Origin of the sequence: Arthrobacter sp. B10-11 (genome assembly GCF_033142195.1) — a bacterium.
Classification (GTDB): domain Bacteria; phylum Actinomycetota; class Actinomycetes; order Actinomycetales; family Micrococcaceae; genus Arthrobacter; species Arthrobacter oryzae_C.
Genome location: NZ_JAWMTH010000008.1, coordinates 1 through 56,026 on the forward strand (window position 1 = coordinate 1; position 56,026 = coordinate 56,026).

At 67.1% G+C, this 56,026-nt stretch carries 57 protein-coding genes (1 of these 57 cut by a window edge); 29 read left to right on the forward strand and 28 right to left on the reverse strand.

All coding sequences use genetic code 11. The features are described 5' to 3' along the window. Positions 1–34: 34 nt before the first annotated feature. From RW112_RS19770 to RW112_RS19795, 6 genes are all read right to left on the reverse strand, one after another. Positions 35–280 (reverse strand): hypothetical protein, encoded by a 246-nt coding sequence (locus RW112_RS19770; RefSeq protein WP_317783394.1) that lies wholly within the window; start codon positions 278–280, stop codon positions 35–37. A gap of 73 nt (positions 281–353) precedes the next feature. Then, complete coding sequence (locus tag RW112_RS19775) at positions 354–584, reverse strand: hypothetical protein (RefSeq protein ID WP_305942276.1); 231 nt, start codon at positions 582–584, stop codon at positions 354–356. A gap of 322 nt (positions 585–906) precedes the next feature. Next, positions 907–2,568, reverse strand: coding sequence for an FAD-dependent oxidoreductase (locus RW112_RS19780; RefSeq protein ID WP_317783395.1), 1,662 nt, complete (start codon positions 2,566–2,568; stop codon positions 907–909). After that, a complete protein-coding gene (locus RW112_RS19785; RefSeq protein WP_317783396.1) occupies positions 2,565–3,683 on the reverse strand; it encodes an alcohol dehydrogenase catalytic domain-containing protein in 1,119 nt (372 codons plus the stop codon). Before RW112_RS19785 ends, RW112_RS19780 begins: the two co-directional genes overlap by 4 nt. Next, entirely contained in the window at positions 3,677–3,979 is a 303-nt protein-coding gene (locus RW112_RS19790; protein WP_317783397.1) for a YciI family protein, read from the reverse strand. Before RW112_RS19790 ends, RW112_RS19785 begins: the two co-directional genes overlap by 7 nt. A 161-nt stretch (positions 3,980–4,140) precedes the next feature. Beyond that, positions 4,141–5,076 carry a LysR family transcriptional regulator gene (locus tag RW112_RS19795; protein ID WP_317783398.1) on the reverse strand — a complete coding sequence of 312 codons (936 nt, stop codon included), beginning with the start codon at positions 5,074–5,076 and terminating at the stop codon, positions 4,141–4,143. A gap of 50 nt (positions 5,077–5,126) precedes the next feature. On the opposite strand from RW112_RS19795, the gene RW112_RS19800 reads away from it, so the two are divergent. The 10 genes from RW112_RS19800 (at position 5,127) to RW112_RS19845 (ending at position 17,953) form a co-directional block, all read left to right on the forward strand. Continuing rightward, complete coding sequence (locus RW112_RS19800) at positions 5,127–5,957, forward strand: IclR family transcriptional regulator (RefSeq protein WP_317783399.1); 831 nt, start codon at positions 5,127–5,129, stop codon at positions 5,955–5,957. Between the two features lie 212 nt (positions 5,958–6,169). Next, the gene (locus RW112_RS19805) at positions 6,170–7,546 is read left to right on the forward strand and encodes an MFS transporter (RefSeq protein WP_317783400.1); all 1,377 of its coding nucleotides are present in this window, start codon (positions 6,170–6,172) and stop codon (positions 7,544–7,546) included. Positions 7,547–7,637: 91 nt separating this feature from the next. Further along, on the forward strand, positions 7,638–8,801 hold the full coding sequence (locus RW112_RS19810; protein ID WP_317783401.1) for a Gfo/Idh/MocA family oxidoreductase: 1,164 nt from the start codon (positions 7,638–7,640) through the stop codon (positions 8,799–8,801). A gap of 9 nt (positions 8,802–8,810) precedes the next feature. Then, a complete protein-coding gene (locus tag RW112_RS19815) occupies positions 8,811–10,844 on the forward strand; it encodes an FAD-dependent oxidoreductase (RefSeq protein ID WP_317783402.1) in 2,034 nt (677 codons plus the stop codon). After that, entirely contained in the window at positions 10,841–11,677 is an 837-nt protein-coding gene (locus tag RW112_RS19820; protein ID WP_317783403.1) for a sugar phosphate isomerase/epimerase family protein, read from the forward strand. Before RW112_RS19815 ends, RW112_RS19820 begins: the two co-directional genes overlap by 4 nt. Further along, positions 11,674–12,510, forward strand: coding sequence for an aldo/keto reductase (locus tag RW112_RS19825; protein ID WP_317783404.1), 837 nt, complete (start codon positions 11,674–11,676; stop codon positions 12,508–12,510). Before RW112_RS19820 ends, RW112_RS19825 begins: the two co-directional genes overlap by 4 nt. Before the next feature lie 48 nt (positions 12,511–12,558). Beyond that, entirely contained in the window at positions 12,559–14,445 is a 1,887-nt protein-coding gene (locus tag RW112_RS19830; protein ID WP_317783405.1) for an FAD-dependent oxidoreductase, read from the forward strand. Between the two features lie 130 nt (positions 14,446–14,575). After that, positions 14,576–16,669, forward strand: coding sequence for a S8 family serine peptidase (locus RW112_RS19835; protein ID WP_317783406.1), 2,094 nt, complete (start codon positions 14,576–14,578; stop codon positions 16,667–16,669). 31 nt (positions 16,670–16,700) lie between these two features. Further along, entirely contained in the window at positions 16,701–17,546 is an 846-nt protein-coding gene (locus RW112_RS19840; RefSeq protein ID WP_317783407.1) for a CPBP family intramembrane glutamic endopeptidase, read from the forward strand. Positions 17,547–17,746: 200 nt separating this feature from the next. Beyond that, entirely contained in the window at positions 17,747–17,953 is a 207-nt protein-coding gene (locus tag RW112_RS19845) for a hypothetical protein (protein WP_305942262.1), read from the forward strand. On the opposite strand, the gene RW112_RS19850 is transcribed toward RW112_RS19845, so the two are convergent. The 3 genes from RW112_RS19850 to RW112_RS19860 are packed head-to-tail and all read right to left on the reverse strand — an operon-like array spanning position 17,950 to position 21,141. Beyond that, a complete protein-coding gene (locus RW112_RS19850; RefSeq protein WP_317783408.1) occupies positions 17,950–18,933 on the reverse strand; it encodes a CapA family protein in 984 nt (327 codons plus the stop codon). The genes RW112_RS19845 and RW112_RS19850 overlap by 4 nt on opposite strands. Positions 18,934–18,937: 4 nt before the next feature. Next, entirely contained in the window at positions 18,938–20,188 is a 1,251-nt protein-coding gene (locus tag RW112_RS19855) for an ABC transporter permease (RefSeq protein WP_317783409.1), read from the reverse strand. A 2-nt stretch (positions 20,189–20,190) separates the two neighbouring features. Next, the gene (locus RW112_RS19860; protein ID WP_317783410.1) at positions 20,191–21,141 is read right to left on the reverse strand and encodes an ATP-binding cassette domain-containing protein; all 951 of its coding nucleotides are present in this window, start codon (positions 21,139–21,141) and stop codon (positions 20,191–20,193) included. 140 nt (positions 21,142–21,281) lie between these two features. On the opposite strand from RW112_RS19860, the gene RW112_RS19865 reads away from it, so the two are divergent. Further along, positions 21,282–21,686 carry a hypothetical protein gene (locus RW112_RS19865; protein WP_317783411.1) on the forward strand — a complete coding sequence of 135 codons (405 nt, stop codon included), beginning with the start codon at positions 21,282–21,284 and terminating at the stop codon, positions 21,684–21,686. A 4-nt stretch (positions 21,687–21,690) separates the two neighbouring features. On the opposite strand, the gene RW112_RS19870 is transcribed toward RW112_RS19865, so the two are convergent. Then, positions 21,691–22,434, reverse strand: coding sequence for a GAF and ANTAR domain-containing protein (locus tag RW112_RS19870; RefSeq protein ID WP_317783412.1), 744 nt, complete (start codon positions 22,432–22,434; stop codon positions 21,691–21,693). 385 nt (positions 22,435–22,819) lie between these two features. Between RW112_RS19870 and RW112_RS19875 the strand changes: the two genes are divergently transcribed. Beyond that, positions 22,820–24,157, forward strand: coding sequence for a phosphoribosyltransferase (locus tag RW112_RS19875; RefSeq protein ID WP_317783413.1), 1,338 nt, complete (start codon positions 22,820–22,822; stop codon positions 24,155–24,157). On the opposite strand, the gene RW112_RS19880 is transcribed toward RW112_RS19875, so the two are convergent. After that, positions 24,142–25,191, reverse strand: coding sequence for a glycosyltransferase family 4 protein (locus RW112_RS19880; protein WP_317783414.1), 1,050 nt, complete (start codon positions 25,189–25,191; stop codon positions 24,142–24,144). The two genes, RW112_RS19875 and RW112_RS19880, sit on opposite strands and share 16 nt — an antisense overlap. Before the next feature lie 286 nt (positions 25,192–25,477). Between RW112_RS19880 and RW112_RS19885 the strand changes: the two genes are divergently transcribed. Continuing rightward, positions 25,478–27,148, forward strand: a complete 1,671-nt coding sequence (locus RW112_RS19885) for a GAF domain-containing sensor histidine kinase (RefSeq protein WP_317783415.1) — start codon at positions 25,478–25,480, stop codon at positions 27,146–27,148. Between the two features lie 31 nt (positions 27,149–27,179). Here RW112_RS19885 and RW112_RS19890 read toward each other — a convergent pair whose 3' ends face one another. From RW112_RS19890 to RW112_RS19900, 3 genes are all read right to left on the reverse strand, one after another. After that, positions 27,180–27,809: a response regulator transcription factor gene (locus RW112_RS19890; protein ID WP_317783416.1), complete on the reverse strand. Its 630-nt coding sequence runs from the start codon at positions 27,807–27,809 to the stop codon at positions 27,180–27,182. Beyond that, a complete protein-coding gene (locus tag RW112_RS19895) occupies positions 27,799–28,512 on the reverse strand; it encodes a hypothetical protein (RefSeq protein ID WP_317783417.1) in 714 nt (237 codons plus the stop codon). Before RW112_RS19895 ends, RW112_RS19890 begins: the two co-directional genes overlap by 11 nt. 79 nt (positions 28,513–28,591) lie before the next feature. After that, positions 28,592–29,071, reverse strand: a complete 480-nt coding sequence (locus tag RW112_RS19900) for a universal stress protein (protein WP_317783418.1) — start codon at positions 29,069–29,071, stop codon at positions 28,592–28,594. A gap of 132 nt (positions 29,072–29,203) precedes the next feature. Here RW112_RS19900 and RW112_RS19905 point away from each other — a divergent pair, with 132 nt between their 5' ends. The 4 genes from RW112_RS19905 (at position 29,204) to RW112_RS19920 (ending at position 32,603) form a co-directional block, all read left to right on the forward strand. Further along, positions 29,204–29,524: a DUF3040 domain-containing protein gene (locus tag RW112_RS19905; protein WP_317783419.1), complete on the forward strand. Its 321-nt coding sequence runs from the start codon at positions 29,204–29,206 to the stop codon at positions 29,522–29,524. A gap of 207 nt (positions 29,525–29,731) precedes the next feature. Next, positions 29,732–30,604, forward strand: a complete 873-nt coding sequence (locus RW112_RS19910; protein ID WP_317783420.1) for an NAD(P)-dependent oxidoreductase — start codon at positions 29,732–29,734, stop codon at positions 30,602–30,604. A gap of 8 nt (positions 30,605–30,612) precedes the next feature. Continuing rightward, a complete protein-coding gene (locus RW112_RS19915) occupies positions 30,613–31,644 on the forward strand; it encodes an aldo/keto reductase (RefSeq protein ID WP_317783421.1) in 1,032 nt (343 codons plus the stop codon). A 182-nt stretch (positions 31,645–31,826) separates the two neighbouring features. Next, positions 31,827–32,603: an NYN domain-containing protein gene (locus RW112_RS19920; RefSeq protein WP_317783480.1), complete on the forward strand. Its 777-nt coding sequence runs from the start codon at positions 31,827–31,829 to the stop codon at positions 32,601–32,603. Between the two features lie 4 nt (positions 32,604–32,607). On the opposite strand, the gene RW112_RS19925 is transcribed toward RW112_RS19920, so the two are convergent. The 3 genes from RW112_RS19925 to RW112_RS19935 form a co-directional block, all read right to left on the reverse strand. Continuing rightward, a complete protein-coding gene (locus RW112_RS19925; RefSeq protein ID WP_317783422.1) occupies positions 32,608–32,823 on the reverse strand; it encodes a hypothetical protein in 216 nt (71 codons plus the stop codon). Positions 32,824–32,969: 146 nt separating this feature from the next. Then, a complete protein-coding gene (locus tag RW112_RS19930) occupies positions 32,970–34,562 on the reverse strand; it encodes an alkaline phosphatase D family protein (protein ID WP_317783423.1) in 1,593 nt (530 codons plus the stop codon). A gap of 77 nt (positions 34,563–34,639) precedes the next feature. After that, positions 34,640–35,749 (reverse strand): DNA alkylation repair protein, encoded by a 1,110-nt coding sequence (locus RW112_RS19935; RefSeq protein ID WP_317783424.1) that lies wholly within the window; start codon positions 35,747–35,749, stop codon positions 34,640–34,642. 148 nt (positions 35,750–35,897) lie between these two features. Between RW112_RS19935 and RW112_RS19940 the strand changes: the two genes are divergently transcribed. After that, entirely contained in the window at positions 35,898–36,680 is a 783-nt protein-coding gene (locus tag RW112_RS19940; protein WP_317783425.1) for a phosphatase PAP2 family protein, read from the forward strand. Between the two features lie 6 nt (positions 36,681–36,686). Then, a complete protein-coding gene (locus RW112_RS19945) occupies positions 36,687–36,992 on the forward strand; it encodes an MmcQ/YjbR family DNA-binding protein (protein ID WP_317783426.1) in 306 nt (101 codons plus the stop codon). A gap of 8 nt (positions 36,993–37,000) precedes the next feature. On the opposite strand, the gene RW112_RS19950 is transcribed toward RW112_RS19945, so the two are convergent. Then, positions 37,001–37,297 carry a MerR family transcriptional regulator gene (locus RW112_RS19950; protein ID WP_305942243.1) on the reverse strand — a complete coding sequence of 99 codons (297 nt, stop codon included), beginning with the start codon at positions 37,295–37,297 and terminating at the stop codon, positions 37,001–37,003. Between the two features lie 137 nt (positions 37,298–37,434). Here RW112_RS19950 and RW112_RS19955 point away from each other — a divergent pair, with 137 nt between their 5' ends. The 4 genes from RW112_RS19955 to RW112_RS19970 all read left to right on the forward strand — a co-directional run bounded on the left by RW112_RS19955 (position 37,435) and on the right by RW112_RS19970 (position 40,268). Beyond that, on the forward strand, positions 37,435–37,860 hold the full coding sequence (locus RW112_RS19955; RefSeq protein WP_317783481.1) for an Hsp20/alpha crystallin family protein: 426 nt from the start codon (positions 37,435–37,437) through the stop codon (positions 37,858–37,860). A 92-nt stretch (positions 37,861–37,952) separates the two neighbouring features. Next, positions 37,953–38,303, forward strand: coding sequence for a J domain-containing protein (locus tag RW112_RS19960; protein WP_317783427.1), 351 nt, complete (start codon positions 37,953–37,955; stop codon positions 38,301–38,303). A gap of 35 nt (positions 38,304–38,338) precedes the next feature. Continuing rightward, on the forward strand, positions 38,339–38,728 hold the full coding sequence (locus tag RW112_RS19965) for a hypothetical protein (protein ID WP_305942241.1): 390 nt from the start codon (positions 38,339–38,341) through the stop codon (positions 38,726–38,728). A gap of 40 nt (positions 38,729–38,768) precedes the next feature. Next, entirely contained in the window at positions 38,769–40,268 is a 1,500-nt protein-coding gene (locus RW112_RS19970; RefSeq protein WP_317783428.1) for a GH1 family beta-glucosidase, read from the forward strand. 66 nt (positions 40,269–40,334) lie between these two features. Here RW112_RS19970 and RW112_RS19975 read toward each other — a convergent pair whose 3' ends face one another. The 3 genes from RW112_RS19975 to RW112_RS19985 all read right to left on the reverse strand — a co-directional run bounded on the left by RW112_RS19975 (position 40,335) and on the right by RW112_RS19985 (position 43,120). Next, entirely contained in the window at positions 40,335–41,393 is a 1,059-nt protein-coding gene (locus tag RW112_RS19975; protein ID WP_317783429.1) for an App1 family protein, read from the reverse strand. 73 nt (positions 41,394–41,466) lie between these two features. Continuing rightward, the gene (locus RW112_RS19980) at positions 41,467–42,198 is read right to left on the reverse strand and encodes a DUF72 domain-containing protein (RefSeq protein ID WP_317783430.1); all 732 of its coding nucleotides are present in this window, start codon (positions 42,196–42,198) and stop codon (positions 41,467–41,469) included. 31 nt (positions 42,199–42,229) lie between these two features. Further along, entirely contained in the window at positions 42,230–43,120 is an 891-nt protein-coding gene (locus RW112_RS19985) for an aldo/keto reductase (RefSeq protein WP_317783431.1), read from the reverse strand. A gap of 47 nt (positions 43,121–43,167) precedes the next feature. Between RW112_RS19985 and RW112_RS19990 the strand changes: the two genes are divergently transcribed. Both RW112_RS19990 and RW112_RS19995 read left to right on the forward strand, forming a co-directional pair. Then, on the forward strand, positions 43,168–44,961 hold the full coding sequence (locus tag RW112_RS19990; protein WP_317783432.1) for a glycoside hydrolase family 15 protein: 1,794 nt from the start codon (positions 43,168–43,170) through the stop codon (positions 44,959–44,961). 105 nt (positions 44,962–45,066) lie between these two features. Beyond that, complete coding sequence (locus RW112_RS19995; protein ID WP_317783433.1) at positions 45,067–45,951, forward strand: fumarylacetoacetate hydrolase family protein; 885 nt, start codon at positions 45,067–45,069, stop codon at positions 45,949–45,951. A 25-nt stretch (positions 45,952–45,976) separates the two neighbouring features. Here the strand turns inward: RW112_RS19995 and RW112_RS20000 are convergent, their stop codons facing one another. Beyond that, entirely contained in the window at positions 45,977–46,279 is a 303-nt protein-coding gene (locus tag RW112_RS20000) for a helix-turn-helix transcriptional regulator (RefSeq protein WP_317783434.1), read from the reverse strand. A gap of 66 nt (positions 46,280–46,345) precedes the next feature. Here RW112_RS20000 and map point away from each other — a divergent pair, with 66 nt between their 5' ends. From map to RW112_RS20015, 3 genes are all read left to right on the forward strand, one after another. After that, positions 46,346–47,113 carry a type I methionyl aminopeptidase gene (gene map, locus RW112_RS20005; RefSeq protein WP_317783435.1) on the forward strand — a complete coding sequence of 256 codons (768 nt, stop codon included), beginning with the start codon at positions 46,346–46,348 and terminating at the stop codon, positions 47,111–47,113. A gap of 92 nt (positions 47,114–47,205) precedes the next feature. Then, the gene (locus RW112_RS20010) at positions 47,206–47,517 is read left to right on the forward strand and encodes a hypothetical protein (RefSeq protein WP_317783436.1); all 312 of its coding nucleotides are present in this window, start codon (positions 47,206–47,208) and stop codon (positions 47,515–47,517) included. A 14-nt stretch (positions 47,518–47,531) separates the two neighbouring features. Then, the gene (locus RW112_RS20015; protein WP_411709949.1) at positions 47,532–48,230 is read left to right on the forward strand and encodes an HAD family hydrolase; all 699 of its coding nucleotides are present in this window, start codon (positions 47,532–47,534) and stop codon (positions 48,228–48,230) included. Between the two features lie 14 nt (positions 48,231–48,244). Here the strand turns inward: RW112_RS20015 and RW112_RS20020 are convergent, their stop codons facing one another. After that, positions 48,245–48,463, reverse strand: a complete 219-nt coding sequence (locus RW112_RS20020; RefSeq protein WP_028271163.1) for a hypothetical protein — start codon at positions 48,461–48,463, stop codon at positions 48,245–48,247. Between the two features lie 149 nt (positions 48,464–48,612). On the opposite strand from RW112_RS20020, the gene RW112_RS20025 reads away from it, so the two are divergent. Next, complete coding sequence (locus RW112_RS20025; protein ID WP_317783438.1) at positions 48,613–49,788, forward strand: zinc-dependent alcohol dehydrogenase; 1,176 nt, start codon at positions 48,613–48,615, stop codon at positions 49,786–49,788. Between the two features lie 12 nt (positions 49,789–49,800). Here RW112_RS20025 and RW112_RS20030 read toward each other — a convergent pair whose 3' ends face one another. The 5 genes in view from RW112_RS20030 to RW112_RS20050 are tightly spaced (at most 42 nt apart) and all read right to left on the reverse strand, a layout consistent with a single transcriptional unit that may run on beyond the window. Then, complete coding sequence (locus RW112_RS20030; RefSeq protein WP_317783439.1) at positions 49,801–50,964, reverse strand: serine hydrolase domain-containing protein; 1,164 nt, start codon at positions 50,962–50,964, stop codon at positions 49,801–49,803. A gap of 42 nt (positions 50,965–51,006) precedes the next feature. After that, entirely contained in the window at positions 51,007–51,819 is an 813-nt protein-coding gene (locus RW112_RS20035) for a bifunctional allantoicase/(S)-ureidoglycine aminohydrolase (protein ID WP_305943477.1), read from the reverse strand. A 10-nt stretch (positions 51,820–51,829) separates the two neighbouring features. Continuing rightward, on the reverse strand, positions 51,830–53,104 hold the full coding sequence (locus RW112_RS20040; protein WP_317783440.1) for a DUF6986 family protein: 1,275 nt from the start codon (positions 53,102–53,104) through the stop codon (positions 51,830–51,832). Positions 53,105–53,107: 3 nt separating this feature from the next. Continuing rightward, complete coding sequence (gene aceB, locus RW112_RS20045; RefSeq protein WP_317783441.1) at positions 53,108–54,706, reverse strand: malate synthase A; 1,599 nt, start codon at positions 54,704–54,706, stop codon at positions 53,108–53,110. Positions 54,707–54,732: 26 nt separating this feature from the next. Then, positions 54,733–56,026, reverse strand: the 3' portion of a protein-coding gene (locus RW112_RS20050; RefSeq protein WP_317783442.1) for an NAD-dependent malic enzyme. The gene runs 149 nt beyond the window's last position; 1,294 of the gene's 1,443 nt are visible here — the last part of the coding sequence; the start codon falls outside the window, past its right edge; its stop codon occupies positions 54,733–54,735.

The following is a 56,026-nucleotide window of genomic DNA, read 5'->3' on the forward strand; positions in this document are numbered from 1 at the left end:
GGGCCGGCGTCGCGCCCCTCTGTTGCGTGTCTGTTCAGTCGCTCGAGCTGGGTTCGGTGGTGAGGCCGCGGTGGTCCGCGGTTTTGCGGTTCTGTTCTTCGGCGGGCCCCGGCGGCTGGGTGCCGCCTGCTGCGTCCGGACGGTCCGGCTTGCCATCAACAGGGCCGGGGCCGGCATGGCGGCCGGATGCCTGGGCTGCCGGCTTGTCCCGGGGCACCGGGCTTGACTGGTCCTCGACGCCGTCGCTCACAATGTCTTCGGGCTTGTGTTCGGTGCTCATGGACTGCTCCTGATCTCGCGGTGTGGTTTCACGCTACAGGCGGGGCGGGGGTCCGTACAGGTTCGGCGCGGTGCTACGCCGTGGAAGCCCACTGCCGCAGCTCCCGGGTTTCGCCGTAGGGCACCTCGCGGCTCACGGCCACGGTGTAGGTGGAGAATCCCGTTTGGGTGACCAGCACTCCGTGCCGCTGTTCCTGGATGGCGTGCCGGCGGGCGATGTCCACTGCACTGTTGAGGTCGTGTTCGATGGTGGCGGGATCGTGGGCAACGATTTCCAGCAGGATGTCTGAATGGTGCTTGATCATGGGGTGCTCTCTTTCGCGGTGGCGGGGCGGTGGAATCCGGGGAGGGCAAAAGGGGTGCCGGTAAGGGCTGAAAATGATTCGAGCTGAAGGTGATTCGAAAAGGCCCGGCATTCTGAGATGGGGCGGGGCCGGCTCCATGCGTCCGGCGGGAGGATCGGGAACGTCTTGCCGTTCCTGCGGATCCACCCTAAGTGTGGCGGACCGACCGGCCGCAAGGCAATCACTTCGGTGGAATTTCTTTTGTGTCCCGCATCACACGCAAAAGGCAAGGGGCCGACGGCGGAAGCTACCGCCGTCGGCCCCTTGCCGTTTGTGGTGGCCCTTAGTGCCGCGGGCTCGCCGCCAGGTGCTCGCCCACCGCGAAGGCCCGCGTGATGGCGGATCCCAGCGTGGCACCGCCGCCGGGGTAGTTGTTCCGGAACACGCTGGCAGCCACATTCCCCGCGGCGTACAGGCCGGGGATCGGCTGACGGCGGCGGTCCAGCACCCGGCCGTCGAAGTCGGTGTCCAGGCCGCCGGAGGTTCCCAGGACGCCCGCCGATACGGGCACCGCATGGAACGGGCCGGTGGCCAGCGGCGCAAGGCAAGGGTTGGGGGTGTTGCCGGCATCGCCCAGGAAACGGTCCTGGGGTGTGGCGCCGCGGTGGAACTCGGTATCGGCTCCGGCCGCAGCGTCGGCATTGAACCGGGCCACGGTTGCACTGAGCCCGGCGGGATCGATCCCCAGCTTTCCGGCCAGTTCCTCCACGGTCCCGGCGGACGTCATCCATTCGGCCGGCCGCCCGGGCGTTGAGCCGGCCACCGGGTACTTTGCCAGGTAGGCGGAGTCGAACACCAGCCACGCCGGATTGTTCTGCTGCCGCCCGGTGTGCGGGTCCACCGAGGCAAACACGCGGCAGGCGTCGTGGTAGTTCAGTGCTTCGTTGACAAAGCGCTTTCCTGCGGCGTTCACCGTGATGGAACCGGGCAGGGTCATCTCCACGTTACCCATCCGGCCGGACTGGCGGCCGTCGTACTGATGCGCCGGTGCGGAGATCACGGGAACGCCCCAGATGGCGGTCATGTCGGCCACGGCGGCCCCGGCTTTAAGGCCCAGTTCCAGCCCGTCACCCTCATTGGACGGCGCGCTGATGGGCGTCACCGGAAAGGGCAGGAACGCCTGGCGCAGCCGCGGATTCCATTCGAACCCGCCGGAGGCCAGCACGACGGCGGCAGCCGCCACGGTCCTGCCGCCGGTGCCGGTGCCGCTGCCGAGCGTGACACTCCAGCCGCCTTCCGAACGGACCAGGTCCTCCACGGGGGCTTCGGCGACTATCCGGACACCCCGGTCCAGGGCGCTCGCGAGCAGCCGGCCCACCAGGGCCCCGCCCATGGTGCGCACCCCGGTCGCCGCCCGCTTCGCGAGCAGTCCGGGATCCGCGGCGCGGCCGTTGAGCTCGTCCCGCTCGGTCATGGTCAGGAGCGGAAAATACGACGACGGCCGGATGGCCTCCGCCAGCCCCGGGTAGCCCGACGGATCGAAAGCGTTGTTGTCCAGGCCGCGCCCGCCGTCGGCCGCTCCGTTCCATTCCAGGTGGTAGTCGGGGCGGGCGATGGGGGTCATGGACACCCGGGTGTTCCTGGTCAGGTACTCGACGGCGCGGGGCGCGGTGAGGACGTACCAGTCGATTTCCTCCGCGGAGAGAACGTGCCCGGCTGCTTCCGTGAGGTAGGCGACGGCGCGGTCATGGCTGTCGCTGAAGCCGGCCCCGCCGGCAAGGTGGTTGTTCGGCGCCCACACCACCCCGCCGCCGGCGGCGGTGGTCCCGCCCAGCAGCGCCGCCTTCTCGGCCACCAGCACGCTCAGCCCGGCGTCCGCCGCCCGGACTGCGGCCACCAGGCCGGCCGCGCCGCTGCCGGCCACTACGACGTCGTACGCGGCAGCGAGCTCCCCGGCCGGCGTCAGCACGCTGCGGGTACCGCCGGTGCTTGGGCCCGTGCTCATGGCCGGCCTCCCGCCGGTGCGAGTGCCCCTGCGAATGCCTTGGCTGATCCGGCGGCTGATCCGGTGATTCCGGCCGCCGGCATGTCGATGACGATCTTTCCCACCTTCTCTGTGCGGTTGCGCATCAGCTCATAGGCCTGCTGCAGCTCCGCGAAGCCGAAGCGGTGCGTCATCAGGGCCCGGGCCTGGTCAGGATGGCGGGTCAGGAGGTCCAATCCGTCCGGGATCAGGTTGAGGCTGTTACGGCTGCCCAGCAGGTCCAATTCCTTGAAGGGGATGTCCTTCATGGAGACCGTGGCCGTGCGCGGTGAAATTCCCACCTGGACGATGCGGCCGGCGCTGGCCACAAGCCGGATGGCGATCTCCAGGGAAGAGGGTGCGCCGGTGGCCTCGAGCACCAGGCCGGGGCCGTAGCCGTCGGTCCGGCGGCCAAGCCGCGCGGACTGCTCATTGTCGGGGAAGCAGGCGGGGCCGACCAGCAGGGTGTCCACCGCGCCGAAGGCGCGTGCCAGCGACAGGCGGTCAGGCTCCGTGTCGGCGCAGACGACGTCAACCCCCAGATCAGTCAGGTAGAGGGTGGCAAGCAGCCCGATGGGGCCGCTGCCCAGGACCAGGGCGGTTTCCCCTGCTTCGGGACGGCCCCGGTTAACGGCCTGCATGGCGATGGATGCCGGTTCGGCCATGGCGGCGAGATCCAGCGCTAGGCCCTCAGGAACCGGGCACAGCTTTTCCACCGGGACACTGAGCACTTCCACCAGTGCGCCGTCGGAATAGCAGCCGATGCAACTGATATTCCGGCACACATTGAACCTGCCCTGAAGGCATGGCCGGCATGTTCCGCAGTAGGTCATGGGGCTGACGGCAACCCTGTCGCCCACCCGGATTCCGGCAGTGTTGCCGGAGTTGTAATTGCCAATTGCCTCGACGACGCCGGAGAACTCGTGGCCTTGGACGATTGGCAGTTCGGTGGGGTAATCGTCCTCCCAGATATGCAGGTCCGTGCCGCAGAGCGTCACGTGGTGGACGCGGACCAAAGCGTGGCCCGGCTCGAGGACGGGCTCGGCCACGTCCTCGTAGCTGATGGTCTCCCTGGCAACGGTGCGTGCGGTCAGCATGCCGCGTCCACGCGTTCGGCGCCGAAGAAGATGTTCCACTGGCGGATGGTCCGTTCCTCGATGAGGTTGTTGCTGAAAAACGGATCCTGGTCCATCAGTGCTTCGACATCTGACTTGGATTCACCCTTGAGGATCAGCAGCGCGCCGGGGGCCTCCTCGGAGCCGAAGGGCCCGCTGGTGATCAGCCTGCCGCCGTCGAACTGCGTTTTCAGGAATTCCACGTGGCGGGGGCGGTGCTCATCGCGGCGTCCGGCGGTGGCGTCGGTGTAGGCATAGGTGACGGCGAAAGTTGCCATGGGTGCGGTGTCCTCTTCATTGAGCGCTGGTGGGATGTCATTCAATAGTGGGTGCAGGATTGAGACGCGTCCAACACTTACTTGGTCTTTGACTATGTGCTGAAAACACATAGTCAACCCCACATGGCGGCTCTGGTTCGGAGGGGCAGCGGCTCGGAGGGTCAGCGCGGCGGCGTGGGCAGAACCGTATCGGCCAGCTCAAGGGCAAGCTTGAGGGCGGGTGACACGAGGGCCGGATTCCATGCGATTCCGGAGTCCAGCAGCGGGACTTCGCCGGAGAGCGGGATGAACACCGTTCCGCCCGGCATGATGCCGGCCATGGAGTCGGGCATCAGGCTGACGCCTACCCCGCCGGCCACCAGTGAAAGGGCCGTATAGGGATCGGATACCTCCTGCGCAATGCGCGGCCGGAAACCGGCGGCGGTACACGCCGAGAAAATGGCCTCCCGCAGCGTGGACCCCTGCGCAGCCGGCATGGTGACGAAGCCATCGGCCGCCAGGTCGGCCAAGGCGATCGAGGGCCTCCCGGCCAGGGGATGGTCCACCGGAACGGCAGCGCCCAGCGGCTCCACGGCGATGCGCCGCGTGGCCAGGGAAGGAGCATCCACCGGCAGCCCGACGAAGGACAGGTCCAGGGACCCGTTGCGCAGCTGGTCGAGGGCGTCCTGCGTCAGCAGCCCTCCGCTGAGGGTGAGTTCCAGGTGCGGGTAGTTGTTGCGCAGGGCCCGCGTGAGCGGCGGGAGCGTCCTGTGGTTGAGGGCTCCGGAAAATCCGATGCTGAGCCGACCGTAGACTTCGCCGCTGTCCGCGGTGGCGGCCCGGCGCGCCAGGTCCAGTTCCTCCACAATTTTCCGCGCGTGGGCAAGGAAGGCGAAGCCGGCCGTCGTCAGCGAGACCGCCCTGGTGTTCCTCTCAAAGAGGTCCGTCCCGAGGCTTTTTTCCAGCTTCTTGATAGTTTGACTCAGCGGGGACTGCGCCATGCGGAGCCGGTGGGCGGCGCGGCCAAAATGCAATTCCTCGGCCACGGCAAGGAAAGCCTCGATCTGCCGCAGCTCCACGTGGTTCCTCCCGCTGGTTCCTTGCTCAGGTGTCCTCACGCCAAGGCTATATTGGCAGGAAAGACACAGGCGACAACCCGGGAGGAACCATGGCGAACTCCGCATCGGGGGAGTCCGTCATCCAGCGCGTGGTGAAGATCCTGGATGCCTTCTCCAAGGGGCACCCCCGGCTGACCCTTGCCGACCTGGTCCGCATCACCGGCATGTCCAGCAGCACTGCCCACCGCCTGGCCAACGACCTCGTGGACAGCGGGCTGCTCAACCGCGGCGACGCGGGGGACTATGGCGTGGGCGTCAAAATGTGGGAACTTGCCTCGCGCAGCAACCCCCTCGAAGAGTTCCGGCGCCGCGGGCTTCCCTTCCTGGAAGGCGTCCACGCGGCCGTCCGCGAGAACGTCTCCTTGTCCGTCCCCGACGTCGAATCCGGCAGCGTCCTCTACCTTGAACGCCTGGACCGGCACGGCACGGTGTTGAACCTTGCCGACGTCGCCGGCCGGCTGGACATCCACAACACGTCCTCGGGCCTCGCCATGATGGCCCACATGCCGCGCCACGTCCAGGAGCGTTTCCTGGCGGGCCCGCTGGAGAAGACCACGCCCAACACGGAGACGGACCCCGTGAAGATCCGGGCGCACCTGGCGTTGATCCGGGAGCGGGGCTATGTCCGGCTGGCCGGCGTCCTGGTCCCGGAAAACACCGCCTACTCCGTGCCCGTGTTCGGCGAGGGCAACAGCGTCATCGGTGCGATCGCCGTCGTCGTTCCCACCGCGGAGGAGAAGCCACAACTGATCCTGCCGGTGCTGGTGGCTGCCGGCCGCGGCCTCTCCCGGACCATGGGCGCGGAGCGCCGGCCGTACGGCACCCGGCCTTGGCTGGAGCCGGGCCGCCAGGCTGCCGGCGGCCGGGACGCGAAGATCTAGGCTGCGCCCGCCCTATCGATGCCGTCCCGTTGAATGGGATCTGCCGCTGAGTTCTGTGATGCCGCTCATACAGTTTTTCTTCAGGGAACCACGCCACCGCCCGCCATCCGGCGGACGGTCCTGGCCCCCAAAAACGCTTACGGAACGTGCCACCGCAACGTGGCGGCGGCCCCCACCACCCCCTAACCCGTGACACTCGATGAGGAGACACTATGGGACCTGTTCAGCAATCCCCGGCAGCAGATGCCCTGGCAACTGACGCCTTGGCGCCCGCGGAAACCCGCCCGGCCAAGATGCCCAAGAAGGCTGCGCTCGCATCCTTCCTGGGATCCACCCTGGAGTACTACGACTTCTTCATTTACGGCACCGCCGCGGCGCTGGTCTTCCCCAAGATCTTCTTCCCCGGCGGCGACCCCGTTGTGGCGCTGCTCGGAGCGATGGCCACCTTCGGCGTCGGGTACCTGGCCCGGCCGCTGGGCGGCATCGTGATGAGCCACTTCGGTGACAAGGTGGGCCGCAAGCAGGCCCTCATGATCACGCTGGTCATTATGGGCGTCGCCTCCATCGGCATCGGCTTCCTGCCCACGTACGGCCAGATCGGCTACTGGGCCACCGCACTGCTGCTGGTCGGCCGCCTGGCGCAGGGCTTCTCCGCCGGCGCCGAAGCCGCCGGAGCATCAACGCTCACCATGGAGCACTCCCCGGAAGGTCGCCGCGGCTTCTTCACCAGCTTCGTGATGACCGGCTACGCCTCCGGCATGGTGCTCTCCACCGTGGTCTTCATTCCGCTGGCCGCCCTTCCCGAAGACCAGCTGCTCAGCTGGGGCTGGCGGGTACCGTTCTGGATGTCCGTGGTGGTCCTGGGCGTCGCCTACTGGATCCGCACGCGCCTGGAGGAACCGCCGGTCTTTGAAGAGGCCGTGGACCCGACGAAGCCCAAGGGAATCCCGGCGGCCGAGGTACTGAAGACCCAGTGGCGCGACGTCCTGCGCATCGCCCTGGTCATGCTGTTCTCCGTCATGCAGACCACGTTCACGGTTTACGCCCTGGCCTACGCCACCGGACCCTCCATCGGCCTGGACCGGACGCTGATGCTCAGCGTCAACGCCATCACCATCGGCCTGTCCATGTTCACCATCCCGCTGGCCGGCATCATCTCCGACAAGTTCGGCCGCAAGAAGGTGCTTTTGGTGGGCGCGCTCGGTTGCGCCATCACCTCATTCGGCTACTTCTGGGCCATCAGCGAGCACAACATCCCGCTGATCTTCGTCTTCGGGTTCCTGAACATGAGCGTGTTCTACTCCTGCTGGAACGGCGTCTGGACGGTCTTCTTCCCCGAGATGTTCCCCGCCCCGGTACGCTACTCGGGAATGGCCATCGGCAGCCAGGTGGGGCTGATCCTTACCGGGTTCGCCCCCGTCATCGCCACCATGCTCGCCCAGCCCGGCCCCGGCGGCTGGATTCCGGTGGCCAGCTTCACGGTGGTCTGCCTGACAGTCTCCGCGATCGCCATCGCCACGGCGAAGGAAACCCACAAGACCCCGCTCGAAGAGCTCGGCCTGCCCCGCAAACGCCGCGTTTCCGCCTAGCACCCACCGTTTTCCGCCCAGCGCCCCTCCGCCCAGCGCCCCTCCGGCCCGCCGGGCCAGCCCGCCCACGCACCAGAAAGTTGATCCTCCCGTGACATCATCAGCATCCGCCCGAACCTTCCGCGTCGGCATTGTCGGCTGCGGGGCCATCTCCCGCAACCACCTTGAGGCCTTCGGCGCCCTGGACAACGTCCGGATCGTCGGGGTCTGCGATATCGACCTGGACCGGGCTAGGGCCACGGCCGAGTCCTGGGATGTGCCGCACGCCGTGGACACCGTGGACGGGCTGCTGGGCCTCGGGGTGGACATCATCTCGGTCTGCACGCCGCACCCCACCCACGAGGACGTGGTGCTGCAGTCAGCCGCGGCGGGCGTCCACGTCCTCTGCGAGAAGCCCATCTCCACGGACCTGCCCTCCGCCGAACGGATGGCGGCGGCCTGCGCCGGCGCCGGGGTGAAGCTGGGCGTGCTCTTCCAGCGCCGCTTCTGGCCGGGCGCCCGGCGGATCCGGGCGGCGATCGACGACGGAACGTTGGGCCGTCCGGTGATGGGCCAGTGTTCGGTGATGCTGCACCGCGAACCGGAGTACTACTCCAAGGACGCCTGGCGGGGAACCTGGGCCAACGACGGCGGCGGCGTGCTCATGACGCAGGCCATCCACTACATCGACCTGCTGCAGTGGTTCATGGGGGACATCGCCGAGGTCTACGGGAAGATCAACACCTACAAGCACGGCGCCAACATCGAGGTGGAGGACTCCGCCACGGCCGTCCTGACCTTCACGTCCGGAGCGATGGCAACGCTGGAGGCCTCGACGGCGGTCTCACCCAGCCTGGGCGTGCAGATCCGGATCACCGGCGAGACCGGCGCCTCGGCGTCCCTCACCGAGTTCCCGGAGGGCAGCGACGGCCGGGTGGACCTGTGGGCCGTCGGCGAAACGCTCACCACCGAAGCCGTCCACCCGGCGGGCGTCCGGCCCAATGTGGACCTGGCCACCATCAACGGCCAGCTCATCCCGTACCACACCAGCCAGGTCCGCGACTTCGTGGCCGCACTGGAGAACGGCACGGAGCCGGCCATCACCGGCGAGGACGCCACCAAGGCGCTGCGCATCCTGCTGGCCGTGTACGAGTCCTCCCGCACCGGCGTCCCGGTCCGCTTCGCCGCGGTGGACCAGCCGGACATCACCGGCCGGCCCTCCCCGCCGGAAGCCCCGGCGGCCGACCTCACCGCCCGCATTCCGGCAGCACGTTAGGGAAGACGAATGACCACCGAACGCTACGCGGCCCTGCCGCTGACCCTTGGCCGCAACGGCCGCACCCCGCGGACGCTCCGGAACCGCCTCGCCTCCGCCCCGATGGAACGCAACTACGGCACCACGGACGGCCGCATCACCGAGCAATACATTGACTACCTGGTCACCCGGGCCAGGGCGGGACTGGCGTTGGTAACCACCGAGGCCACCTACGTCCGCGCCGACGGCAAGGGCCGCACCCACCAGCTGGGCCTGCACAGCGACGCCATGATCCCGGGACTGCGCAAACTTACGGATGCCCTGCACGCCGAAGGTGCGCTCGCCGCCGTCGAACTTAACCACGGCGGCCGCACCGCGCAGGCAGCAGTGTCCGGCTGCAAGAACCTGGCGCCGTCCCCGGTCCCGTGTGCGGTGGCCGGCGGCGAGGTGCCGCGGGAACTCACCGTCGGGGAATGCCACGACCTCGCGGAGGCATACGGCCAGGCTGCCCGCCGCGCAGTGGAAGCCGGGTTCGACGTCATCAACATCCACGGCGCCCACGGCTACCTGATCCACCAGTTCATGTCTCCGATCTCCAACCACCGCACCGACGAATTCGCCGCCCCCGAACGCTTCATGAACCTGGTGATCGACGAAGTGCGGCAGGCCGCCCCCGATGCCATCATCGGCATGCGCGTCTCCGTGGTGGAGGGTCCGGCGGACGGCATCACCGCAGAGCAGCAGTTGGCCATCATCGGCAAGGCCCACCTGGGACACCTCGACTTCCTGGACATCTCCGCCGGCAGCTACGAAGCCGGCGAATGGATCGTCCAGTCCGGCGAATGGAAGCCCGGCGTCCTGTCCGATTACGCCAGGGCCTACCGGCGGTTCGGCCTTCCGCTGGGCATGGCCGGACGGCTGAACTCCCCGGCCATCATCGAAGAGGTCCTCAGCGAAGGCACCTGCGACTTCGTCAGCCTGGCCCGCGCCATCCACGCCGACCCCGGCTTTGCGGGCGGCGTCCTGCACGGCGGGCGGTACCGCCCGTGCATCGCCTGCAACGTCTGCATCGACAACCTGGGACTCGGCCAGGTGACCTGCACCGTCAACCCGGCCGTGGGCCGCTCCCGCGTCCCCGTCCCCACGCCCGCCGTCCGTGAGGGCTCCCGCGTTGTGGTGGTGGGTGCCGGTCCCGCCGGCCTCACCGCAGCCCGTGAGCTCGCCGAAGCCGGTGCACAGGTGACCGTGCTCGACGACGGCGCCCGCCCCGGCGGCCAGTTCGCCCTGGCGGAACGGATGAAGTCCACCCCGGACTTCCACCGCTTCGCCGAATGGTTCGCGGCGGAGAACACCCGGCTCGGGGTCGACGTCAGGACCGGCAGGCGCGTGGACACCCGCGACGTCGCCGCACTGGTCCGCGAAACCGGCGCCGACGCCGTCGTGCTGGCCACGGGCGGTTTGCGCCCGGACGCCGGGTTCCCCGGAGGAGATTCCCCAAACGTCCTGGACGTGCGCGAATGGCTCGCCGCCCACCCCGGCGTTCTCGACGGTACGGACATTCCCGACGCCGTGACCATCTGGGGTGCCGATTCCGTGGCCATGAGCGTGGCGGACACCCTGGCGGACCGCGGCACCGCCGTGCTGCTGGTGGGGCCGCAGGAGGTCATCGCACCGGAATCCGGCCGCCGCGCCAAGATCCTGGCAGTGCCCCGGCTGGAAGGGAACCCGCGCGTCCGGATCCGGCTGGGCGCCACCATCGAGGAATACGACGGCACCCGGGTGCGGCTGGAAAGCGGCGAGTGGCTGGACGCCCCGGGACCGCTGCTGGTCTCCCGCTCGGTGGCCCCGCTGGACGGCTCCGTGCCGGCCAGGGGACGCGACGCCGATCTGAGTTTCGCGGCCGGGGTCCCCGTGACCCTCGCCGGAACGGTGGTGGACCAAACCCCGGCCATCGCCTCCAACGCCGTGAAGAGCGGGTACGACGCCGCCCAGCGCGTGGCGGCCGCACTGGCCGCGGACTCCTCTGCCATCAACGAACTGAGCCTGAACGGAGCAGCATCATGAACACGCCCTCACGCCGCCAGGTGGGCCTGGCCCAGCTGTCCCTCGTGGGCACCGCGCCGCCGGACCTCGTGACCATCGCCGCCGAGGCAGGCTTCGACTTCATCGGCGCCCGCGTCCGGCCGGTCACCGCCACCGAACGCGCCTACGACCTGCAGCCGGGTTCACCCATGCTGAAGGAAGCCCTGGCCCGGATGCGGGACACGGGCGTGACAGTGAAGGACATCGAGTTCCTGCTCCTGGACGGCAGCGATCAGCGCGAGGCCTGGCTGCGGATGATGGAAGCCGGCCAGGCGCTGGGCGCCGGCTCGCTGACGGTGGCCGGTGCCGATCCGGACACCGCTAGGCTGGCGGACACCCTGGCCCGGATGACTGAAGACGGCCGGGGCTTCGGCATCGTGCCCACGCTGGAGCCGATCTCGTACCAGGCGGTGCATTCCATCCCCGCCGCGGCGGACCTGGCCCGGGCCGCCGGCTGCAAGATCGTGGTGGACGCCCTGCACTTCAACCGCTTCGGCGGAACGTTCGAGCAACTCGCAGCCGGCGCGGACCTCGTCCCGCTGCTGCAGCTGTGCGACGGCCCGGCGGAGCGGCCCGCCAGCCGTGAGGACCTGGTGGCCGAGTCCCGCTCCGAGCGCGGCGTCCCCGGCGAAGGCGGATTCGATCTCGAAGCGCTGGTGGCCGCCTTCCCCGCCACGACGCCCGTGAGCGTGGAAACGCCGTCGGACCGGCGCGTTGCCCAACTCGGCGAACCGGGCTGGGCCCGCACCCTCAAGGCCGCCGCCGACGCCGTCCTGGCGGCAGCGGAGAACCTCCAGGAAGCAGGGACCAAGTGAGCGAAGTACTGGAAAGCACGACGACGGAACTTGCCCCCGGCGTCCACGTTCCGCTGATCGGGCTGGGCACCTGGCCGATGGCGGGGGAGGAAGCCGCGGATGCCGTGAAGCGCGCCATCGCCAACGGCTACCGGCACATCGATACGGCCGAGAACTACGGCAATGAAGAGGCCGTGGGGGAGGGCATCCGGCGCAGCGGCATCGCCCGGAAGGACATCTTCATCACCACCAAGTTCAACCGGGACTGGCACAGCCGGGACGGCGTCCGGACCGCATTCGAGCACTCGGCGCGAAGGCTGGGCGTGGACTATCTGGACCTGTTCCTGGTCCACTGGCCCAACCCGGCGCAGGGCAGGTTCGTCGACGCCTGCGACGGGCTCCGGCAACTGGCCGACGACGGCGCCATCCGCGCCTGGGGAGTGTCCAACTTCAAGCCCGCCCACCTCCGCCAGGTCCTGGACGCCGGACTCACCGTGCCGGTCAACCAGGTGCAGGTGGACCCCGCCCACGGGCAGCCGGGCCAGCTGGCGTTCCACCGCGAGCACGGCATCGCCACCGGCGCGTACAGCCCGCTGGGCCGCAACGGCGATTTCCTGGCCAGCCCGGCCATCACCGGGCCGGCGCGGGAACTGGGCAAGGCGCCCGGGCAGATCGTGCTCCGCTGGCATGTCCAGCAGGGCCGCATCGCCACGCCGAAATCCGCGAACGACGCCCGGCAGCGGCAGAACCTGGACGTCTTCGGCTTCGAGCTGACACCGGAGCAGGTGGCGGCCATCACCGCCCTGGAAACCGGCGCCCCGCCGCGCCTCGATTCAGACCACTACGGACACTAAGAACTACGGACACTGAAAGACAGCGAGAGAACCACAATGGAGAACCCCATGAACGCGAGCACCGACACGGCAACGCCGGACTCGACACCGGCCCCGGCCTCCGCTGAGCAGGACCGCCGCCTTCCCGCCCTGGACTGCGACGTCCTGGTGGTGGGATCCGGCGCCGGCGGATTGTCCGCAGCCGTCACCGCTGCCTACCACGGACTCAAGGTCATCGTGGTGGAAAAGGCGGAGGTCTGCGGCGGTGCCACGTCCTGGTCCGGCGGCTGGGCCTGGACCCCCGGCAACCCGCTGGCCAGGGCCGCCGGCGTGAACGAGGACAAGGAAACCTTCCGGACCTACCTGCGCCACACCCTGGGGGAGCAGTACCAGGCGGACAAAGTGGACGCCTTCCTCGAGGCCGTGCCCCACATGGTGGGTTTCTTCCAGGACAAGACATCCCTGCAGTTCGTCCCCGGCACCAGGATCAGCGACATCTACGGCAAGGTCCCGGGCGCAGGCACCGGCAACCGCTCGGTGGGTCCCAAGCCGATCAACGCACGGCGCATCCGTCCGGAACTCCGCGCCAGGATGCGCCACCAGCTTTACGAAACCTCCTTCCTGGGGATGGGCATCATGGCCGGACCGGACCTCACCAAGTTCCTCTCCGCCTCGCAGGGCAACCCCCAAGGCATCGCGCACGCCGGCTGGCGCCTGGGCCGCCACCTCCTGGACCTGCTGGTTCACCGCCGCAACATGCAGCTGGTCAACGGGACCGCCCTGACCGGACGCCTGATGAAGTCCGCTGACGACCTCGGTGTGGACATCCGCGTTTCCACACCTGCCCGGAGGCTGCTTACCGACGACGCCGGCAAGGTGACCGGCGCCGTCGTCGACTCCCCGGAAGGCGGGCTGCAGATCAACGCAGCACGCGGCGTCGTTCTCGCCGCCGGCGGCTTCCCCCAAGACGTCCAGCGCCGGAAGGAGCTTTTCCCGCACACTCCCACGGGCCGGGAACACTGGACACTGGCTCCGCAGGAAACGAGCGGCGACGGCATCAGCCTGGCGCAGGCCGTGGGCGCCCGGTTCAAGACCGATGTGAAGTCCGCCGCGGCGTGGTGCCCGGTTTCCCTGGTGCCTTACCGCAACGGCCGCACCGGCACCTTCCCGCACATCATGGACCGCGCCAAGCCCGGCAGCATCGGCGTCCTCGCAAACGGCAAGCGCTTCGTCAACGAGGCCAACGGCTACTACGACTACGTTGCCGCGCTGATGGCGGCCACTCCGGAGGGCGGCACCGCGGAATCGTGGCAGATCGCCGACAGCAGGTTCGTCCGGAGGTTCCCGCTGGGCATGGCCAAGCCGCTGCCGGTCCCGCTGTTCCCGTACCTGCGCTCCGGCTACTTGAAGAAGGGCCGGACCCTCGAGGAGCTCGCGGCCAAATGCGGAATCGACCCCGCGGGCCTCAAAGCCACCGTGGAGGAGTTCAACCGCAATGCCCGCGACGGCGTGGACCCGGACTTCGGCCGCGGTGAGACGGCCTTCAACCGGTACGGCGGCGACGCCGCGAACAGGCCCAACCCCTCGCTCGGCCCGGTTGAGAAGGGACCTTTCTACGCGGTCCGCGTGGTTCCCGGCAGCTTCGGCACCTTCGCCGGACTCGAGGCGGACGGCCGTTCACGCGTTCTGGACAACCACGGCCGGCCGATTGACGGGCTCTACGTTGCAGGCAACGACCAGGCCAACGTGATGGGCGGCCATTACCCCGCCGGCGGCATCAATCTGGGACCGGCCCTCACCTTCGGCTACATCGCCGGCCGCGACCTCGCCGGGGCCGGCGCGTACGAGGACGACGGGACGCTGCCCGCAGAGGTGCCCGACTCTGTGCCCGGGGCGGCGGTGGCGGCTGCGGGGTCCGCCACGATGCCGGCTACCGGCGCGCCGTTGACCGCCTAGGGTGCCGAGCGTATGCTGACGCTCACCTTCCGGGGCCTCCGCTCGGCGGGGACCCAGGTCTCCTTCTAGAACGCATGCGGCCGCCGGGTGCCGAGGCAGTTTCCGGCGGATCGCCAGGGGGCACAACTTCATGTCTGACATCACCATCAACGGCATCACCATTGATCCGATCAAACAGAACCGTGCCCTGCGCGACGCAGGACTGGTTGCCGAGGACGCCTCGGAATCGGACCACATCCTCATCCAGACCGCGGAGCCGCTGACGGCGGAACAGCGTGCGGAACTTGCCGGCATCGACGTCGAAATGCAGGAATACGTCTCGGACAACACCTACCTGGCAGCGTTCCCGCCGGCAGACCTGGACCGGGTGCGCGCCCTGCCGTTCGTGAGCTGGGCCGACGTCTATTCCCGTGTCTTCAAGATCCCGCCACCGCTGCTCCCGCGCAGCGCCGATACGGCGAATGTCCGGTCGCTGGCGGACCACGAACCGCATCCGGACCGCCGGCTGGAACGGGTGGACCTGCTCCTGCACCCCGGCGTGGAGGCCAGCCCGGACCTGATTGCCCGGGTTGCCGTGGCGGCCCGGGTGGAGCCCGACGCCGTGGCGGTGACCCCGGGAAAGCTGCGCATCACCACGTCGGTGGGCCAGCTCCCGGAACTGGCCGCCATCGACGAGATCCGTGAGATCCATCCGGTGCGCGATCGCCAGCTGTTCAACAACGTTGCCCGGCAGATCCTGAATGCCGGGGTGCAGCTCAACGGCACCACGTACCGGGGCGACGGCGAAGTGGTGGCCGTGGCGGACACCGGATTCGACACCGGCGACGCCGCCAGTCCGCACCCGGCGTTCACCGGACGGGTCCAGACGCTTTATGCGCTGGGCCGCACGGCGCCGGACAAGGCGGACGATCCGCACGGCCACGGCACCCACGTTGCCGGCTCCGTACTGGGCCGGGGAAACTCGGCCACCATGGGCGGAGACATCGAGGGCACGGCGCCGGAGGCCCTGCTGATCCTGCAGAGCCTCCTGGACGCCAACGGCGGCCTGGGCGGCATTCCGGTCAACCTCAACGACCTCTTCCAAAAGACCTACGACGACGGCGCCCGCGTCCACACGAACTCCTGGGGCGTGCCCGGACTCAACCTTCCCTATGATGCGAGCTCCCGGGAGATCGACGAGTTCGTGTGGAACCACCCGGACCAGGTCATCTGCTTTGCCGCCGGGAACGACGGCGTGGACGGCAACAGCGACGGCACGGTGGACTCGAACTCCATCGGATCGCAGTCCGCGGCCAAGAACTGCATCACCGTCGGCGCCAGCGAGAGCCTCCGCAAGGAATTCGCGCCGTCCTACGGCACGTACTGGCCGGGGGACTTCCCTGCGAACCCTGTCAAGCGGGACAAACAGGCCAACAACCCGGACGGGATGGTGGCCTTCTCCAGCCGCGGGCCCACCAAGGAGGGCCGCATCAAGCCCGACGTTGTGGCGCCGGGGACCAGCATCCTGTCCACGCTCTCGCGGAACGCCCCGATGGGCAACACGTTCGGCACCTCCACCGACCCGCTGTTCTTCTTCGACTCCGGCACCTCGATGGCAACACCGCTGGTTGCCGGCTGCGCAGCGGTGCTGCGCGAAACCCTGGTGAAAAACGGACTCGGCACACCCAGCGCCGCCCTGGTCAAAGCCCTCCTGATCAACGGCGCCGACGAGCTGCCGGGACAGTACAACCCGAGCGAAGCCGGCGAATCACCAAACGGGAACTCCGGCTGGGGCAGGGTCAACCTGGCCCGGTCCGTGGTCCTTCCCGGGCAGCCCGGCAACGCGGGCCTGGGCGAAGGGGGGCCCCTGGAGCAGGGGGAGGAGGACTCCTTCGTTATCGACATCCCCGAAGAGGTCCCCAAGGTGGCCCCCAAGGGCAGGCGGCACCGGGGTCCGGCCGGGGACCCGGAACTCGCCGCCGCCGGGGTGACCCTGAAGATCACCCTTGTATGGTCCGATCCGCCCGGCCCGCAGCTGCAGAACGACCTTGACCTCATCGTGCTGGCGGCCGATGGCACCGAGCGGCACGGAAATTCCGGAGCCACCGCCGGCTTCGATCACCGGAACAACGTGGAACAGATCCACTGGACGGGCATCCCGCCGGGCCAGGCCAGGATCACGGTCCGCGCTTTCCGGATCACGCAGTTCCCGCAGCCCTACGCCTACGTGTGGCGGCTGTCCTAAGGGTGGCATAACGCCTGAACCGAGGCACGTGATGAGCGTTGACCCAGCTCCGAACACCGGCGGAGGCATCCGCGCCCGGATTAGGGACCGGATTGCCGCGCACCCCGTTGCCGCTTTTCTGATCCTTGCCATCCCGCCGGCCTGGCTGGCCCAGTGCCTTGCCATCGTCTTGTTGCAGGACGTCACTCCCGGGCTCCTGGTGGAACTCCTGGTCCTGCTGGGGGCCGCGGTCCTTGTGACGGCAGCGGCTGAAGGCCGTTCCGGGGTCCGGCGGTTGTTCAGCGGCGTGGTCCGCTGGCGGGTGGGCGCCGGCTGGTACGCCATGGCGCTGCTGGCGCTGCCGCTCCTGACCCTGCTGACCGCCGTCGTGACCGGCACGCTCCGTGAGCCGGCCAGCGGCTGGGCGGCCACCGCAGGGATATACCTGCTGAAAGCTGTTGTCGTCGGTGCCCTGCTGGGCAACGTCTGGGAGGAGCTGGCCTGGGCGGGAGTGGTCCAGCGGCGGCTGATGGACCGTAAGGGCGTGCTCGCGGGCTCAGTCCTGACGGCCGTTCCGTTCGCGCTGATCCATCTGCCCCAGGCCTTTGCCGAACGCGGGTTTACGGCCACGCCCTGGACGGACGTGGCCCTTTCCTGGGGAGTCCTCTTCGGGTTCGCCTTCCTGGCCCGTTACCTACTGGGTATGGTCTTTGTCGGAACCAGCGGGAGCATCCTGATCCTGGGGCTCCTGCACGGTTCCATGAATGCATCCCAAGGCATGGACACGGTGGACTGGTGGCAGTTCATTCCGGCGGTGGCGGTGCTGACGGCGGCTGTCGCCGCGTACTTCGCGGCCAGGTCCGGATCTGCCGCATCCGAGGAGTTTTTGTCCAGATAACGGGACTTAGATGCCCCTGAGGGGCCATTATCTGGACAAAAACTCCGGAGAGGCAGGCAGCCTGAGGGAGGAAGGCCAGTAGCCTTCACCCTGGTCTTCCGCCGCGGTGGTCTTCCGCCGGGTGGCGGGCGCGGATAATCTGGGACGTGCCAGGATGCTGCCCGTACAGCACCCCAGTTCCTGGCCAAGAGAGGCGCGACATGTCAGAGAAGCTGCATCTCAGCCCGGAAGATGATTTTCCGGAGGATCTTTCAAAAGTTGAGGACAAGGATCTTCAAATTCTTGACAGCCAGGTCCAGCGCCAACTCGATTACGAATACGTGGCCGAAGGCGAGCCGAATCCGGAGACCGAATTCCGGCACTATGACCTCGATGAAGAGTTCAGCGAACGGGACAAGCGGGACTAGCCGTCCACCGGTATTTCCAGCACGTTCGCGTCCTCGGACCAGCTGCTGCGCGTGCCCAGCTGAACGCTGAGCTCCTGCATCCGCGCTGCGATCTGTCGCGCGCCCTTTCCGGCCAGCCGCGCCTGGAACCCGGTGATTTCGGTGGGGTGGAGCTGCAGCCGGACAGGGACGCCGCCCGACGTTTCCAGGCGGAAAATGAAGGACTGGTCGTTGCGTTCCACGGGGTCCACGGCATAGTCGTCAATGAAGTCCCCGGCGCTGTAGATGAGGGGCCGGCCGCGGTAGAGTTCGACGCCGCGGAAAATGTGGGCCGAATGCCCGAAGACGACGTCGGCCCCGGCATCCACCAATGCCCGCCCCAGCTCCCGGTGGGCGGACGGCACCTCGGCTCCCCAGTTGCCGCCCCAGTGGGCCGAAACCACCAGCAGGTCCGCGCGGGCCCTGGTGCGGCGGACCAGGGCAAGCAGGTCCCGGACCCTCGCGTCGTCCCACTGCCGTTCCCCGACCGGAACGTAATACACGCCGGGCCGCTGCGGCCCCGCCTCCCAGTCCGGCTGGTTGTCTGTGAAGGCAATGAGTCCGACGGCGGTTGGACCCACCCGCCTGATCACCGGCCGCAGCGCGGCCTCCAGGTCCGGCCCCGCCCCGGCGTGCAGGATTCCCCAGCGGTCCAGTGCAGGCAGGGTCTCCCGGAAGGCATCCAGCCCGTAATCGAGGACATGGTTGTTGGCGAGCGCGACGGCGTCGATGGCTGCCGCGCTCAGGACGGCCACGTTGCGGACGTCCGAGCGGAAGTGGAACACCTTACCCGGCTGGGGCGCCCCGCCGTCGGCCAGGACGCACTCGAGGTTGGCGAAGCGGATGTCCGCCCGGGCCAGGACGGGCAGCGTATCGCCCCAGGGGAAGCCGGGCGGGACGGATTTGAGCTGCCGGTTCACCAGCCGGCCCAGCATCACGTCGCCCACGAATGCCAGCTGCATGCGCCTACTTTTCCGCCGGGGCGGCCACCGCATGCCGCGACCCTGCTTTGAGGGCGGTCCTGATGCTGACCTTCGAGGTGTAGGAGATGGACCCGTACTGGAACAGCCGCACGGCCACGCGGAGCATCACGGCGGCACCGACGTAGAGGATGGCGATCACCAGTGCGGCTTCCATGACGCCGAGGGAACCGAAGGCGTTCCGCAGCAGCGCTGTGACCGGCGCAGAGAACGGGAAGTACGTGAAGACCTGGACGATCGGGGAATGCGGCTCGGAAACCACCAGGCTGACCGAGTAGAAGGGGATGAAAATCAGGGCGATCATCACGCCCATGAAGTTTCCGGCTTCCTTGGCTGTGGGCATCACGGCGCCGATGGCCACCAGCGTGGTGGTGAAGAGGGCGAAGCCGCCCACGAGGATCAGGAAACCGACGGCCATGCGCAGGGGGTCGAAGATCAGCTGCGACGCCTCGAACTCCGGGATGCTCAGCGCATCCCGGTAGAAGAGCGCGCCGACCAGGACGGGGGAAGCGAACACCGCCACCTGCACGAGGCCCACCATGAACAGGGCCAGCACTTTGCCGGTGATCAGGGTGGTGGGCTTGAGGGTGGTCAGGATCATCTCGGTGACCCGGTTCTCCTTCTCCTCCAGCGTGGAATTCAGCATCTGCCCCGCGAGGAGCATCACCAGCCCGTAGAAGACCACCAGGAACGCCATCGGCGGAATCACGGAGTTCATTCCTCCCGCCACCTCGGACCCCTGGTAGGTGACGGTTTCCACTTGCGCCGCCCCTGACGCGAGGCTGGACAGCTGGGGCGAGCCGATTCGCACGGCCACGGCGCGTGCCAGCATGGCCTGCGCGACGGCGGCGTACTTGCCGTTCTCGAACAAGCCCTTGTCCGTGCCGTACACCTTCACTGCCGTGGTCTCGGGATGCGCGGGGAACTCGAAGTAGGCATCGACCGCGCCGGACTGGACGGCCCGGACACCGGCATCGGACGAGTCCGCTGGAACGGCGCCGAATGCGGCTGCGTCGGCGGGGGTGATCAGTCCGGAGGCGTCCCGGTAGGAGATGCTGAACTGGGCGTTCTTCTGGGCCTCGGCGGCGGAGCTGGTGCTGGTGTTGCTGAGGAAGATCATCCCGAACACCACGGCCATGATGACGGGTACGGACAGGGTGCCGATCCAAAACCGGGGCTTGGTCACGGTGCGCACGAATTCGAAGCTGGTGACCGTTCCAAGGTTGTGCCGGGCCATCGCTAGGCACCCGGCCTCGCGGCAACGCGGGCAGGGACAGCGACCGGCGGCGGCTGGCTGTGCTCCCCGTACACGCGGATGAAGATGTCCTCCATCGAGATCTTGGTGGTGGTGAAACTGCGGACGATCAGGCCTGCGTCCATGAGCTCCCGCAGGATGGCCGCCTCGTCGGTGTCGTCAGTGATGGAGAGCTCGGCATAGTTGGTTTCTTCGAGCGTCACTTCGTAGTGGGGTGACGCCGGAATGCGTCCTGCGTGCCGGAGGCGGACGATCCTGCCGCCGTACTTGTTCTGGACCTCGTCAATGGTGCCGTATGCCTCCGACGTGCCGTCCTTGAGGAGGATGATGCGGTCGCACAGCCGTTCCACTTCCTCCATCTGGTGGGTCACCATGACCACCGTGGCGCCGTCGTTCTTCTGCTCCGCGATGATGTCCATCAGCAGCCGCCGGTTTACCGGGTCGAAGCCCTTGGTGGGTTCGTCCAGGATGAGGAGTTCCGGGCGGTTCATGATGGTGACGCCGAGCTGGACTTTCTGCTGCTCGCCGCTGGAGAGCTTGTCCACCTGGGTGGCGGCCTTGCCGGCCAGGTCCACGCGGTCCAGGTATGCCAGCGACCAGTGCCGCGCCGCGTGCCGGTCCATTCCCTTGAGCCGGCCGAAGTAGGTCATGACGTCCATGACCTTTTCCTTCTTATAGAGCCCGCGTTCTTCCGGGAGATAGCCAAGCCGGCCGCCGTGCTCGGGTTTGAAGGGCCGGCCGTTGATGTGCAGGACCCCGGCAGTGGGTTCGTAGAGGCCCAGGAGCGCACGGATGGTGGTGGTCTTGCCCGAGCCGTTGCTGCCGAGGAACCCGAATGTCTCGCCGGCGCGGACATCGAAGGAGAGATCGCGGATCACGGTGGTGTCCGCGAAGTCCATCCGGAAACCGCTGATATGCACCACTGGTTCGTCCATGGCCGTCGCCGCCTGTACCGAATCATTGCCCGCCAACGTCGGTTCCCCCCGAGGCAGGCTGCCATGTGAACAGACTGACCGGAGCGTGCCTCAAACGGAAGGGGCGAAGGTCCCGGCAGGCGTGCGGGAACGGTACCATCATGACCATGCCCGGAGTACTCGACATTGCAGGTCCCATCCTGGAAGTGCTGACCTGGATTTGCCTGCCCGCCGGCCTGATCCTCCTCGTGGCTGTGGGGACGATGCGGCGGTTCGAGGATCAGTGGACCCAGTCGGAAGGCGTGGTCTACTCCGACGAAAGCGGCGTGGGTTTCCGCTGGTATGACCACCATTACCAGGTCCACAACGCGCCCATGTCCCCGCACGACATCCGGCACATGGCCCCGGGGGACGCCGTCACCATCCACTATGCGGTGAAGACGCCCACCCGCTGGCGGACCAGTGCGCCGGAGGTCCGCGGCGAAGCGGCCGGCGTCCTGGGCTGGATCCTGAGCGGCATCGGAGCGGCCGCCTTTGTTGCCGGCTTCCTGCTGCCGATGTTCTGAGCCGTTACAGCTCGAAGTGCGTCCTTGCCGGGCCTTGGCCCAGGGAGTCCACAATGGCCGCGGCCACGCCGTGCAGTTTGACGTTCCGGGCACTTGAGGCCGCCTTCAGCAACTCGAAGGCCTCCTCCTGGCTGCACCGGTTCTGGGCCATGATGATGCCGATGGCAACGTCGATGGCGGTGCGGGTCTCCAGCGTTGCCTTGAGGTTGTCCGCCGTCTCGCTGAAGTGGGCGAAACGTACGGCAAGCCGGAGGGCCATGGACGTCTGGCTGACAAAATCCTCGGCGAGCTCCAGGACCTTGCCCTCGAACCGGCCGGGCCGGTGGGAGTAAAGGTTCAGCGCCGCCCGGGTGTCGCCGTCCAGCTGGAACGGCACGGCGAGGATGGAACGGACTCCGTGCCCCAGGACCGTCTCCGAGTACTTGGGCCAGCGATCATGGGCCTCAAGATCCACGACGTGCACGGTCACCTGGTCACGGGAGGCGGTCATGCACGGGCCGTCGCCATAGGCATACTGGATTTCGTCCATCGCCTGCGCCTCGGGGCTGCTGCTCGCCACCGTCGCCGCTTTCCGGTGCCGAAGCAGCGTAATTCCGCAGAGGACTGCATCCCCGGGTTCGGACAGGCTGCGCGCGGAGACACGTGCGAGTTCGTGAAGGAATTGCCCTACATCCGAGCTGTTCAACACCATTTCGTGCAGATGCTGGCTGATGGACGTTGCGGTGTTTGCGGTCGTCTCGCTGGCCACGATGTTCTTGCTGCCATTTCGTTCAGGTCAAAACGAACCGGCAACGCCGCGTCCACCCTGGCGTACGCAACGCGGGGTAGCAGGCAGAGAAGCCGGATCGTAGAACTATCCAACGGCCCTCTGCTAGACCGTACCGGGAAATTATATACATCAGTTCAGAGCCTCCGGACGCATGTGACACGGCCGTCGGCTGAGCCGGCCCGGCCCGGCGGATGTCGTTCAATGGCCGGCGAATCCGGGCCGAAAGTCCCTCGCAACCGGCCGCCGCCTGCCGGATAGTTGGATAACAGTGGCCGCCGATGTCCCTCCCCGCATGCCGGGCTGCACACCCATGGCGTGCACGGACCCGTACGGCGGCCTGGAGCCACGAGGCGAACGGCCGGCCATGAGCATTTTCGAGGACAGAGTTGAAGCGGGACGGCGGCTGGGGCAGCGCCTTGAGTATCTTCGCGGCCAGAACATCGTGGTCCTCGGCCTGCCCCGGGGCGGTGTTCCGGTGGCGTTCGAGGTGGCCACGGCGCTCGACGCCCCCCTGGACGTGATCGTGGTGCGGAAGCTCGGCGTCCCGTTCCAACCCGAGCTGGCTATGGGAGCCATCGGCGAAGGCGGTGCGCGGGTGCTGGACAAGCACATCATTTCCCGCGTGCGCGTGACGCAGGCCGAACTTGAGGCTGTCGAAGACCGGGAACGCGCCCTGCTCGAGTCACGGGTGGCGCGGTTCAGGAAGGGGCGGACCCGCGCGGATTTGCGGGGACGCACCGCAGTGATCGTCGACGACGGCATCGCCACCGGTTCCACGGCCCGCGTTGCGTGCCGCATCGCCCGGGAACTGGGCGCCGCCAAGGTGATCCTGGCAGTGCCGGTGGCGCCCGCCGATACGCTCGCGGACCTCACGGAACCGGACGAAGTCGTCTGCCTCGCCACGCCCCGCCAGTTCACCGCCGTCGGCTACCACTACCGGGACTTCTCACCCACCGGCGACGACGAAGTGGTACTGCTGCTGGATGCGGCAGCGAAGCGGCTGCACAGTGCCCAGACAGTTGCCAACGGAACCGCCGTCGACGAGGACGTCCAGATCCAGGCGGGGGAGGTGCGGCTCCAGGGGCACCTGTACCTGCCGGTGGCGGGCGCCGCCGTCGTGGTGTTCGCGCACGGAAGCGGCAGCAGCAGGCACAGCCCCCGCAACCGTTTCGTGGCGTCGTTCCTGCAGCGTGCGGGGCTGGGCACCCTGTTGCTGGACCTGCTCACGCCGGCCGAGGAACTCAACCGGGCCAATGTGTTCGACATCGGGCTGCTCGCCGGCCGGCTGACGGGGGCAACGGCATGGCTCGGCGACCGCCCGGACACGGCCCGGAGCCGCATCGGATACTTCGGTGCCAGCACGGGGGCCGGTGCCGCGTTGTGGGCCGCAGCGGAACCCGGCGCCCGGATTGATGCCGTGGTGTCGCGGGGCGGCCGTCCTGATCTGGCCGGTGAGAAGCTCTCGGCGGTCCGTGCACCCACGCTCCTGATCGTGGGCGGAGCGGACCGTGAAGTGCTGGAGCTCAACCGCTGGGCCCAGGCACTGCTGCGTTGTCCCAGCCAGCTGTCCGTTGTTCCGGGTGCCACGCACCTTTTCGAGGAGCCGGGGACATTGTCTGAAGCCGCGGCGCTGGCGAGGGACTGGTTCCTGCGCTACCTCGCGCCCGGCGGGGACCCGACCGGAGGCTATTCCGGGGAGTGATGCGGCAGGCCGCCCCTCAGGATCTCCTCATACAGGGAGACGTGGTCGGCCACCATCCGGCCGGTGCTGAAGCGCAGCTCGGCGGCCCGGCGGCACGCGCGCCGGTCCAGTCCGGGGGCGAGCGACAGGGCGTCGGCCAGTTCGCCAATGCCGCTGCGGAGGTAGCCCGTGACGCCGTCGTCCACTATTTCGGGGGCCGCCCCTGAGCCCGTCCCCACCACGGGGGTGCCGGTTGCCAACGCTTCGATCATCACCAGGCCGAATGGTTCGGGCCACTGGATCGGGTTGAGGAATGCCACCGCCCCGCCCATGAGCTGGTACTTTTCCGCGGCGGTAAGTTCGCCGAGGAACTCCACCTCGGGTCCCAGGAGCGGTGCAATCCGGCTGTCAAAGTAGTCCTGTTCCTCCCTGCCCAGGATGCGCGCAGACATCAGTAGCCTGTACCCGGCCCGCCGTGCGATCAGGATTGCTTCCCGGGGCCCCTTGTCCGGACTCATCCGCCCGAGGAATGCCGCGTAGCCGCCGGCGCCGTCTCCCACCGGCACGGAGCCGACATCGATGCCGTGGTGGATCACCCGCGCGATCCGCACGCCGGCAGCGTCCGCGGCCTGCCGGTGCGAGATGGCCACCATGGCCACGTCCGGACCCATCAGCCGGTAGAGGTCGCCCAGGAGTGAACTGAACGGGCCGTGGTTGGTGGTGACGACGGGCAGGGCGGAAGGGCGGTAGCGGAAGAAGGGACCGGCCACCGTGTGGTCGTGCACGAGATCCACTCCGGTCAGTGCCGCATAGGCCCGGGCCACGTGGTACAGCTCCGCGGTGGCGGACCAGGTGGCGGCGGCCGAACCGGCGCCGGCCGCCGGCATCCCCGGCACCAGCGGAACCGGGCAGGTGCTTCCCTCCGGCGCCGCCAGGAGAACGTCGTGACCGGCGGCCAGGAGTCCGCGGGCCAGCCCGTCCACCACCACTTCGGTGCCGCCGTAACGGGGCGGAGGCACCGGCAGCCAGGGCGGCGCGATCAGTCCGATACGCACGTTGGATCATCTCCTTGCACCCGGGGATGCCGCATTTTTCCGCGAGCCAAGAATGCCACTCACGCGAGCGCTTTCCCAGTGTCTTTAGTCCCCAATCCGCTTTTCCTTGAGCCACTGTGCCGCTCTTGGTACTGTGTTGATATCAGTCTGGGGTTGATGCAATAGAACGGTGAAGCAGTCCGCCGTTTGTGTCTCGCTGCTGTGGGGAGTCGCATGAGCCCGGACCTTCCGGTAGTTAGTAAGTACCCGTCAACCAATCCCTTCACTCCTTCCGCCGGATGGCGCCATGTGGCGTGAACCCATCCGGAGGCGCACCGAGGACCTGTTGCGCGACTTCGTGGCCCGGGCAGATGAACTAGTGCGTGCCCAGGACCAGATGCAGGGCTTGCTGGGTGCTGTTGTTTCCCTGACCGAGGACCTAAGCCTCGAAGCAGTCCTGGACCGGGTGGTGCAGTCGGCGTGTGAGCTGGTCGGCGCGCGTTATGGCGCGCTCGGTGTAATCAACGACGATCACGAGCTGGGACACTTCATCACGGTGGGAATTGACGACGACGGCATCCGGCTGATCGGCGACCTGCCCACGGGCCGCGGCGTGCTGGGGCACCTGATCCGCCGGCCTGAGGCACTCCGGCTGGACGATCTGGGCTCCCACGAAATGGCCAGCGGATTCCCGCCGAACCACCCTGACATGAAGACGTTCCTCGGGGTGCCCGTCAGGGTCCGGGGTTCCGTCTTCGGAAACCTGTATTTGACGGAAAAGCTCGACGGCGGGCCGTTCGCCCCGGAGGACCAGGAACTCGCTTCGGCATTGGCAGCGGCTGCCGGCGTCGCTATCGAGAACGCCCGGCTCTACGAGGACACCCGGCGGCGCCAGCGCTGGCTCGAGGCGGGACTGGAGGTCAGCGACCAACTCAGTGCGGCCGTGTTCCCCGGCGAAACCGACAACCTGGACCTCGTTGCCGAGCGGGCATTGGGTGTCTCGGATTCGATCCTGGCCGTGATCGCCTACCCGGACGCTGACGGCACGCAGCGCTGCCGGACGATGGTTGGCGTCCAATCCCTCCCGGCAGGCCAGGAGCTGCCGTCATCGGAGGTCATTGCCGAGGTCCTTGCGACGGGAGCTTCGGCTCTGGTGCGGGACCCCAACGAGGTCTTCGGAGCCGGAACGGATGAGAAACTGGGTCCGGTACTGGTGGCCGCCCTGGGGCGCAAGAGCAGCGAACGCGGCCTGATCATCCTGGCACGTCCCGCCGGCGGCCCCCTCTACCTCCAGTCGGACCTGCAGTCCAGCGCCGTTTTCGGTTCCCGCGTGGGGCTGGCACTCGGGCTGGTCCGGGCACGGCAACGGCGGGAGGAACAGCTGCTGTCCACGGACCGGGACAGGATCGCACGCGACCTGCACGATCTGGTGATCCAGCGGCTCTTCGGGGCGGGGCTCAGCATGCAGAGCCTCCGCCGGTACATCCCGGATCCTGTAGCCCAGGAACGCATCTCCGCGGTGACGGCCGAGCTGGACAGCACCATCCACGAACTCAGGGACACTATCTACTCAATGCGGACCGGCCACGGCCAGAAGGAGCCGCTCACCGGCCTCATCATGCGGACCATTCACGAGGGCATCCGCAATTCCGAATTTTCACCCAAAGTCCAGCTGACGGGACCGGTGGACGAAGCGGTTCCCGACGCCGTCGTCGAGCAGTTGCTGCCGGTACTGTCCGAGGGACTGAGCAACGCCGTCCGGCACTCCGGGGCCGACGAGATCAACATTTCACTCACCGCCCTGCCGGATTGCGTGGAGCTCAACATCATGGACAACGGCCGCGGGTTCGAAAATCCCACGCGCGTCAGCGGCCTCGCCAACATGAAACATCGGGCCATGGCCCTGGGTGGCGAATGCACCATCAAGAGCCGTCCCGGACACGGAACCCGGCTGACCTGGACAGCCCCTTCGCAGTGAGTCTGGCGCAGAGAGTGTGACCCGCGTGGGCTTAGCCCCGCAGCTCGAAGCCCAGTTTCGTGAGTATTCCGGCCACCTGGATTTTCACGGTTGTCCGGGCAAAGCGCGTTTCCTCGCTGATCTGGCGGTTGGTCAGCCCCTGCCCCATAAGGGCCAGGACCTTCAGCTCCTGCGAACTCAGCCCGCTGTGCGCGCGGTTGACCTGCGCCCTGTACAGCCGCTCCATGACTTCGCGCTCGACGCCGGGCTCCAGCAGTGATTCGCCGGTGGCCACCCGGCGGATTCCGTCAAGGAGCGCCGTCCCGGGCAACTGCCGGAGAACATAGCCGGCCGCCCCGGCCAGTACGGCACCGCTGAGGGCATGGTCGTCGTCGTAACTGCTCAGGAGAAGGCACCGGAGGCCCGGGTTGTCGGAAAGAATTTCCCGGCATACTTCGATGCCGGTGCCATCCGGCAGGTGGGCTCCGATGACCACAAGATCGGGGCTCAGGGCCGGGATTTCACCGCTTGCCTCCGTGGCCGAGCCGCTCTCGCCGACCACCTGGAAGTGCGCTTCTTCCAGCAGCTCGCGGATTCCCACCCGGACCAGGGCATGGCTGTCCAGGATGAATACGCGCGTCCCCCCAACACCGTTGTTCCCGATTGCTGGGTCAGCGGCCACCGTGAGCCTCACCCAGTCCTGGCTTCATCGGATCGGTGACAGCCTGTCCCGCGTGCCGGCTGACACTGCGCTGGCTACGGAAGGCGTAGTACAGAAGGCCCAGGCCTGCCACCAGCGGCACCACGGCGGTGAGATACTCCACGGCGCGGAAACTGACGGCGGACTGAAGGGCAAAGGACAGACCCAGAACGGCCAGCCCCGCCGCCGGAATCAACGGCCACTTCATCCGTTCCGGCGTGAAGGTCAGCGACGCAAAGGTGGCGGCGAGGCCCAGGAACAGCACGGCCGCTCCGGGCCAACCGTCCAGTGCCGGGGGCAACGCCACCACCAACGCGAGGGTGAGCATTACCCCGCAGGGAATCAGGGCCCACCAGTTGGCCCGCACCCGGGCGTACACCGCCGCAAACCCTGCGGAGATGGACAGGAAGAACAACGAGCCTGGCCAGTCCCCGGCTGATTCGGGCCACAGCTGCGTCATGGCGGACACTCCGGCCAGCCCCAGCAGGACAAATCCCGGAATGGCCGCCCACCAGTAATCGCGGCTCCTGGAAAAGACTGCCAGGAAGACTGCGCCGGCGGTGCCAAAGATGAACGGCCACACGAGCAGTGCGGTATCGAGGACACGCAGGGCGTCCAGCAGTAGCAGGACGCCGGCAAGCAGGAGGACAACGCCTGCGATGATGCTCGCCGTTGCTGCTTTCATGACGATGCTCCCGGGACTTGGGTGCGCGGTGCCAGCCGCGCTGGTGCATAGAGGTTGGGGATGGGGGAGGTGCCGGGCCTCACCCGGACGCCGGGCCGGCTGCCGGTTTGGCCACCTTGGAGTCCTGGCCTACCACCAGGACAGGGCAGTGGGCGTGCGCGGCGCAGGCCCCGCTCACGGATCCCATGACCTGGGAGAGGAAGCCGCCTTCCCCGCGGCGGCCCACCACCAGCAATTGCGCATCGCCGCTTTCGTCGACCAGGGTCTTTGCCGGCGGACCGAACTTCACGGTGCGGGACAGCTGTGCCGGCGGTGACGCCCCAAAAGCCCTCTCAACTGCCTGGTCGACCAGGCGCTTGGCTGTCTCCTCGAGTTCCTCCATGCTGGGGACGCGCCCGGCAGGCAGATGGGACGCGAGGTAGAAATCAGAGGTTCCCAGGCACGTGATGATCTCCAGCGGGGCGTTCAGGCTGCCGGCCATTCGCCCGGCGAGCTGCAGTGCAGCAGTGGAGAACTCGGAACCGTCCACGCCCACCACGATCCGTTCTTCAGTGTTCATGGATTCCAGCGTGCACCGCCCGGGTCCGCCTGCCTAGGGTCGAAAGTCACCGCGGCGATGCCCATGACTTTCGGCTCTATTGACTTTATAGCCGGAGGGACGATCCTTAATATCAATCCGGTTCGGAGGTCAATGATGCCGCTTTCTGACCATGAAAAGGACATCCTGAAGCAGTTGGAGCAGTCGCTTCACGAGGATGATCCACGCTTCGCCGCGCGCATGGAGGGCCAGTCCCGGTCGCTGATGCGGCGGGTGGTACTCGGTGCCCTGTGTGTGGTTGTCGGGCTACTCACGGTAATCTGGGGCGCCGCCATACACCTGGTGTTCCTGGGGGTCGCCGGGTTTGCCGTGATGGTGGCCGGCGGTTACTACGCATCCCTGGGCATCAGCCCGAGCAGGCTTCGTTTCGGGCGCCCGAGCATGGGTTTGCCGGGCCAGTCGCAGCATATCTAAGACCCCAACGATCATGACCTCACCAGGCAGGGTGCCGGAGCACGGCTGCTGAGCGCCGGCCGCAGGCGGGGGCGCTCCTTCCTAGGACTCAGAGGGCCAGCCAGAAGGGCTGCGTCCATGCCGTTGCGCCCCTAGGGTGGAATGACGACGGCGGCGGCCGGCAGTCGCGGAAGACGGCATGCCGCCAACTACCCAGAGGAGTTCCTGATGAGAGTTGCTGTAACCGGAGGAAGCGGAAAGCTGGGCAGGAGCGTGGTGCGCAGGTTGTCCGAGGACGGCCACAATGTCCTGAACCTGGATCGCACGGGCGCCAGGGGCCGCGGGTTCACCGAGGTGGACCTGCGCAATTACGGGCAGGTCCTGGACGTCATCCTTGGCCTCGATGACCGGCACTCGGGCTTTGACGCGATCGTGCACCTGGGGGCCATCCCGGCTCCGGGCCTCGCACCGGACGCCGCCACCTTCGAGAACAACATGCTCGGCACGTACAACGTCTTCCAGGCGGCCCGCCGGGCCGGAATCAAGAAGGTGGTGTACGCCTCCAGCGAGACGGTGCTGGGGCTGCCGTTCGACGTCGATCCCCCCTATATCCCGGTGGACGAGGAATACCCGGCCCGGCCGGAAAGCACCTACTCCCTGGTGAAGCACCTGGAGGAGCAGATGGCCATCCAGCTGACCCGCTGGGATCCGGAGCTGAGCATCACCGGCCTGCGGTTCTCCAACGTGATGGACCCGGAAGATTACGAGGACTTCCCCTCCTTCGACGCCGACGCCACCCTGCGGAAATGGAACCTGTGGGGCTATATCGACGGCCGCGACGGCGCACAGGCCGTGGCCCGGGCCCTGGAGCACGGCAAGCCCGGCTTCGAGGCATTCATCATTGCCAACGAGGACACCGTGATGAGCCGGTCCAGCGCCAGCCTGGCGGCGGAAGTCTTCCCCGGCGTCAAGGTGGTCAAGGAGCTCGGCGAACACGAGACCATGCTTTCCATCGACAAGGCGAAGCGCCTGCTGGGGTTCGCCCCGGAGCACACGTGGCGCACCTACCACTCAAACCGCACCACACCCACCGAGGACTGAGGAGAATTATGCAATACCGCACACTGGGCAACAGCGGCGCCGTCGTTTCCAACTACGCGCTGGGCACCATGACCTTCGGCGCCGAAGCCACCGAGGAAACGTCCTTTGCCATCCTTGACGATTACTTCGCAGCCGGCGGCAACTTTATCGACACCGCGGACGTCTACAGCCAAGGCGTTTCGGAACAAATCATCGGCCGCTGGCTGGCGGCCCGTCCCGACGTCAGGGACAGCGCCGTTCTGGCCACGAAGGGCCGCTTCCCCATGGGCACGGCCCCGAACGACCTGGGAACGTCCCGCCGCCATCTCACCCGCGCCCTCGACGACTCGCTGCGCCGACTCGGTGTCGAACAGATCGACCTCTACCAGATGCATGCGTGGGACCCCATCACGCCGCTGGAGGAGACGCTGCGCTTCCTGCACGACTCCGTGAGCAGCGGCAAAATCGCCTACTACGGCTTCTCCAACTTCCTGGGCTGGCAGCTGACCAAGGCGGTCCACCTCGCCAGGGCCCACGGCTGGAGCGCCCCTGTGACCCTGCAGCCGCAGTACAGCCTGCTGGTCCGGGAGATCGAGTCGGAGATTGTTCCGGCGTCGCTGGATGCCGGGATCGGGCTGCTGCCGTGGTCGCCCCTGGGCGGCGGCTGGCTTTCCGGCAAATACAAGCGCGACGAGGCACCGGCCGGCGCCACCCGGCTGGGCGAGAACCCCCAGCGCGGCATGGAAGCCTGGCAGGCCCGCAACGATGACCCGCGCACCTGGGAGGTCATCGGAACCGTTGAAAAAATTGCCGCGGACCACGGCGTGAGTGCCTCACAGGTATCCCTGGCGTGGCTGGCGGACCGGCCGGCGGTCACATCGGTGATCCTCGGCGCCCGCAGCACGGAGCAACTGGCGGACAACCTTGCTGCTGCGCACCTGGAGCTGACCGAGGAGGAAACCCGCCGATTGACCGAGGCCAGCCAGCCCCGCGTTGGGGTGTACCCGTACGGTCCCATGGCCCACGAGCAGCGCAGCCGGAAGATTGAAGGCGGACGCTAGCCGGCGCGGACTGCACGTCTGAAGGAAGGAGGCCGACGGCGGCGCGTGCTTGCCGGCGTCGGCCTCCTTTTCTTGTCACGCAGGTGCCCGGCGCTGGCTCCGCCGCGCCCTTTCGGCGGTAGGATCTGTTTACTATTCGCTGGGGGAGGACGGATTACGTGGCAGGATCGCAGCAACGGAATGTGGCTATTTTCCTGGATATGGAGAATCTGTTCGGCGGGTATAAGAACGACGTCACGTCGGTGCCGCTGGCCATGGTGGTCCGCGACATCGAGAAGGTCGTCCGGGATACGGACCTTGGCGGGCGAACGGCGCTGACCCGGGCATATGCCAACTGGGCCCGGGCTGACATGGCCGGCTACCGGAGCCAGTTGCTGGCACACAACATCAAACCCGTGCAGATCTTTTCCTTTGACCAGAGCAGCAAGAACGCCGCGGACATTGAACTGGTGGTTGACGCACTGGAAGTGGCCGCGGACATGCCGTGGATAGACCTCTTTGTGATCGTCAGCGGCGACGGGGACTTCGTCCCGCTCCTGCGCCGCCTGCATGCTCTGGGAAAGCGCTCACTGGTGGCCACCACATCGCAGCCGAAGGCCGGGGCTGTCAACAAGGTCCTGCAGTCCGTTGCCGACCATTTCCATGTCATCGACATTCCCGCGCCGCCGGCTGCCGCGGCCGCGGTGGGTAAGCCGGCGAAGAAGAAGAACGAAGCGCCGCACACCGAGCTTGAACTCTACAAAGCGAGCGTCCACGCGTTCCTGAAGGACGATGCCACGCTCTGGGAGAAGGGCCTGGTGAACGTGGCCCGCCTGGGTCATTTACTGAGGGACCGCTGGCCCAACGTCACCTACAAGACCTTCGGATACAAGACCCTGACCTCGTTTGCCGAGGAAGGCTGCGGACTCAAGGTGATCAGCACCCCCGCCGCCGGGCCCAAGGCCCGGGCAAAGGTGTGAGTCCTCAGCCGGCGGGAAGGACCTCGTAGCCGTCCGCCTTGGACACGAGCTGGCGGCCGTGGTTGCCGTCGAAGCGAAGCCACATCACGGCGGAATCGTGCGTGGCGTCCTCCACCTCGCCGGTGCGGATAAACCTGCCGTCGAGCCGCAGTTCAACCCGGCTGCCAATCAGCTGCTGCCAATCGCCGGCTGGTTCAGGAACGGGGGCGGGGGCGGTCATTCCGGGTCCTTGTCTGTGATCGCTAACAATCATGAAATGGTATCCGCGCCAACACTGTGAAGCAAATCACACCGGGTCTGTGGCGTGTTTCGGACCGGGGGAGGCGCCGGGCGGACAAAGCCGCCCGGCGCGGGCCGGAATTGAGGTCAGGCCCGGACGCTGAGGCCCGGAACGCTGTCGTGGATTTCGAAGGAGGCCTTGGTGCTGACGGGGGATCCCGGCGTCGTGACGTAGTCAAGTACGCGGAAATCCGCCTGCAGGGAGTCCTTGGTGATGCGCGTGTTCACGTAGCCGCGGTTGTCGTTGTAGAACTTCAGGTGCGGGTTCCAGGCCATCACCGGATCAACCGTGGAGCCGGACCCGTTGCCGGTGGACGTGACAGAAGTGCACACCAGCTCGGACCCCACCGCCGGCGAGGCCGGATCCTTGTAGTCAACCTTGACGTCGTTGGCCCAGTTCCGGTGGACGTCGCCCGTGAGTACGACGGCGTTGCGCACCTTCGCATCCACCCAGCCCTGGGTGATGCGCCGGCGTGAGGCGGCGTAACCGTCCCAGCCGTCCATGGACACATCGTCGATTTCCGGTGCCCTGTTGCGGTCCCGCTCCGTGAAGAAAACCTGCTGGCCCAGGACATCCCACCGTGCGGTGGAGTTCCGGAAGCCGTCCAGAAGCCACTTCTCCTGCTCGGCGCCGGTGATGGTGCGGTCCTCGGCCAGCCGCTCCTGCACGTTCTTCTTCCAGCCGTCGCCTGCCAGCTGGTCATCGCGGTACTGGCGGGTATCCATCATGTGGAAATTGGCCAGTTGGCCCCACTGCAGCGTGCGGTAGATCTTCATGTCGGCCCCGGCCGGGACGGAGGACGCGCGCAGCGGCATGTTCTCGTAGTAGGCCTGGAACGCCGCGGTGCGGCGCTGGCGGAAGCGCTCCGCCGAGTCGTTCATCTGTGCCGGATCGGAGTTTTCCGGGACCTCGTCCGCCCAGTTGTTGTCCACTTCGTGATCGTCCCAGACCACAAGCCATGGCGCCACGGCGTGTGCGGCCTGAAGGTCGGGATCCGACTTGTACTGGGCGTGGCGCTGGCGGTAGTTCTCCAGGGTGACGGTTTCGGGTCCGGCATGGTCGCGGGGGTTTCCGCCGCCAATCACATACGACTCCTTCTTGTACTCGTACAGGTAGTCGCCCAGGTGCAGCACCAGATCAGGCTGGTCCTCCGCCAGCCGCCGGTATCCGGTGAAGTAGCCGTGCTCGTACTGGGCGCAGCTGGCGAAGGACATCGCCAGGGCCGCCGGCGTTTCGTGCAGGGCGGGGCTGGTGAGGGTCCGTCCCACCTGGCTGATGTACTGGCCGCTGCGGAAACGGTAGAAGTACTCCCGGCCGGGCTTCAATCCCCGCAGTTCCACGTGGACGGAGTGGGACGTTTCGATCCGGGCATGCTCGACGCCGCGCGCCACCACCTGCTTCATGGCCGCGTCCTCGGCCACCTCCCAGGCCACCGGAACGCTGCGTGCCGGCATGCCGCCCAGGCCGTCCCCGGCCAGGGGGTCCAGCGCCAGTCGGGTCCAGAGGACAAAGCCGTCCGGCCAGGGCTCGCCGGAGGCAATGCCCAGCGTGAACGGATCGGAACGGAGTCCGGCGCCAGACATGGTGGACGTGGCTGCAACGGCCGCGCCCGGAACGGCGGCGACAAGGCCGGCGCCGAGGCCGGCGGTGAGAAGGGATCTGCGGGAAATGGTATCCATGCCTTGAAAGCTATGCAGGCTGTTTTGACAGCGGCTGTCATAGGCATGAATGCGGCGTTAACGGTGCAGGGACTTCCCTAGACTTCCACCACGAACTGCGCGGGTGCGTACCGGACCCCGTTAATCTGCAGTTCCAGGGCATGGCTGCCCGGGTGGTGCACCCGCGTGGTCATCTGGCGGAAGGCGTGGCGCTTCGTCATGGTCCGGGTTTCGCCGGGGTCCAGGGTCAATGCCGCCAGTTTGAAGACCTTCTCCGTTTGCGAGCCATTCGCCTTCATGTAGTGCACGACGTAGTCCACCGCCAGCCTGGCCGGATCGGCTCCCGTGTTGGAAATCTCGAATTCGAAGCCGAGGTCCGCCGGAAGCGTCACGGTGTCCCGGTCCAGCCTCGGCGGCGTCACTGCAAGGGACGCCGGCGCGAACCCTTGCAGGGCCAGGGCGCCGGGATGGGCTTTCTTGACCAGGGTGCGCAGGCCGTGCCGGAGCACCCACGGCGTGTTGGCATCCGGTGCGGCGGTCCAGGCCGCGGCCGTCGCCAGCACCGCCTCGGGAGAGTGGCGTGCCAGGTCGTTGAGGTGGTTTGCCACAGAACGCCGGACGTTCTCCACCGGATCCCGGTACAGCGCGTCGAGGACGGGAAGTGTGGCCTCCGGCCGCTGGATCAGGCCCGGAATCCGGACCGCCCAGGGAAGGTAGGGCCGGGTCCCCTCGCTGGCGAGGCGCCGTACATGCTCATCAGGGTGCACGGTCCAGGTCAGCACGACGGCGAGGGCGCGGTCCAGATCGGCGGCCAGCAACCGGCGGATGGCGAATTCTCCGGTCAGCCGCGGAGTCAGTTCGGCAAGGAGTTGGAGGCAGTCTTCAATATGGTCCGGTCCGGCCGAACCGAGGGCGAGCGTTACTGCTGATTCAGTGACCGGCCAAATTGTCCAGCCGGTGAAGCCAGGATCCTGGAGGGCGCTCCGGAAGGTCCGTGCCGCCGTCGAATAGTCCCCTTCGCCGGCAGCGGCGAGATCCGCCAGCAGCCCCCGGCTCACGTGGTCGGTGCGTTCCCGGAGGCTCAGGTTGTCCAGCGAGGCGCCGGCCTCCGTGACCTTGGTCCAGGCCACGCCGGGAGCGGCATCCGCGAGTACGCGCACCAGCCTGTCAACGGCCGCTCGGTCAATCAGTTCGTTCATGGCACCCATCCAGTCAGGCTACCGCTGCCGCCGTCCCACGGCGGGTCGCTCCACCCTGGCGGCCCGGAGTGCCAGGGCCTGCCGCGAGCCAAAATCGCGGAAGCGGGATAATGTCAGCGGACACAATTTTTTTGGAATGCATAGGCGGTAGCGGCACATGGCTGAAGATCGAACCCGGAAATCGCCGCACTGGTGGCGCGTCTTCCACGACAAGTTCGTGGTTGAAGAGCGGTACATGAGTGCTGCCTCCCGGAAGAACCTTTACCGCATCGCCGTGATCCTGATGGTCATTGGTGCCGGGCTCTTCCTGCTCACCTTGACGGACGTCCTTGGCAGGGACGGGCTGACCGGGCTGGATGAGCCTGCGCGCTCCTGGTTGGTCAGCCAGCGCTCGGAGCCGGCTACCGCCATCATGATCTTCCTGGCGATCGTGTTCGGCCCTGTGGCGCTGCCGATCATCATCCTGGTGGTCACCGTGGTCTGGGGGATCGCAGCCAAGCACGCCTGGCGCCCGCTGCTGCTGGCGGGGGCCATGCTCACAGGAGTTGCGCTGGCCCAGATCATCGGGCGCTCGGTAGGGCGACAGCGGCCCCCCTTGGACCTCATGCTGTTTGGTCCGGACGTCACTTTCTCCTTCCCTTCCGGGCATGTGCTGGGTGCCTGTGATTTCCTGCTGGTCACGGCGTTCCTGGTCTTCTCACGGCGCCAGAGCACCTGGCCCGCTGTGTTGGGCTTTGCCGGGGCCGCCGTCGGTATTGTCCTTGCTTCCATCAGCCGCCTCTACCTGGGCTACCACTGGGTCAGCGACGCGCTGGCCTCACTGTTTATCTCTTTCGTGGTCCTGGGGGCCGTCATCGCGCTGGACACCTGGCGGACGGCCCGCATCCCGGGAGAACAGATCACCGGCGAGCTGTCCAAGGCCGACACCATCGAAAGCTAGCGACAGGTGGCCGCCGAAGAGGACGTCCGTCGCATCTGCCTGGCACTGCCGGGGGTCACGGAGCGGCCCAGCTGGAACCAGCCTGCGTGGTTCGCGCGGACACTGATGGCCAGGCTCTGGGAGGACGGCGTCCTCACGGTCAAGACGCTGGAACGGGAAGCGCTGGCCGGGACCGATCCCGAAACGTATTTCTGGACTCCGCACCACGACCGCTCACCCCGGCTGGTCCTGGTCAGGCTGGACCGGATCGACGTGCAGGAGCTGGCGGAACTTCTTGAGGAGTCGTACCTCATTGCCGGCGGCCGCCCTTGAACCCCGAGTCAGCCCTGCGGGCGTGAGCGTGCCTTCTTGAGTTCGATCCTGAGCTTGGCATTGGCCGCTTCAAGTTCCAGCACCTTGGCCACTCCGGCCAGATTGAGCCCTTCGTCCAGCAGTTCTCCGATGCGTTTCAGCACAGCGAGGTCCGCATCGCTGTACTGCCGCGTCCCTCCCGAAGTGCGGTCCGGGGTGAGCAGGCCCTTCCGTTCGTACAGCCTGATGTTCTGTTGCCCGGTGCCCACCAGATGGGCCACCACGGAGATCGCGTACAGGCCTGTCTCCGAACTGCGCGCTGCCATGGTCCTCCCAAAATTTCCTGAAAAGCGTCTTGCAACAGTCTCTCACCGGTGCTATAAAAAATCTATACCCGCCAATACAGATAACAGCGGCGGGTGCGGAAGAATGGAACAACCACAAGCTGAAGGAGTGGGAAATGATGTTGATGCGTACGGACCCGTTCCGTGAACTGGACAGGCTGACCCAGCAGGTGTTTGGCACCGCGGCCCGGCCTGCGGCCATGCCGATGGATGCCTGGCAGGAGGACGGGGAGTTCGTCGTCGCATTCGATCTGCCGGGAGTCGACGTCGACTCTGTGGACCTCAATATCGAGCGGAACGTGCTGACTGTGCGGGCTGAACGGCGCGATCAAACCCAGCCCAATGTGGAACTGGTCGTTTCCGAACGGCCCCGCGGCGTCTTCAGCCGCCAGCTGATCCTCGGTGACACCCTGGATACGGACAGCGTCAAGGCAAAGTACGACGCCGGCGTGCTGACCCTCCGTATCCCCGTCGCCGAACAGGCGAAGCCGCGCAAGATCGAAATCGAAACCAAGCACGACACGGCGCACGAGATCAGCGCCTAGTCGAATCGTGGAACCGGGGCGGCAGCGGCAGGTGCCGGCCGCCGCCCCGCCACGCACCGGACAGTGTGACACGGCCATGAGGTGACGCGGCCATGAGCAACCAGCTACCCGACTACTACGGTGTTCTCAACGTGGCTCCGACGGCCACGAAGCAGGAAATTTCACGTGCCTACCGGGCGCTGATGCGCCTGCACCATCCCGACGTCGAAGGCGGAACCGCAGCCGGCAGGGGCGACGGCGGGCTGTTGCGCATCATGGAAGCTTTCGCGGTGCTTCGGGATGCGGAAACGCGTGCTGCCTACGACCGCGCACTGTCCGTTCCCCGCGTCAAAGTCGGAGGGCCCCGGGATGTTCCGGTCCGCCGGGTTCCCCCTTCGGAGCCCCCGTTGCTGCGGGTCTCACCCGTTTTTTGGGAGCGCGGCCCCCGGCCGGGGACGGGATAACGAGAGATACCGGATAGCTAAAGAAGGAGTATTCGATGAGCGCCTGGCGCCGCTATGATTCCCATCTGATTCCGGCGTTCCACGAACGCTTTGAGAAACGGTGGGGTCTGGGCACAGCCCCGTTCCTGGATCCGGAGGCCCATGAGGAGCCCCTGCCGCGGGCACAATGGATCCACCCGGAAACAGGCGCGGCCCTGGCGGTGGTCCCCATCTGGACCCCGGAAGACAGCCAGCACCGGTCCTTTGGGGTCTTTTACCTGCCGCCGGGCGGTGACATCTGGGTGCTGCGCCCGGGCTTCACAGGCTACCTTGAACCCGCAGCGGATGACACGGAGCACCTGATCACGCTCCGCAACGATGCCTTCAAGAAAGCACTGGCGCACGCCAAGGAGTTCCTCTTCGGCTCCGACGCTGCGGTGCACTAAAATCAGTCCACTATCCGAAACCACATAAGGGATCAAGCAGATGAAATTCTCCGCCAAAGATGTGGCTGCCACGATCCCGCCGTCGTTCACCATGGGCGTTGCCACGGCGGCCTTCCAGATCGAGGGCGCCCTCGATGAAGATGGACGCGGACCGTCCGGCTGGGACGTCTTTGCCCGGAAACCCGGCGCGATCGTGGACGACCACAGCCCCGCCACGGCCTGCGACCACTACCACCGCATGCCCGAAGACGTTGCGTTGATGAAGGAACTGGGAATCGACTCCTACCGGTTCTCGCTGTCCTGGTCCCGCATCCAGCCCGGCGGCAGCGGCCCGGTCAATCCCAAGGGCCTGGACTTCTACGACCGCCTGCTGGACCAGCTGCTGGCCAGCGGCATCTCACCGATGGTCACCCTTTACCACTGGGACACCCCGCTGCCTCTCGACGAGGCCGGCGGCTGGATGAACCGGGACACGGCGTACCGGCTCGGCGAGTTTGCCTCCATTGCGGCCGCGGCCTTCGGTGACCGCGTGGCCCGGTGGGTGACTGTCAACGAGCCTGCCACCGTGACCACCAACGGCTACGCACTGGGCCTGCATGCGCCGGGCGAATCACAGTTGCTCAAGGCGCTGCCCACAGTGCACCACCAGCTCCTTGGCCACGGACTGGCAATGCAGGCACTCCGCGCGGCGAACGTCCCCGGCGAAATCGGCATCACCAACGTCTATTCGCCCATGATTCCCGCCTCGATCAACCCGCTGGACAAGCTGAGCTCGTCACTGATGGATGTTTTCCAGAACAGGCTGTACGCGGATCCCGTGCTGCTCGGAAAATACCCGGACCTCATCCGGGCCGCCACCTTCTTCAGCTCGTTCAGCCCCTCCGAGGAGGACCTGAAACTGATCTCGCAGCCGCTGGACTTCTACGGGCTCAACTACTACATGCCCACGCGGGTGGCTGCCGGCCCCGGCGAAGGTGCCGTTCCTGCCGGGATGGCGGAGGCCATGGGGGACGACCTCAGCGGCAGCGCTCCCGGTGCGCCCTTCCACATCACCGAGTTTCCCGACGCCGAAACCACGGCCTACGGCTGGCCGATCAGGCCCGACTACATGCCCGTGGCGCTGGCGGAAATGGCAGAACGCTATCCCGACCTGCCTCCGGTCTTCATCACGGAGGGCGGGGCGAGCTTTGAGGACCTGGTGGTCCGGGACAAGGCAGGGGACCGGATCATCATTCCGGACGAGCGCCGCCTGCGCTATCTTGCCGAGCACATCTCCAGCGCAGTGGAGGCCACCAGCCCCGGAGGGCCCGCGGAGTCCATTGATCTGCGCGGCTACTACGTCTGGTCGCTGCTCGACAACTTCGAATGGTCCGCTGGCTACAAGCAGCCCTTCGGCCTCCTGCATGTTGACTTCGAGACGCTCACCAGAACGCCCAAGGCGTCCTACTACTGGCTCCAGGAGCTGCAGGAAGCCCGCAAGGACGCGGCCGCGGCGGCCGTTGACACCAGTGCGGCCGGCGAACCGGAACCGGTGGCCTGACGCAGCAAGATCTGATGCAACAGGAAAGGCCGGCCCGAAAGGGCCGGCCTTTCCTGATTTCGTGGCTTAGACGATTTTGAGGTCGGCGAGGCCCTTGGTGATGCCTGCGCCGTCGGGGGAGTAGATCCACGGGACCGTGGAGCCGGTGTGGTCCCCGTTCTCGGAGTGACCGCCGGCCAGTACGGACTCGCTCACGGAGAGCTGGCGGATGGCGATGGCCGCTACGCGGTCGCCGTGTTCCCTGGCGAACTTCGAGTAGATCTGTTCGTCATGCTGGCCGTTGTCGCCGATGAGCAGCCACCTCATGTCCGGGAATTCCTGCGCGAGCCGTTCCAGGTTTCCGTTCTTGTGCTCCTGGCCGCTGCGGAACCAGCGGTCCTGGGTCAGCCCCCAGTCCGTCAGGAGGAGGGGCCCGGCCGGGTACATGTTCCGGGTCAGGAACCGTGCCAGCGTGGGGGCTGCATTCCAGGGGCCGGTGGACAGATAGATCACCGGGGCATCGGGGTGTTCCACCACCAGCCGGTCCATGAGCACCGGCATGCCGGGCGTGGCCATGCGTGCCCGCTCACTGAGTACGAACGTGTTCCACAGGGCAAGGAACGGCCGGGGGAGCGCGGTGACCATCACGGTGTCATCGATGTCCGACACGATGCCGAACTTGGTGTCGGGGCCGATGACAATGATGTTGGCCTTCACGGGCTCGGTTCCCTCGGCCCGCAGCGTGGCAGTGTGCCAGCCGGGGGAGAGCTCAACGTCCACCACGGTGTCAATCAGACCGCCGCGGTCCGCCTTGACGCGCCTGGTCACACCCTCGATTTCGATTTCCACGTCGGTGAACTGCAGGGGCACGCTGGTGAACGCCCGCCAGCCGCGGATGTTCTGGTTGCCGTTCTTCGCGGCGTGCTCGGCCCGGCTGCCCGGCATCGGCTTAGTGGTCAGGACCACCCGGCCGAGGACCCGCACCCACGATGTGGAGCCGTACCCCTGGTAGGCGACGGTCTGCGGAACAAAATTCCAGCGCCGAGCCAGCTTGATGCGGACGCTGTTGACCGTGTCCGAGAGCTTGTGTGCCGCCCGGAAAGCGTGGTTTCCGGACAACGATGATTCCTGCGGCGCCGATTTCATGCCTCCACTCTGCCACAACGCGGCACGTCGGCGCGGGTGCGGTGCCACTAAGGCGCCGGGCCGTAACAAGGACTTAGCCGTCCCCCAGCAGCCACCGCAGGGTTTCGGCGTTCCGCACGGCGTTGCCGCCGCCGTCGTTATTGAAATACACGAACACGTCCTTGCCCTGGCCCTGCCACTCGCGGATGCGGTCAGCCCACCAGCGAAGGTCATCCTCCGAATACGAGCCCCCGTAAAGGTAGTCGTGGTCCGGTCCGTGCAGGCGGACATACACAAAAGGCGCCGTGGCCCGCAGGATGCAGGGCAGGTTGGCGCCGCTCATGATGCAGTAGGCGGCCCCGTGGCGCTCCAGCAGGGCATACACGTCGGGGTGGTCCCAGCTGGGGTGCCGGAACTCCACCGCCACCCGAATCCACCAGGGCAGTGCCGCGAGGAAGTAGCCAAGGCGGGCGTCGTCCCGGCCGAATCCCGGCGGGAGCTGGACCAGCAGCACCGCCCTCTTGTCACCCAGCTCATGCCAGCACCTGATGATCCGCTCCACCCAGACTTCGGGGCTGTAAAGCTTCTTCGCATGGGTCAGGCCGCGCGGGGCCTTGACCGACATCACGAAGCCCTCGGGCAGGCGCCGCCGCCAGCTGGCGAAGGATGATTCCCGCGGCCAGCGGTAGAAGCTTGCATTCAGCTCCACCGTGCCGAAACGCGCCACATAGTAGGCAAGCCGGTCGCGGGCCGGAAGTCCGGGCGGATAAAGCACGTTCTCCCAGTGGTCATAGCTCCAGCCGGAAGTGCCGATGTGGATCCCCATAATGTGCCTGGACGCTAGTCAGCCGGCCGGCTCAGACTTCGCCGGCCCAGTCGGCCGCATGCGGCGCGAACGCATCCTCCCATCGCTCGCGCTCGCTGTCGGGCAGCGGGCCGCGTCCGACGGCGGCCGCCGCGGCCTCCAGGTTGCGCACCTTGGAAGTGCCCGCGATCGCCGTGCTCACCCCCGGGCTGAAGGCTGAAAAACGCAGGGCGGTGCCCTGCCAGTCATCGGTTTCCGGCTCGATGTCCATCCGGCGGAGCCTGTCCCAGTAGGTTTCGCCGTACACACCCACGGGTCGTTCGGCGTGGCGCCAGGGGGCGTTGGCAAGTGGCCGCTTGGCCACCACTCCCAGCCCCTGCCGGCCGGCGGCGGGCAGGACGCGACTCCGCGAGCGCTGGTCCGCGACGTTCACGGAAGACTGCAGGGCGCCGAACACCCCGGCGTTTCCGGCCCACTCGAGGGCGTCGTTCTCGCCGCTGTAGCCCGGCACCCGGACCTTTCCGGCCTCCGCGCACCGGAGCAGCGCCTCCACCGCATCGCCCTGCTGCAGGACGGTGAGGGGGCACGAGTGCAGGAACACGACGTCGATCACGTCGGTGCCCAGCGTGCGCAGGGCCTGGTCCACTCCGCCGGTCACCGCGGCAGCGGTCCAGTCCTCCGCGCCGTCGACGTCGTACCCCACCTTGGTGGACAACACGACGGCGTCGCGTTGTCCACCAAGGCCGGATAGCCAGCTGCCGATCCGTTCCTCGGAGAGTCCGTAGCCCCGGGCGGTGTCGATGAAGGTGATGCCCAGATCCAGTGCCCGGTCCAGGAGCCCGTGGGCCTCCCGCTCGCTGACGTCGTCGTAGCCGATATGGCCCGCACCGAATCCGAGGGCGGATACGGTCAGGGCAGAGTTTCCGAAGTTCCGTTGCAGCATGCCTTGGATAGTAGTCGGCCCGGACGGGTTGTGGCACTGTAAGGTCCATGGCACGCATAGAGGACTACGCCGTAGTAGGCGACCTGCAGACAGCCGCCCTCATCAGCACCGAGGGCTCCATTGACTGGCTGTGCCTGCCGCGGTTTGACTCCCCGGCCTGCTTCAACGCGCTGCTGGACACCCCCAGGGCGGGGCGGTGGCTGCTGGCACCCGCCGGTGCCGGGGAGTGCACAAGGCGCCACTACCGCAAGCAGACCCTCATCCTGGAAACCGAATGGGAAACCTCCACCGGCAAGGTGAAAGTCATCGACTTCATGCCCCCGCGTGACAGTGCGGCGGATATTGTGCGGATCGTGGTGGGCGTCCGCGGCTCCGTCCGGATGCGCGGCGACCTGGCGCTGAGGTTCGATTACGGCCACATCGTGCCGTGGGTCCGCCACGATGACCATGGCATCCACGCCATCGCCGGTCCGGATGCCGCCTACCTGGTCACGGAAGCCCCGCTGCGCGGCGAACGGCTCCGGACCGTCAGCGACTTCACCGTCCGCGCAGGCGAGCGGGTCCCCTTTGTGCTGACCTGGACACCGAGCCACGTGCCGCGCCCCCGGTCCATTGATCCGGAGGCGGTCCTGGTTTCAACGGAGGCGTTCTGGCGTGAATGGTCCGCCAGATGCAAAATCACCGGCCCGTACCGGGACGCCATCCAGCGCTCGCTGATCACGCTGAAGGCGCTGACCTACGCCCCCACCGGAGGCATTGTGGCGGCGGTGACCACGTCCCTGCCGGAACAGCTGGGCGGGCCGCGCAACTGGGACTACCGGTACTGCTGGCTGCGGGATGCCACACTCACGCTCCAGGCGCTGCTGGGCGCCGGCTATACCGAGGAAGCAGCCTCCTGGCGTGACTGGCTGCTGCGGGCCGTGGCCGGAGACCCGGCTGACCTGCAGATCATGTACGGCATCCACGGGGAGCGCCGGCTGCCGGAGATGGAGCTGCCGTGGCTGGAAGGCTACGAAAAGTCCGCGCCTGTCCGGATCGGAAACGGAGCTGCGGGGCAGCTCCAGCTGGACGTATGGGGTGAAGTGCTGGACTGCCTGGCCCTCACCCGCCACTCCCAGCTGGAGCACAGTGACGAAGCCTGGGACGTCCAGGTTGCCCTGATGGAACACCTCGAGGGCGCCTGGCAGCGGCCGGACAACGGCCTCTGGGAAATGCGCGGCCCGCAGCGGCATTTCACGCACTCAAAGGTGATGGCCTGGGTCGCTGCGGACCGGATGGTCAAGGGCGTGCGGGACTTCGGCCTGGTGGGGCCGGCAGACCGCTGGGAGGCCCTGCGCGACACGATCCACGCCGAGGTGATGGCCAACGGCTTCGACGCAGGGCGCAACACTTTCGTCCAGTCCTACGGACGCCCGGAGCTGGACGCCAGCCTGCTGCTGATTCCCCGCGTCGGGTTCCTGCCGCCGGATGATCCCAGGGTGGTGGGCACCATCGACGCCGTTCAGCGCGAACTCACCCGCGACGGGTTCGTGCTCCGCTACCGCCCGGCGGAGGCCGACGACGGGCTGCCCGGCGACGAGGGCGTCTTCCTGGCCTGCTCCTTCTGGCTGGTGGAAGCGCTAATCGGCGTGGGACGGCGCAGGGAAGCCAAGGAGCTCTTTGAACGATTGCTGACGCTGCGCAACGATGTGGGCCTCCTCAGCGAGGAATGGGGTGTGGACACGGGCCGGCAGCTGGGAAACACCCCGCAGGCATTCAGCCACTTCGCACTGGTCATGAGTGCCATGGAACTCCACGAGGACAGTGTGCAGCGCAGCGACACCCCGGTGCACGGACACTAGCGGCATTCCCCGGCGGTCACATTTTGTTCAGCTGGGGTCCGTGGCCTGCTGCATGGTTCCATGGTCACGGAACCTATTGGAGCAGGCACGAAGGAGTGTGGACCGGTGAAATTTGCGCGTCTCGGAGATTCAGGCCGGGAGCAGCCGGCCGTTCAGCCCGGCGGGCCTGAGTCCAACGGGAAGTGGTATTCCCTCGCCGGCCTGACGGCAGACATCGACGGAGCCTTCCTTGAAGGCGGCGGCGTTGCCCGGGTCCGCGATGCCCTCGCGGCCGGGAACCTGGCCGAGATCCCCGACGCCGGCGCGCTGCGCGTCGGTACCCCGCTGGCGCGCCCCGGTGCCGTCGTGGGAATCGGCCTGAACTACGCCGGCCATGCCGCGGAATCGGGGGCGGCCATCCCGGAGGTTCCGGTGGTGTTCCTGAAGCCAAGCAACACGGTGGCGGGGCCGTTCGACGAGGCACCACTTCCGCCGTCGTCCGCCAAGTACGACTGGGAAGTTGAGCTGGCCGTGGTGATCGGACGGCGCGCCTCCTATCTTGCGTCGGCTGACGAAGCCGCCGACTGTGTTGCCGGCTATGTGCTGGCCAACGACCTGTCGGAGCGCGACTACCAGCTGCCCGGCGCGGCGGGCCAGTGGGTCAAGGGAAAGTCGCTTCCCGCCTCCACGCCGCTGGGTCCGTGGTTCGTGCCGGCCGCTGACCTGGATCCGTCCGCGCTGCGGCTGCGGACCTGGGTGAACGGGGAACTTCGCCAGGATTCATCCACTGCGGACCTTATTTTCGACGTCCCGGCGGTGGTGCACCACCTGAGCCAGTTCATGGTGCTGGAGGCCGGTGATGTCATCCTGACAGGCACGCCGGAGGGAGTGGCACTCTCGGGGCGCTTCCCCTACCTGCAGGACGGCGATGTGCTGGAGCTGGAGGCCGAGGGCCTGGGCCGTCAGCGCCAGGTTCTCCGCCGGACGGCCCCAGTCCTCCCGCGCAGCTAAGGATCGCGCAGCTAAGGAGTAAGGCTTAGGAGGCCAGCCGTTCACGGGCGGTGTGACCGGCGCCGGCCGGTTCAGCTCCACGCTCGGGCCGGTTGATCTCGGTCCACACCGCATCGAGGGAGAGGCCCAGGACATCGGCGATCGCCGCGATGGTGGGGAAGGCAGGCGTAGCGACCCTGCCCGACTCGATCTTCCGGAGGGTCTCCGGGGAGACGTGTGCCTCGAGCGCGGTCTCCAGCATGGAGCGCCCGCCCCTGGCACGGCGCAGCAGGGCGCCGAGGCGCTGTCCGCGCTCGACCTCTTCGGACGTAAGTGGCAACCTGACCATGGCTCCAATACTAATACCGGGATAATATGGCCGGGATAGTTATTGGTTGCGTGAGAGAGGCGCCGCATGATCGAGATCCTGAGCCCGACCGAACTGGCCCGAGCGAGGGAGTCGGGCGCCTTGGTCGCTGGCATCCTGCAGACGCTGAAGAGCCGCTGCGCGGTGGGCACCAACCTCCTGGACATCGACAGCTGGGCCCGGGCCATGATCGTCGACGCCGGGGCGCAGTCCTGCTACGTGGACTACGCGCCGTCCTTTGGGCGCGGGCCGTTCGGCCACTACATCTGCACGGGTGTCAACGATGCCGTGCTGCACGGACTGCCGCACAACTACACGCTTGCCGACGGCGATCTGCTGACACTCGACCTCGCCGTTTCCAAAGGCGGGGTTGCCGCCGACTCCGCCATCAGCTTCATCGTGGGCGACACCAGGCCCGGGGAGAGCGTGGCGATGATCAGTGCCACCGAACGCGCCTTGAGCGCAGGGATAGCTGCTGCCGGACCCGGAGCCCGCATCGGCGATATCTCCCATGCCATCGGCGCGGTCCTCAGCGAGGCGGGATACCCGATCAACACGGAGTTCGGAGGCCATGGCATCGGATCCACGATGCACCAGGATCCGCACGTTCCGAACACCGGACGGCCCGGCCGCGGGTACAAACTGCGCCCTGGCCTGTTGCTCGCATTGGAACCGTGGGTCATGGCCGACACCGCCGAACTCATCACTGATGCCGACGGGTGGACGCTCCGCAGTGCCACCGGCTGCCGGACGGCACACAGTGAGCATACGATCGCCATCACCAGCGACGGAGCCGAAATCCTCACATTGCCGTAAAGGCGCTCGAAGTGTCCGCATGACTTCCGTAAACCGCACAGGTAAGTATACTTACTAATACCCCAGGTTGGGGTTGGAGCGGAGGATTAGCAATGGCTGGACATTTCGAGCTGGTTGATGCGCCCGACGGCGGATACCGCGTCAAGCTCATCGATGGAAGCGGAAACCTGATGGCCATCTCAGTGACTTTCCCGACGAAGCGTGCCGCGGCCGCGGGCGTGACCAAGGCCAGGGAAATCGCGGGCACCGGGCTGATCCGGGACCTCAGTGAAAGCCAGGATTCCGAGCCCCTGAAGCAGCCGCCCGTCCGGCAGCACGTCAAAGCGCCCAAGAACATCGGCGTCCTGGGGTCCGGGAGGCCGACCGGAGCTACTGGACTCAAACGTGCCCGCACACATTACTGAGCGCCCGGCCAGCCGTGTCTCCTAACGGGCCGGGTGGCCGGAATCGCGGCGTGCTCTTCGACGTCGACGGGACCCTGATTGACTCCTGCTACCTGCATACCATCGCGTGGTGGCAGGCCTTCCGGGAAGCAGGGATGGACATTCCGATGGCGGCCATTCATCGTTCCGTGGGCATGGGCGGCACCGAACTGCTGGACCACCTGCTTCCGGCAGGTCGGGACAAATCGGGCGACGCCACCATCAAGTCCTCCCACGGCGCTGTTTTTGCCACTTTCTGGCCCGCGCTCCGTCCGCTTGACGGAGCCAGGGACCTGCTGGCCCAGTGCTATGAAAGCGGCTTTGCCGTAGCGCTGGCGTCGTCTGCCCGGAAGCAGGACCTTGAGGTGCTGCGTTCGACGTTGCGGGCGGACGCCTTTATTCACGCGGCCACCAGCGCCAATGATGCCAAGGCGGGGAAGCCGGCGCCGGACATCCTGCAGGCGGCGCTCGATGCCGTCGGGCTGCGGCCGGAAGACGTGGTCTATGTTGGCGATGCTGTCTGGGATGTCTATGCGGCCGGGGGGCTTGGCATTCCGACCATCGGCCTCACGTGCGGAGGCACCTCCGCCGCTGAGCTGCTTGCGGCGGGCGCCGTGGAAACCTACGGTAACCCCAGGGAGCTCCTGGCGAACCTGCGGGACAGTGCGATCGGCAGGCTCGCCGGGAGCTCCTGACAGCTCGGGAAATTTCAGGCGTCCGCGATGGCGCCCTTGTTCCAGGACACCGCGACGCTGACTGATCCGTCGTCGTCCCGCTCAACTTCGGTGATGACGTCGGCGGGCCCCGCTCCCATTTCCATCAGCTTGGCCCGATAGGACGTGACCAGCTCTTCAAGGCTGGATTCCGTCCACTCGCCGGGGCGCATGCGTGTTGAGATTTCCACCGGCTCTGGTTGATACAGCGTCATGTCGTTGCCTTTCCTCGATGCTCGGATGCTTCAACGCTATGGTCCACGACGCCCGCATGCAAGAGATTTACTCAGTGTGCTTAGCTTTTGTTCGGATCGGTAGTAAGCTTGCTGACCTTCACCTGTGAAACCTGACTGAAAGGCGCACCATGAAGGCACTAACGTGGCAAGGCAAACGCTCCGTCAGCGTGGAGAACGTCCCCGATCCCACCATCCAGGAGCCCACCGATGCGATCATCCGCATCACCTCGACGGCAATCTGCGGATCGGACCTGCACCTCTACGAAGTCCTCGGTCCCTACATGCACAAGGGCGACATCATCGGGCACGAACCCATGGGCATAGTGGAGGAAGTGGGAAGCTCCGTCACCAGTCTCTCCAAGGGGGACCGCGTGGTCATCCCCTTCAACATTGCCTGCGGAAACTGCTTTATGTGCAAGCGCGGCCTGCAGTCGCAGTGCGAGACAACCCAAGTGAAGGACAAGGGCTCCGGCGCCGCCCTTTTCGGGTACTCGGAGCTGTACGGTTCCGTTCCCGGCGGCCAGGCCGAATATCTGCGGGTCCCCCATGCCGACTACGGGCCGATCAAGGTGGGAACGGAACTGCCGGATGACCGCTACCTGTTCCTCTCCGACATCCTGCCCACCGCCTGGCAGGCAGTGAAATACGCGGACACCGAGGAAGGCGGCGCCCTGGCGGTGTTCGGCCTCGGCCCCGTGGGGCAGTTCGCCACACGCATCGGCAAGCATCTCGGCCTGCGGGTTATCGGCGTGGACCCCGTTCCCGAGCGGAGGGCGATGGCGGCCCGGCACGGCATCGAAACGATGGACTACGCCAAAGCCACTGCCGATGAACTCCGGGAGGCGACCCAGGGGCGCGGCCCCGACGCTGTGATTGACGCCGTCGGCATGGAGGCGCACGGTTCGCCGGTCGCGGGCTTTGCGCACCAGGCGTTGGGACTCCTGCCGGACAAGCTGGCGCAAAAGGCCATGGAAACAGCCGGCGTGGACCGGCTCGCGGCACTCCACGCGTCCCTCGATGCTGTCCGCCGCGGAGGCACGGTTTCCCTCAGCGGCGTCTACGGCGGCCAGGCGAGCCCGATGCCGCTGCTGTCCATGTTCGACAAGCAGATCCAGCTCCGGATGGGCCAGTGCAACGTCCGGAACTGGACCGATGCGCTCCTGCCGCTGGTGGAGGACGAGGCGGATCCGCTGGGGGTCATGGACCTGGTGACGCACCGGGTGGGGCTGGATGAGGCCCCTGCGATGTATGAGAAATTCCAGAAGAAAGAGGATGGCTGCATCAAGGTGGTGCTGCAGCCCTAGCCGTCGGCGTGCCTAGCAAGTTGAGTTGAGGGCTTCCTCGACGACGTCGATGAGTTCTTCCACGATGCCGTTGCCGGTGAAGCTGAAGGGCTGCGGCGGGTAGGCAAGGGCAACTGATGCCTGCCGGGTTCCGTCGGCACTGGACATCGTCAGGGTTCCGTAGCCGGCGGTGTCACCGGCGTGGCCGTAGTAGAAGTTGTTGGTGCAGGTATCGTTCCAGCGCTGGATGCCGAGGCCATAGCGGGCGTACAGCGGGGTCTGCATTTCCGTGACCATGGCCCGGGGGATCAGCCGGTCCTGGAGCAGTGCAGCGAAGAACGTGTTCAAGTCACCGACGCTGGACACCAGCCCGCCCGCAGGGTCATCCGCGTGAAGCGCAGGGTAGCTGACGTCCAGGCGCTCGCCGAAGCTGGTGACATAGCCGTGGACCAGCGCGGGAGGAGCCTGGCCGGGCCCGGTCATCCGGGTGGCGTCGAGGCCGAGCGGCTCAACCACCTCAGACCGCAGCACCTCGCCGACGGGCCGCCCCCGCAGCCTTTCCACGATCATGCCCAGCGCGATGTAGTTCGAGTTCGAGTATTCAAAACCCTGGGCCAGCCTCCCCTCCCAGCGCCGGGTTGCGGCCAGGGCCAGGAGTTCCCGGTGGGTCCGGCCCGTGGACAGCACCTCGGGCAGGCTGCCCTGCTGAAGGAGCGGGATGACGTAATCCGGCATTCCTGACTCGTGCTGCAGCAGCCGCCGGATCGTGACCGGCCCGGGCGGGTGCATGATGTCCTCAAATTCCGGCAAATGCTTGCTGACGGGGTCCTCTAGACCCAGCTTGCCTTCGGCGGCCAGTTTGAGGACAGACACCGCGACGAAGGATTTGGTCACGCTGGCAACATGCACGGGATCGCCGATCTCCACCGGCTCTGTGCCCTCCAGGCTCCTGACACCGGAAGCCCGGGACCATTCTTCACCCCGTACTTTGGCCTGCATCAGGACGGCAGGTGCGCCGTCGTCGAGCATTCCGTTGCCAAACTCTTCCAGCGCTGCCGCCAGCCGCGCCATGGAGGAGGGCTGCTCCGGCGGCTCCGGCGCCGCCGTGCAGCCGCTCAAAGCGGCGGCCAGCACGACGGCGGTTGCCGCAGCGGCCGTCCTGAACGGCAGTGCGCGAACCATGGCCACGAAACTCATGTTCCTCAGGGCCCGCGGTCCAGTCAATAGCGGCCGGGAGGTCTAGGTCAGCCGTACCTGGCGGTTCATGTCCTTGTACAACAGGTAGCGGAACTCGCCCGGGCCGCCCGCGTAGCAGGCCTGCGGGCAGAAAGCGCGCAGCCACATGAAGTCGCCGGCCTCCACCTCCACCCAGTCATTGTTGAGCAGGTACATGGCCTTGCCCTCAAGCACGTACAGGCCGTGTTCCATGACGTGGGTCTCCGGGAAGGGGATCACGCCGCCGGGCTGGAAGGTGACGATATTGACCTGCATGTCGTGCGCCAGGTCGCTGGAGTCCGTGAAACGGGTGGTCTTCCAGGCGCCGTCGGTGTCCGGCATGGAGGTCGGCTCCACGTCCTTTTCGTTGGTGACGAACGACTTCGCCTCGAAGCCCTCGAGGCGCTCGTACGCCTTGCGGATCCAGTGGAAGGAGACGATGTCGTCCGAGACGTTCTCCAGGCCCCACTCTGATCCGGCAGCAAGGTAGGCGTAGCCGCCTTCCTCGAGGTGGTGCAGTTCGCCGTCCAGGGTCAGGTTGACCTTGCCCGTGGTGACGAAGACGACGCCTTCAACGCCTGCCTCGAATTCGGCCTTGGGCGCCCCGCCGCCCGGGCCGATCTCAACGATCAGCTGCGAGAATGTGGTGGCGAAGCCGGAGATCGGCCTGGCAATGATCCAGGAGCGTGTGTTGGAGAATCCCGGCAGGTTGCTGGTCACGATGTCGGTCATGACGCCCTTGGGGATCACGGTGTAGGCCTCCGTGACGATGGCCCGTTCCGTGGTGAGCTGGGTCTGCGGCGGCAGGCCGCCCTGGGGGTAGTAGTACTTGCCCATCATGGGATCCTTACTTCGAAGTGGAGTGGGCCAGCCGCGGGTGGGCCAGTCCGGTCAGTTGGGGGATTCCGACGCCGGCAAGCGCCTGGACGTCTTCGGCGCCGACGGCTCCGCACTGGACGCCGCGCAGTACGAACGCGGCCAGCGCGCGCGCCGTGGCGGGCTCGTCCATGACCCCGCCCCCGGTGCGTTCCACGTAGTTGCGAAGCCGTGCCGCGGCGGCCGGCAGCCCCTGGCGGTAGAACGCGTACGTGGCCGAGAACCGGCTGGGCAGCTGGGCCGGGTGCAGGTCCCAGCCCTGGTAGTAGCCGCGCTCCAGGGAACGCCGCACCAGCCGGCCGTGCAGGCGCCAGGCGTCTTCCACGTTGTCGCCCACCGGGATGATGTTCGTGGAGCCGTCCGAAAGCCGGATGCCGGTTCCGGCCACTGCCAGCTGCATGACTTCCTTGGCGAAGTCCGCCACCGGGTGCTCCATGGACTGGTACTCCGCCGAGATCTGCAGCGAGGCGGAGTAGTCGTACGTGCCGTAGTGCAGGCCGCTGATCCGGCCCGGCACGGCGTGCGGCAGCTGTGCCACGGGGGACGTTCCTTCCGGGCCGAGGATAAGCTGCGGCGTCTCCACCTGCACCTCGAACCGCAGCCGGCCGGCAGGCAGCGAATGGGTTTCCTCCAGCCGGGAGACGGCGAAGTCCATGGCCTGCACCTGCGCCACGGTGGTGACCTTGGGCAGGGTGAGGATCAGGCCCTGCGGGAGTTCGCCCGCCGCGGCCAGGGCGGAGACGAACAGGTCCAGGGTGCGCAGGCCGCGGGCACGCGTGGCCGCCTCAAAGCACTTGAAGCGGATGCCGATGAACGGCGGAGCGCTGCCGGCCGCGACGGCGGCAGCCGCGGCGGAAGCGGCAGCGACAGCGGCGGCGTCCTCGGCGTCGTCGCCCCTGTCCCCGAACCCGTCCTCGAAGTCCAGGCGCAGGTCCTCGATCGGTTCGCTTTCCAGCTTCGCCTGGACCCGGACCGCCACGGCCTCGGCCAGTTCGGCGTCCTGGCCCAGCAGGTGGCCCAGCCGGGCCAGTCCGCCGTGGGCGTCCGCCGTCGCCAGCGCCTGCGTGCCCCACTCGGCAGAGAACGACGGCGTGAAGCGGTCCGCGGGTACATACACGGTATGCACGGGCTGGCGGGTGCCGTCGTCGCCCGGGTAGTTGCGCTCCAGGAGCCGGTCCGTGGCGGCAAGCTGGCGGTCGATGTTGGCGAGGTCCGCCGCGCTGAGGGAACCGGAGGGTACCGCCATGCCTCAGCCCACCAGTTCGTAGGCCGGCGTGGTGAGGAAGTCCGTGTAGTCCTCGGAAAGGCAGATGTCCGCGATCAGGTCGCTCGCCGGCCGGTAGTACTTTGCGAAGGATTCCTCTCCCACCTCGCCGCGGAGCTTTTCCGTTTCCTCGGCGAGGATGGTGCTGACCAGTTCACGCGTGACCGTGTTGCCGGTGTCGGCCAGGACCACCTTGTTGCGGATCTGCTGCCAGACTTGCGAACGCGAGATCTCGGCCGTCGCGGCGTCCTCCATCAGGTTGTGGATGGCCACCGCGCCGTTGCCGGAGATCCACACGGCCGTGTAGGCGACCGCAACATAGAGGTTCAGGCGCAGCCCGGCCTCCGTGACCGTGCCGTCGGCCGAGGCGATGTCCAGCAGCTGGTCCGCCGTGACGCTGACCTCGGGACGCTGCCTGTCCAGCTGGTTGGGCCGCTCGCCGAGGACGGAATCAAACACTTCCTTGCACACCGGCACCAGGTCCGGGTGGGCCACCCATGAACCGTCGAAGCCGTCGTTCGCTTCACGCGTCTTGTCCGCCCGGACTTTCTCGAAGGCCTGGGCGGTGACCTCGGGCTGCTTGCGGTTGGGGATGACTGCGGCCATGCCGCCCATGGCAAAAGCGCCACGGTGGTGGCAGGTCTTGACGAGCAGCTCGGTGTAGGCGCGCATGAACGGTGCCGTCATGGCCACGGTGGCGCGGTCCGGCAGCACAAAGTCCGCTCCCGCGTCGCGGAAGTACTTGATGATGCTGAACAGGTAGTCCCAGCGCCCGGCGTTTAGTCCGGCGGCGTGGTCGCGGAGCTCGTAGAGGATCTCGTCCATCTCGAACGCCGCGGGGATGGTCTCAATGAGCACGGTGGCCTTGATGGTGCCTTGCGGAATGCCCAGGAAATCCTGGGCGAAGACGAACACATCGTTCCAGAGGCGGGCCTCCAGGTGGCTCTCCATCTTGGGCAGGTAGTAGTACGGGCCGTGGCCGTTGAGGAGGAGCTGTTTGGCGGTATGGAAGAAGTGCAGGCCGAAATCCACCAGCGCACCGACGGTGTGTTCGCCGTCGAGCAGGAGGTGGCGTTCGTCCATGTGCCAGCCGCGGGGCCGGGCCACGACGACGGCGAGCGGGGCATCCGTGCGGAGCCGGTATTCCTTGCCCTCCGGGGAGGTGTAGCTCAGGGTTCCGGCTGCGGCGTCGCGGAGGTTCAGGATCGCGTCGATGACGTTGGCCCAGGTGGGCGTGCTGGCGTCCTCAAGGTCCGCCAGCCACACCTTGGCACCCGAGTTGAGCGCGTTGATGGCCATCTTGGCCGGCGAGGCCGGGCCGGTCATTTCCACCCGGCGGTCCTGCAGCGCGGCAGGCGCCGGCGCAACCTTCCAGTCGCCCTCGCGGACATCCTTGGTTTCGGGCAGGAAATCGAGCTTTCCGGTCCGTGCCACCTGCTCGCGCTTGGCCACGCGGGCTTTGAGGAGTTCGGTGCGGGTGCCCGCAAACCGCTTGTGGAGCTCCTCCACGAAGGCCAGGGCCTTCGGGGTGAGGATTTCCTCTGCTCGTGCAATCGGCTGCGGGTCTGTGACTGAGAGAGCCATTGTCCGGGTCCTTTCTGGGCTGCGAATCAGGCGTTGGCGGGTTCTAGGGTTGCACTGGCTGCGTTTGCGGCGGCGTGCGCGGCACGGGCGGCGTGCGCTGCGTTGGCTACAGCCGTAGCCACGTCCGCCGCAACGTGCGGGTCGAAGACGCTGGGGATGATGTAGCTGGCGTTGAGCTCGTCGTCGGCCACGCGGTTGGCGATGGCTTCGGCCGCGGCCACAAGCATGTCCGGCGTGATGTCCGACGCTCCGGCATCCAGCAGGCCGCGGAAGAACCCGGGGAATGCCAGGACGTTGTTGATCTGGTTGGGGAAGTCGCTGCGCCCCGTAGCCACCACTGCCGCATGCTTTGACGCTACCACCGGGTCGATTTCAGGTGTGGGGTTGGCCATGGCGAACACGATCGCGTCCGGGGCCATCGCGGCAACCTGCTCCTCGCCGATCACGTGCGGTGCGCTGACGCCGATGAACACGTCAGCGCCGACAAGTGCCTCGTGCAGGGTTCCGGAGAAGCCGTCCTCGTTGGTGTTGGCGGCAATCCAGGTGCGGTGTTCGTCGCCGTATTCCGCGCCGGAGTGGATGGCGCCGGAGCGTCCCGCGGCGATGATGTGCCGGGCACCCTGGGCCTTGAGGAGCTGGATGATGGCCGAGCCTGCGGCGCCGACGCCGGAGACCACGATCTTGACCTCGGCGAGCTGCTTGCCCACCACGCGCAGGGCGTTGACCAGGGCGGCCAGGGTGACGATGGCCGTGCCGTGCTGGTCGTCGTGGAAGACCGGGATGTCGAGTTCCTCGCGGAGCCGGTTTTCGATTTCGAAGCACCGCGGGGCCGCGATGTCCTCGAGGTTCACGCCGCCGTACACCGGCGCCAGGGCCTTGACGATCTTGATGATTTCCTCAGTGTCCTGGGTGTCCAGGCAGACCGGCCAGGCGTCCACGTTGGCGAACTGCTTGAAGAGGGCTGCCTTTCCTTCCATGACGGGGAGTGCCGCGGCCGGGCCGATGTTGCCCAGGCCCAGGACGGCGGAGCCGTCGGTGACGACGGCGATCGTGTTCCGCTTGACCGTCAGGTTGCGGGCCGCTGAGGGGTCCTCCGCAATGGCGAGGCAGACGCGGGCGACGCCGGGGGTGTAGGCGCGGGAGAGGTCGTCGCGGTTGCGGAGGGCAACCTTCGGGACCACTTCGAGCTTGCCTCCGAGGTGCATGAGGAACGTGCGGTCGGAGACGTGCTGGACCGTGACGCCGTCGAGCGCGTTCAGGGCGTCCTTGACGCGGGCGGCGTGTTCGTCGTCGGTGGTGTTGCAGGTGACGTCCACCACC

Bases quoted from the DNA above. Each gene is read 5' to 3' on its own strand.
- RW112_RS19770 (WP_317783394.1), bottom strand. From the start codon at position 280: ATGAGCACCGAACACAAGCCCGAAGACATTGTGAGCGACGGCGTCGAG.
- RW112_RS19775 (WP_305942276.1), bottom strand. From the start codon at position 584: ATGATCAAGCACCATTCAGACATCCTGCTGGAAATCGTTGCCCACGAT.
- RW112_RS19780 (WP_317783395.1), bottom strand. From the start codon at position 2,568: ATGAGCACGGGCCCAAGCACCGGCGGTACCCGCAGCGTGCTGACGCCG.
- RW112_RS19785 (WP_317783396.1), bottom strand. From the start codon at position 3,683: ATGCTGACCGCACGCACCGTTGCCAGGGAGACCATCAGCTACGAGGAC.
- RW112_RS19790 (WP_317783397.1), bottom strand. From the start codon at position 3,979: ATGGCAACTTTCGCCGTCACCTATGCCTACACCGACGCCACCGCCGGA.
- RW112_RS19800 (WP_317783399.1), top strand. From the start codon at position 5,127: ATGGCGAACTCCGCATCGGGGGAGTCCGTCATCCAGCGCGTGGTGAAG.
- RW112_RS19805 (WP_317783400.1), top strand. From the start codon at position 6,170: ATGGGACCTGTTCAGCAATCCCCGGCAGCAGATGCCCTGGCAACTGAC.
- RW112_RS19815 (WP_317783402.1), top strand. From the start codon at position 8,811: ATGACCACCGAACGCTACGCGGCCCTGCCGCTGACCCTTGGCCGCAAC.
- RW112_RS19820 (WP_317783403.1), top strand. From the start codon at position 10,841: ATGAACACGCCCTCACGCCGCCAGGTGGGCCTGGCCCAGCTGTCCCTC.
- RW112_RS19830 (WP_317783405.1), top strand. From the start codon at position 12,559: ATGAACGCGAGCACCGACACGGCAACGCCGGACTCGACACCGGCCCCG.
- RW112_RS19835 (WP_317783406.1), top strand. From the start codon at position 14,576: ATGTCTGACATCACCATCAACGGCATCACCATTGATCCGATCAAACAG.
- RW112_RS19840 (WP_317783407.1), top strand. From the start codon at position 16,701: ATGAGCGTTGACCCAGCTCCGAACACCGGCGGAGGCATCCGCGCCCGG.
- RW112_RS19845 (WP_305942262.1), top strand. From the start codon at position 17,747: ATGTCAGAGAAGCTGCATCTCAGCCCGGAAGATGATTTTCCGGAGGAT.
- RW112_RS19850 (WP_317783408.1), bottom strand. From the start codon at position 18,933: ATGCAGCTGGCATTCGTGGGCGACGTGATGCTGGGCCGGCTGGTGAAC.
- RW112_RS19855 (WP_317783409.1), bottom strand. From the start codon at position 20,188: ATGGCCCGGCACAACCTTGGAACGGTCACCAGCTTCGAATTCGTGCGC.
- RW112_RS19860 (WP_317783410.1), bottom strand. From the start codon at position 21,141: ATGGACGAACCAGTGGTGCATATCAGCGGTTTCCGGATGGACTTCGCG.
- RW112_RS19865 (WP_317783411.1), top strand. From the start codon at position 21,282: ATGACCATGCCCGGAGTACTCGACATTGCAGGTCCCATCCTGGAAGTG.
- RW112_RS19875 (WP_317783413.1), top strand. From the start codon at position 22,820: ATGAGCATTTTCGAGGACAGAGTTGAAGCGGGACGGCGGCTGGGGCAG.
- RW112_RS19885 (WP_317783415.1), top strand. From the start codon at position 25,478: ATGTGGCGTGAACCCATCCGGAGGCGCACCGAGGACCTGTTGCGCGAC.
- RW112_RS19895 (WP_317783417.1), bottom strand. From the start codon at position 28,512: ATGAAAGCAGCAACGGCGAGCATCATCGCAGGCGTTGTCCTCCTGCTT.
- RW112_RS19900 (WP_317783418.1), bottom strand. From the start codon at position 29,071: ATGAACACTGAAGAACGGATCGTGGTGGGCGTGGACGGTTCCGAGTTC.
- RW112_RS19905 (WP_317783419.1), top strand. From the start codon at position 29,204: ATGATGCCGCTTTCTGACCATGAAAAGGACATCCTGAAGCAGTTGGAG.
- RW112_RS19910 (WP_317783420.1), top strand. From the start codon at position 29,732: ATGAGAGTTGCTGTAACCGGAGGAAGCGGAAAGCTGGGCAGGAGCGTG.
- RW112_RS19915 (WP_317783421.1), top strand. From the start codon at position 30,613: ATGCAATACCGCACACTGGGCAACAGCGGCGCCGTCGTTTCCAACTAC.
- RW112_RS19925 (WP_317783422.1), bottom strand. From the start codon at position 32,823: ATGACCGCCCCCGCCCCCGTTCCTGAACCAGCCGGCGATTGGCAGCAG.
- RW112_RS19930 (WP_317783423.1), bottom strand. From the start codon at position 34,562: ATGGATACCATTTCCCGCAGATCCCTTCTCACCGCCGGCCTCGGCGCC.
- RW112_RS19935 (WP_317783424.1), bottom strand. From the start codon at position 35,749: ATGGGTGCCATGAACGAACTGATTGACCGAGCGGCCGTTGACAGGCTG.
- RW112_RS19940 (WP_317783425.1), top strand. From the start codon at position 35,898: ATGGCTGAAGATCGAACCCGGAAATCGCCGCACTGGTGGCGCGTCTTC.
- RW112_RS19950 (WP_305942243.1), bottom strand. From the start codon at position 37,297: ATGGCAGCGCGCAGTTCGGAGACAGGCCTGTACGCGATCTCCGTGGTG.
- RW112_RS19955 (WP_317783481.1), top strand. From the start codon at position 37,435: ATGTTGATGCGTACGGACCCGTTCCGTGAACTGGACAGGCTGACCCAG.
- RW112_RS19960 (WP_317783427.1), top strand. From the start codon at position 37,953: ATGAGCAACCAGCTACCCGACTACTACGGTGTTCTCAACGTGGCTCCG.
- RW112_RS19965 (WP_305942241.1), top strand. From the start codon at position 38,339: ATGAGCGCCTGGCGCCGCTATGATTCCCATCTGATTCCGGCGTTCCAC.
- RW112_RS19970 (WP_317783428.1), top strand. From the start codon at position 38,769: ATGAAATTCTCCGCCAAAGATGTGGCTGCCACGATCCCGCCGTCGTTC.
- RW112_RS19975 (WP_317783429.1), bottom strand. From the start codon at position 41,393: ATGAAATCGGCGCCGCAGGAATCATCGTTGTCCGGAAACCACGCTTTC.
- RW112_RS19980 (WP_317783430.1), bottom strand. From the start codon at position 42,198: ATGGGGATCCACATCGGCACTTCCGGCTGGAGCTATGACCACTGGGAG.
- RW112_RS19985 (WP_317783431.1), bottom strand. From the start codon at position 43,120: ATGCTGCAACGGAACTTCGGAAACTCTGCCCTGACCGTATCCGCCCTC.
- RW112_RS19990 (WP_317783432.1), top strand. From the start codon at position 43,168: ATGGCACGCATAGAGGACTACGCCGTAGTAGGCGACCTGCAGACAGCC.
- RW112_RS20000 (WP_317783434.1), bottom strand. From the start codon at position 46,279: ATGGTCAGGTTGCCACTTACGTCCGAAGAGGTCGAGCGCGGACAGCGC.
- map (WP_317783435.1), top strand. From the start codon at position 46,346: ATGATCGAGATCCTGAGCCCGACCGAACTGGCCCGAGCGAGGGAGTCG.
- RW112_RS20010 (WP_317783436.1), top strand. From the start codon at position 47,206: ATGGCTGGACATTTCGAGCTGGTTGATGCGCCCGACGGCGGATACCGC.
- RW112_RS20020 (WP_028271163.1), bottom strand. From the start codon at position 48,463: ATGACGCTGTATCAACCAGAGCCGGTGGAAATCTCAACACGCATGCGC.
- RW112_RS20025 (WP_317783438.1), top strand. From the start codon at position 48,613: ATGAAGGCACTAACGTGGCAAGGCAAACGCTCCGTCAGCGTGGAGAAC.
- RW112_RS20030 (WP_317783439.1), bottom strand. From the start codon at position 50,964: ATGAGTTTCGTGGCCATGGTTCGCGCACTGCCGTTCAGGACGGCCGCT.
- RW112_RS20035 (WP_305943477.1), bottom strand. From the start codon at position 51,819: ATGGGCAAGTACTACTACCCCCAGGGCGGCCTGCCGCCGCAGACCCAG.
- RW112_RS20040 (WP_317783440.1), bottom strand. From the start codon at position 53,104: ATGGCGGTACCCTCCGGTTCCCTCAGCGCGGCGGACCTCGCCAACATC.
- aceB (WP_317783441.1), bottom strand. From the start codon at position 54,706: ATGGCTCTCTCAGTCACAGACCCGCAGCCGATTGCACGAGCAGAGGAA.